52 protein-coding genes and 2 pseudogenes (1 of these 54 running past the window's edge) are annotated in these 57,671 nt (G+C 49.9%); 22 read left to right on the top strand and 32 right to left on the bottom strand.

Features of this window, described 5'->3' with window-relative positions:
* The 3 genes in view from ACTCCX_RS04500 to ACTCCX_RS04490 are tightly spaced (at most 3 nt apart) and all read right to left on the bottom strand, a layout consistent with a single transcriptional unit that may run on beyond the window.
* Window positions 1–1,364: the 5' portion of an ABC transporter ATP-binding protein gene (locus ACTCCX_RS04500; protein ID WP_463274946.1), read on the bottom strand. It extends 502 nt beyond the left edge of the window; only the first 1,364 of its 1,866 coding nucleotides appear in the window; the start codon lies at window positions 1,362–1,364; its stop codon lies beyond the left edge, outside the window.
* A complete protein-coding gene (locus ACTCCX_RS04495; protein WP_463274945.1) occupies window positions 1,361–3,589 on the bottom strand; it encodes an ABC transporter ATP-binding protein in 2,229 nt (742 codons plus the stop codon). Before ACTCCX_RS04495 ends, ACTCCX_RS04500 begins: the two co-directional genes overlap by 4 nt.
* Before the next feature lie 3 nt (window positions 3,590–3,592).
* A complete protein-coding gene (locus tag ACTCCX_RS04490; RefSeq protein WP_463274944.1) occupies window positions 3,593–4,090 on the bottom strand; it encodes a MarR family winged helix-turn-helix transcriptional regulator in 498 nt (165 codons plus the stop codon).
* Window positions 4,091–4,241: 151 nt separating this feature from the next.
* Here ACTCCX_RS04490 and ACTCCX_RS04485 point away from each other — a divergent pair, with 151 nt between their 5' ends.
* Entirely contained in the window at window positions 4,242–4,625 is a 384-nt protein-coding gene (locus tag ACTCCX_RS04485) for an MmcQ/YjbR family DNA-binding protein (protein ID WP_463274943.1), read from the top strand.
* 300 nt (window positions 4,626–4,925) lie between these two features.
* Here the strand turns inward: ACTCCX_RS04485 and ACTCCX_RS04480 are convergent, their stop codons facing one another.
* Entirely contained in the window at window positions 4,926–5,645 is a 720-nt protein-coding gene (locus ACTCCX_RS04480) for a 16S rRNA pseudouridine(516) synthase (RefSeq protein ID WP_463274942.1), read from the bottom strand.
* A gap of 230 nt (window positions 5,646–5,875) precedes the next feature.
* On the opposite strand from ACTCCX_RS04480, the gene ACTCCX_RS04475 reads away from it, so the two are divergent.
* Window positions 5,876–6,169 carry an antibiotic biosynthesis monooxygenase gene (locus tag ACTCCX_RS04475; RefSeq protein ID WP_463274941.1) on the top strand — a complete coding sequence of 98 codons (294 nt, stop codon included), beginning with the start codon at window positions 5,876–5,878 and terminating at the stop codon, window positions 6,167–6,169.
* Window positions 6,170–6,527: 358 nt separating this feature from the next.
* Here ACTCCX_RS04475 and ACTCCX_RS04470 read toward each other — a convergent pair whose 3' ends face one another.
* Window positions 6,528–6,863 (bottom strand): DUF1622 domain-containing protein, encoded by a 336-nt coding sequence (locus ACTCCX_RS04470; RefSeq protein ID WP_463274940.1) that lies wholly within the window; start codon window positions 6,861–6,863, stop codon window positions 6,528–6,530.
* A gap of 43 nt (window positions 6,864–6,906) precedes the next feature.
* Entirely contained in the window at window positions 6,907–7,287 is a 381-nt protein-coding gene (locus ACTCCX_RS04465; protein WP_463274939.1) for an iron chaperone, read from the bottom strand.
* A gap of 251 nt (window positions 7,288–7,538) precedes the next feature.
* On the opposite strand from ACTCCX_RS04465, the gene ACTCCX_RS04460 reads away from it, so the two are divergent.
* Complete coding sequence (locus ACTCCX_RS04460) at window positions 7,539–8,816, top strand: NRAMP family divalent metal transporter (protein WP_463274938.1); 1,278 nt, start codon at window positions 7,539–7,541, stop codon at window positions 8,814–8,816.
* 120 nt (window positions 8,817–8,936) lie between these two features.
* Window positions 8,937–10,001 (top strand): dual-specificity RNA methyltransferase RlmN, encoded by a 1,065-nt coding sequence (gene rlmN / locus ACTCCX_RS04455; protein ID WP_463274937.1) that lies wholly within the window; start codon window positions 8,937–8,939, stop codon window positions 9,999–10,001.
* A 295-nt stretch (window positions 10,002–10,296) separates the two neighbouring features.
* Here rlmN and ACTCCX_RS04450 read toward each other — a convergent pair whose 3' ends face one another.
* Complete coding sequence (locus tag ACTCCX_RS04450; protein WP_463274936.1) at window positions 10,297–10,632, bottom strand: hypothetical protein; 336 nt, start codon at window positions 10,630–10,632, stop codon at window positions 10,297–10,299.
* A 134-nt stretch (window positions 10,633–10,766) separates the two neighbouring features.
* On the opposite strand from ACTCCX_RS04450, the gene ACTCCX_RS04445 reads away from it, so the two are divergent.
* From ACTCCX_RS04445 to ACTCCX_RS04435, 3 genes are read left to right on the top strand one after another with little or no spacing between them, the layout of a single operon-like run.
* Window positions 10,767–11,618 carry a DegV family protein gene (locus tag ACTCCX_RS04445; RefSeq protein WP_463274935.1) on the top strand — a complete coding sequence of 284 codons (852 nt, stop codon included), beginning with the start codon at window positions 10,767–10,769 and terminating at the stop codon, window positions 11,616–11,618.
* Between the two features lie 54 nt (window positions 11,619–11,672).
* Window positions 11,673–11,909: a type II toxin-antitoxin system PemI/MazE family antitoxin gene (mazE, locus tag ACTCCX_RS04440; protein ID WP_463274934.1), complete on the top strand. Its 237-nt coding sequence runs from the start codon at window positions 11,673–11,675 to the stop codon at window positions 11,907–11,909.
* On the top strand, window positions 11,893–12,258 hold the full coding sequence (locus tag ACTCCX_RS04435) for a type II toxin-antitoxin system PemK/MazF family toxin (protein ID WP_463274933.1): 366 nt from the start codon (window positions 11,893–11,895) through the stop codon (window positions 12,256–12,258). Before mazE ends, ACTCCX_RS04435 begins: the two co-directional genes overlap by 17 nt.
* A gap of 237 nt (window positions 12,259–12,495) precedes the next feature.
* Here ACTCCX_RS04435 and ACTCCX_RS04430 read toward each other — a convergent pair whose 3' ends face one another.
* Complete coding sequence (locus ACTCCX_RS04430; protein ID WP_463274932.1) at window positions 12,496–14,886, bottom strand: AAA family ATPase; 2,391 nt, start codon at window positions 14,884–14,886, stop codon at window positions 12,496–12,498.
* Window positions 14,887–15,168: 282 nt separating this feature from the next.
* Between ACTCCX_RS04430 and ACTCCX_RS04425 the strand changes: the two genes are divergently transcribed.
* Both ACTCCX_RS04425 and pfkB read left to right on the top strand, forming a co-directional pair.
* Window positions 15,169–16,914 (top strand): Na/Pi cotransporter family protein, encoded by a 1,746-nt coding sequence (locus tag ACTCCX_RS04425; RefSeq protein ID WP_463274931.1) that lies wholly within the window; start codon window positions 15,169–15,171, stop codon window positions 16,912–16,914.
* A 116-nt stretch (window positions 16,915–17,030) separates the two neighbouring features.
* Complete coding sequence (pfkB, locus tag ACTCCX_RS04420; protein WP_463274930.1) at window positions 17,031–17,945, top strand: 1-phosphofructokinase; 915 nt, start codon at window positions 17,031–17,033, stop codon at window positions 17,943–17,945.
* 73 nt (window positions 17,946–18,018) lie between these two features.
* Here the strand turns inward: pfkB and budA are convergent, their stop codons facing one another.
* Window positions 18,019–18,732, bottom strand: coding sequence for an acetolactate decarboxylase (gene budA / locus ACTCCX_RS04415; protein WP_463274929.1), 714 nt, complete (start codon window positions 18,730–18,732; stop codon window positions 18,019–18,021).
* Between the two features lie 163 nt (window positions 18,733–18,895).
* Complete coding sequence (gene trxA, locus ACTCCX_RS04410; protein WP_463274928.1) at window positions 18,896–19,210, bottom strand: thioredoxin; 315 nt, start codon at window positions 19,208–19,210, stop codon at window positions 18,896–18,898.
* Window positions 19,211–19,391: 181 nt separating this feature from the next.
* Between trxA and ACTCCX_RS04405 the strand changes: the two genes are divergently transcribed.
* The 3 genes from ACTCCX_RS04405 to ACTCCX_RS04395 are packed head-to-tail and all read left to right on the top strand — an operon-like array spanning window position 19,392 to window position 23,504.
* Window positions 19,392–19,832 carry a MarR family winged helix-turn-helix transcriptional regulator gene (locus ACTCCX_RS04405; protein WP_463274927.1) on the top strand — a complete coding sequence of 147 codons (441 nt, stop codon included), beginning with the start codon at window positions 19,392–19,394 and terminating at the stop codon, window positions 19,830–19,832.
* 56 nt (window positions 19,833–19,888) lie between these two features.
* The gene (locus ACTCCX_RS04400) at window positions 19,889–21,628 is read left to right on the top strand and encodes an ABC transporter ATP-binding protein (protein ID WP_463274926.1); all 1,740 of its coding nucleotides are present in this window, start codon (window positions 19,889–19,891) and stop codon (window positions 21,626–21,628) included.
* Window positions 21,618–23,504: an ABC transporter ATP-binding protein gene (locus ACTCCX_RS04395; RefSeq protein ID WP_463274925.1), complete on the top strand. Its 1,887-nt coding sequence runs from the start codon at window positions 21,618–21,620 to the stop codon at window positions 23,502–23,504. Before ACTCCX_RS04400 ends, ACTCCX_RS04395 begins: the two co-directional genes overlap by 11 nt.
* 256 nt (window positions 23,505–23,760) lie before the next feature.
* Here the strand turns inward: ACTCCX_RS04395 and ACTCCX_RS04390 are convergent, their stop codons facing one another.
* The 3 genes from ACTCCX_RS04390 to recQ form a co-directional block, all read right to left on the bottom strand.
* Entirely contained in the window at window positions 23,761–24,759 is a 999-nt protein-coding gene (locus tag ACTCCX_RS04390) for an asparaginase (RefSeq protein WP_463274924.1), read from the bottom strand.
* A 50-nt stretch (window positions 24,760–24,809) separates the two neighbouring features.
* Window positions 24,810–26,468 carry a L,D-transpeptidase family protein gene (locus tag ACTCCX_RS04385; RefSeq protein ID WP_463274923.1) on the bottom strand — a complete coding sequence of 553 codons (1,659 nt, stop codon included), beginning with the start codon at window positions 26,466–26,468 and terminating at the stop codon, window positions 24,810–24,812.
* Between the two features lie 448 nt (window positions 26,469–26,916).
* Window positions 26,917–29,115, bottom strand: coding sequence for a DNA helicase RecQ (gene recQ / locus ACTCCX_RS04380; protein WP_463274922.1), 2,199 nt, complete (start codon window positions 29,113–29,115; stop codon window positions 26,917–26,919).
* A gap of 267 nt (window positions 29,116–29,382) precedes the next feature.
* Between recQ and selD the strand changes: the two genes are divergently transcribed.
* From selD to ACTCCX_RS04360, 4 genes are read left to right on the top strand one after another with little or no spacing between them, the layout of a single operon-like run.
* On the top strand, window positions 29,383–30,414 hold the full coding sequence (gene selD, locus ACTCCX_RS04375; protein ID WP_463274921.1) for a selenide, water dikinase SelD: 1,032 nt from the start codon (window positions 29,383–29,385) through the stop codon (window positions 30,412–30,414).
* A gap of 43 nt (window positions 30,415–30,457) precedes the next feature.
* Window positions 30,458–31,081: a sulfurtransferase-like selenium metabolism protein YedF gene (yedF, locus tag ACTCCX_RS04370; protein WP_463274920.1), complete on the top strand. Its 624-nt coding sequence runs from the start codon at window positions 30,458–30,460 to the stop codon at window positions 31,079–31,081.
* Complete coding sequence (locus tag ACTCCX_RS04365) at window positions 31,078–31,350, top strand: DUF3343 domain-containing protein (protein WP_463274919.1); 273 nt, start codon at window positions 31,078–31,080, stop codon at window positions 31,348–31,350. The genes yedF and ACTCCX_RS04365 overlap by 4 nt, the downstream gene beginning before the upstream one ends.
* Window positions 31,343–32,503 carry an aminotransferase class V-fold PLP-dependent enzyme gene (locus tag ACTCCX_RS04360; protein ID WP_463274918.1) on the top strand — a complete coding sequence of 387 codons (1,161 nt, stop codon included), beginning with the start codon at window positions 31,343–31,345 and terminating at the stop codon, window positions 32,501–32,503. The genes ACTCCX_RS04365 and ACTCCX_RS04360 overlap by 8 nt, the downstream gene beginning before the upstream one ends.
* 282 nt (window positions 32,504–32,785) lie before the next feature.
* Here ACTCCX_RS04360 and mnmH read toward each other — a convergent pair whose 3' ends face one another.
* From mnmH to ACTCCX_RS04345, 3 genes are all read right to left on the bottom strand, one after another.
* Window positions 32,786–33,838 (bottom strand): tRNA 2-selenouridine(34) synthase MnmH, encoded by a 1,053-nt coding sequence (gene mnmH / locus ACTCCX_RS04355; RefSeq protein WP_463274917.1) that lies wholly within the window; start codon window positions 33,836–33,838, stop codon window positions 32,786–32,788.
* Between the two features lie 154 nt (window positions 33,839–33,992).
* A complete protein-coding gene (locus ACTCCX_RS04350; RefSeq protein WP_463274916.1) occupies window positions 33,993–35,441 on the bottom strand; it encodes a DEAD/DEAH box helicase in 1,449 nt (482 codons plus the stop codon).
* Between the two features lie 93 nt (window positions 35,442–35,534).
* Window positions 35,535–35,900, bottom strand: a complete 366-nt coding sequence (locus ACTCCX_RS04345; RefSeq protein WP_463274915.1) for a hypothetical protein — start codon at window positions 35,898–35,900, stop codon at window positions 35,535–35,537.
* A gap of 547 nt (window positions 35,901–36,447) precedes the next feature.
* Between ACTCCX_RS04345 and ACTCCX_RS04340 the strand changes: the two genes are divergently transcribed.
* From ACTCCX_RS04340 to queC, 4 genes are all read left to right on the top strand, one after another.
* A complete protein-coding gene (locus tag ACTCCX_RS04340) occupies window positions 36,448–37,545 on the top strand; it encodes an RNA-guided endonuclease InsQ/TnpB family protein (RefSeq protein WP_463274914.1) in 1,098 nt (365 codons plus the stop codon).
* Between the two features lie 154 nt (window positions 37,546–37,699).
* A complete protein-coding gene (locus ACTCCX_RS04335) occupies window positions 37,700–38,197 on the top strand; it encodes a QueT transporter family protein (RefSeq protein ID WP_463274913.1) in 498 nt (165 codons plus the stop codon).
* An 18-nt stretch (window positions 38,198–38,215) separates the two neighbouring features.
* Window positions 38,216–38,716 (top strand): preQ(1) synthase, encoded by a 501-nt coding sequence (queF, locus tag ACTCCX_RS04330; protein WP_068624501.1) that lies wholly within the window; start codon window positions 38,216–38,218, stop codon window positions 38,714–38,716.
* Window positions 38,717–39,385, top strand: coding sequence for a 7-cyano-7-deazaguanine synthase QueC (gene queC / locus ACTCCX_RS04325; protein WP_463274912.1), 669 nt, complete (start codon window positions 38,717–38,719; stop codon window positions 39,383–39,385).
* A 137-nt stretch (window positions 39,386–39,522) separates the two neighbouring features.
* On the opposite strand, the pseudogene ACTCCX_RS04320 reads toward queC, so the two are convergent.
* A pseudogene (locus ACTCCX_RS04320) lies at window positions 39,523–40,101 on the bottom strand (methionine adenosyltransferase domain-containing protein); the annotation flags it as partial.
* A 573-nt stretch (window positions 40,102–40,674) separates the two neighbouring features.
* Between ACTCCX_RS04320 and ACTCCX_RS04315 the strand changes: the two are divergent.
* Window positions 40,675–41,223 (top strand): annotated as a pseudogene (locus ACTCCX_RS04315) (sugar O-acetyltransferase); the annotation flags it as partial.
* 77 nt (window positions 41,224–41,300) lie between these two features.
* Here the strand turns inward: ACTCCX_RS04315 and ACTCCX_RS04310 are convergent.
* Window positions 41,301–42,434 (bottom strand): Maf family nucleotide pyrophosphatase, encoded by a 1,134-nt coding sequence (locus tag ACTCCX_RS04310; RefSeq protein ID WP_463274911.1) that lies wholly within the window; start codon window positions 42,432–42,434, stop codon window positions 41,301–41,303.
* Between the two features lie 244 nt (window positions 42,435–42,678).
* Here ACTCCX_RS04310 and ACTCCX_RS04305 point away from each other — a divergent pair, with 244 nt between their 5' ends.
* Window positions 42,679–43,917: an OFA family MFS transporter gene (locus tag ACTCCX_RS04305; RefSeq protein WP_463274980.1), complete on the top strand. Its 1,239-nt coding sequence runs from the start codon at window positions 42,679–42,681 to the stop codon at window positions 43,915–43,917.
* Window positions 43,918–43,974: 57 nt separating this feature from the next.
* On the opposite strand, the gene ACTCCX_RS04300 is transcribed toward ACTCCX_RS04305, so the two are convergent.
* From ACTCCX_RS04300 to ACTCCX_RS04235, 14 genes are all read right to left on the bottom strand, one after another.
* On the bottom strand, window positions 43,975–46,356 hold the full coding sequence (locus ACTCCX_RS04300) for a homocysteine S-methyltransferase family protein (RefSeq protein ID WP_463274910.1): 2,382 nt from the start codon (window positions 46,354–46,356) through the stop codon (window positions 43,975–43,977).
* Window positions 46,357–46,375: 19 nt separating this feature from the next.
* On the bottom strand, window positions 46,376–47,041 hold the full coding sequence (locus ACTCCX_RS04295) for a vitamin B12 dependent-methionine synthase activation domain-containing protein (protein WP_463274909.1): 666 nt from the start codon (window positions 47,039–47,041) through the stop codon (window positions 46,376–46,378).
* The gene (gene metF, locus ACTCCX_RS04290; protein ID WP_463274908.1) at window positions 47,038–47,937 is read right to left on the bottom strand and encodes a methylenetetrahydrofolate reductase [NAD(P)H]; all 900 of its coding nucleotides are present in this window, start codon (window positions 47,935–47,937) and stop codon (window positions 47,038–47,040) included. The genes ACTCCX_RS04295 and metF overlap by 4 nt, the downstream gene beginning before the upstream one ends.
* Before the next feature lie 202 nt (window positions 47,938–48,139).
* Window positions 48,140–49,051, bottom strand: coding sequence for a LysR family transcriptional regulator (locus tag ACTCCX_RS04285; protein ID WP_463274907.1), 912 nt, complete (start codon window positions 49,049–49,051; stop codon window positions 48,140–48,142).
* Between the two features lie 221 nt (window positions 49,052–49,272).
* Entirely contained in the window at window positions 49,273–49,527 is a 255-nt protein-coding gene (locus ACTCCX_RS04280) for a DUF6718 family protein (RefSeq protein WP_463274906.1), read from the bottom strand.
* A 221-nt stretch (window positions 49,528–49,748) separates the two neighbouring features.
* Window positions 49,749–50,633, bottom strand: coding sequence for a VOC family protein (locus ACTCCX_RS04275; protein ID WP_463274905.1), 885 nt, complete (start codon window positions 50,631–50,633; stop codon window positions 49,749–49,751).
* A 172-nt stretch (window positions 50,634–50,805) separates the two neighbouring features.
* The gene (locus ACTCCX_RS04270) at window positions 50,806–51,366 is read right to left on the bottom strand and encodes an NUDIX hydrolase (protein WP_463274904.1); all 561 of its coding nucleotides are present in this window, start codon (window positions 51,364–51,366) and stop codon (window positions 50,806–50,808) included.
* Window positions 51,367–51,396: 30 nt separating this feature from the next.
* Entirely contained in the window at window positions 51,397–51,861 is a 465-nt protein-coding gene (locus ACTCCX_RS04265; protein WP_463274903.1) for a hypothetical protein, read from the bottom strand.
* Between the two features lie 46 nt (window positions 51,862–51,907).
* Window positions 51,908–52,771, bottom strand: coding sequence for a tRNA 2-thiocytidine biosynthesis TtcA family protein (locus ACTCCX_RS04260; protein WP_463274902.1), 864 nt, complete (start codon window positions 52,769–52,771; stop codon window positions 51,908–51,910).
* A gap of 172 nt (window positions 52,772–52,943) precedes the next feature.
* On the bottom strand, window positions 52,944–53,750 hold the full coding sequence (locus ACTCCX_RS04255; protein ID WP_463274901.1) for an aminotransferase class IV: 807 nt from the start codon (window positions 53,748–53,750) through the stop codon (window positions 52,944–52,946).
* 2 nt (window positions 53,751–53,752) lie between these two features.
* Window positions 53,753–55,132, bottom strand: a complete 1,380-nt coding sequence (gene pabB, locus ACTCCX_RS04250; RefSeq protein WP_463274900.1) for an aminodeoxychorismate synthase component I — start codon at window positions 55,130–55,132, stop codon at window positions 53,753–53,755.
* Complete coding sequence (locus ACTCCX_RS04245) at window positions 55,110–55,721, bottom strand: anthranilate synthase component II (RefSeq protein ID WP_463274899.1); 612 nt, start codon at window positions 55,719–55,721, stop codon at window positions 55,110–55,112. Before ACTCCX_RS04245 ends, pabB begins: the two co-directional genes overlap by 23 nt.
* A 486-nt stretch (window positions 55,722–56,207) precedes the next feature.
* Window positions 56,208–56,879, bottom strand: coding sequence for a DUF3159 domain-containing protein (locus ACTCCX_RS04240; RefSeq protein ID WP_463274898.1), 672 nt, complete (start codon window positions 56,877–56,879; stop codon window positions 56,208–56,210).
* A gap of 4 nt (window positions 56,880–56,883) precedes the next feature.
* Complete coding sequence (locus tag ACTCCX_RS04235; RefSeq protein WP_463274897.1) at window positions 56,884–57,246, bottom strand: hypothetical protein; 363 nt, start codon at window positions 57,244–57,246, stop codon at window positions 56,884–56,886.
* Window positions 57,247–57,671 lie beyond the last annotated feature (425 nt).

The raw sequence follows: 57,671 nt of genomic DNA, 5'->3' as shown, positions 1-57,671 counted from the left end.
TCTGTCCGCAAATCGCTGCGTGTGAAGTCTGTAAGGTTGTGGTTGTCGATGTAGATGGCTCCGTCCGTCAGATCGTAGAAGCGCATGAGCAATTTCACCATCGTTGTCTTGCCGGCGCCGGTAGGACCGACTAGCGCGACTTTTTGGCCTTCTTTGACATCCGCGGAGAAATCCTTAATTACCAGATGTTCCGGTTCATAACCGAACTTGACGTGTTCGAAGCGGACATTCCCTTTCACATCAGCGGTCGCCATTTCAATTTTCGCTTCCGTTACGGTCTCTTCTTCCTCTTCCAGAAACTCAAAAATTCGTTCAGAGGCCGCTACCATCCGTTGCAACTGACTCCCTACTTGCGCGACTTGGGTCAATGGCTGCGTGAAGTTGCGGACATACTGCAAGAAGGCTTGGATATCCCCGATCGTCATCTTTCCGGCAGCCGCCATAGCGCCACCCATGATACAGACCACGACATAGCCGAGATTTCCGATGAGACTCAACAAGGGCATCATCAAACCTGAAAGGAACTCGGCCTTGAAGCCGGCTTCGATCAACTGATCGTTCTCTTTATCAAAAGCGGCAACAGACTTCGTTTCTCCGTTGAAAGCTTTCATGACCACATGTCCGCCGTACATCTCTTCGACATGGCCATTGACCGCACCTAAGTATTTCTGCTGATTGGCAAAGTGCTTCTGCGACTTCGACATGATCAGCATCAGGAGCACCATGGACACGATCAGCACACCCAGGATGACAAGTGTCAGTGACCAACTGATCGTCAGCATCATGATAAAGACACCCACCAATGTTGTGATCGACGTGATGATCTGGGTGAGGCTTTGGTTCAGGCTGGTATTCAGGGTATCCACATCATTCGTGATCCTGGAAAGTACATCGCCTTGACTGTTCTTGTGAAAATAGGCCAGCGGCAATTTGTTGATTTTCTCCATGATATCTTTGCGCAGTTTATAAGAAACTTTTGCGGAGACGCCTGACATCAGGAAACCTTGAATATAAGAGAAGGTTGCACTCAGTACGTACAAGCCCAAAAGCCCCAACAGTACGGTACCGATATAATCGAAATCGATTTCGCCAGATCCGCCCGTGAATTTCAGCATGATACCGGCGACCAATTTGTCGATGGCCAAAGCCATGATTTTGGGTCCGACGATTCCGAACAGCGAGGATGCAATCGCCAATATGAAGACGACTGCCATCAGCCATTTGAAGGGTGACAGATAAGCGGCCAATTTTTTGAATCCGCCCTTGAAGTCCTTCGCTTTCACGACCGGTGCGCTCATTCCGCCCATCGGACCGTGGCCGCCACCAGGTCCGCCCTGCGGTCTTCTTTGTTTCATTTCGCTCATGCTAATTCCTCCTCTGAGAGCTGAGATTTAGCAATTTCTTGGTAAGTCTCACAATTTTTCATCAACGCATCGTGAGTCCCTATCCCGACGATTTTGCCTTTATCGAGGACGATGATCTGTTCCGCGTCCATGATAGTGCTGATCCGCTGCGCTACAATCAGGACGGTTGCGTTGTCCGTGTAGGCATGCAGCGCGGAACGCAATGCCGCATCCGTTTTGAAGTCCAAGGCCGAGAAGCTGTCGTCAAAAATATAGATCGGTGCTTTTTTAACTAACGCACGCGCAATGGACAAGCGCTGTTTCTGTCCTCCGCTGACGTTACCACCGCCTTGTGCGATGGCCGTTTCGATACCATCCTCCATCTCCGCTACGAAATTCTTCGCTTGGGCGACTTCAATGGCTTTCATGACATCATCCATCGAAGCGTCCTCTTTCCCGTACATAATGTTCGAGGCAATATCCCCGGAGAAGAGCATCCCTTTCTGGGGAACATAGCCGATGTTCCGGCGCAGATCGGCCTGTGTCATTTTCCGGATGTCGACGCCGTCAATTTCAATGGCGCCGTCCGTCACGTCATAGAAGCGCGGGATCAGATTGATCAAGGTCGACTTTCCGGAACCGGTTGAGCCGATGATTGCGGTCGTTTCACCCGGTCTGGCCGTAAAGGAAATGTCGGTCAAGACATTTTCGCTTGCCTTCGGATAATGATAAGAGACATGATTGAAGGTGATGAGCCCTTCGTTCTTTAAGCTAGGTTGCGCATCGATCGGATCCGAGATGCTCAGTTCCGTATCCAATACTTCCCCAATCCGGGTTGCCGATACAGAAGCGCGCGGCAGAAAGATGAACATCATCGAAATCATCAAGAAGGCCATGATGATCTGCATCACATATTGGATGTAGGCCATCATATCCCCAATCTGCAGGGCAGAATCAGCAACTTGCTGACTGCCGAACCAGATGATGAGCAGCGAAACGCCGTTCATGACGAGCATCATCGCCGGCATCAAAAGCGACATCAAGCGCTGCACAAAGCGGTTTGTATAAGTATAGTCTTCATTGGCGTCGTTGAAGCGGTTTTCTTCAAACGATTCATTGCCGAAAGCGCGGATGACCATCATGCCGGAAAGGTTCTCACGGCTGACCAGATTCAATCTGTCGGTCAAGCTTTGCAACACTTTGAACTTCGGCATCGCAATGGAAAGGATCGTCATCATAATACCGACAAGGGCGATAACCGCAACGGCAATCGTCCAGGCCAGTGAAACGCTCTTGTCGATTGCCATGATCAGGCCACCCGTAGCAAGAATCGGTGCATAGCACAGCATGCGGATACCGATCGTAATCAGTTGTTGGATCTGTTGCACGTCATTGGTTGTGCGCGTAATCAACGATGCGGTCGAAAAATTATCGAACTCAGCGTTGGAAAAGCTTTCGACTTTGGCGAAGACATCCCTTCTCATCCGGCCGGACACTTTTGAGGCAATCCGGGAGGAGAAGTAAGCAACCGCTACAGAAGCAACGGAAACCGCAAGGGCTATGGCGAGCATCTGGGCGCCTTTCGTCATGATGTATTGGTTCTGGAGCGCATCCATATCCGCTCCCAGATCTTCATAGAACAGTTTCGTAAACAAAATCCCGATTTGGCTGTAGAGCATCGGTTCAGCAGCCTCGGCAACATCCATGGACGCCGTGAAAGCTTCCTGCGGCAACAATTGCAGTTGCGGCAAGAGCGCGTATAGTTGTGCCATATCGACGTTCTCAAAACCACTCTCGGCATCTACTGCAGCATCATTCCCTTGCTGTCCACCCATTTCTTTCATGAAGGTCACAAAGCTGTAGCTGGCCTTGCTGAAGATGCTCTCCAGCGAAGACAATTGATCCGGATCGGTTTCATCCAGCACGTAGAAATCTGCTTCCTGGCTTTCCGGAAAGTCTTCACTGTAGGCTTCGGCTTCCGACGATCCGCCCGCGATCAGCTGATAGCTGTTCTGGAACGTTTCCTTATCTGCTTCGTCCATGAACAGTGTCATAAGCGCGAAGCCTTCCGACGGGAGTGCTTCAGGCGCTTCCTGTTCGACGCCACCGTTCTGGATGCCGGTATTGACGATGTCACTCATCAAATTCGGCAGGCTCAATTCACCGATCGCCTGGCCGAACAAAATCAGCAAGCTGATCAGGATTGTACCGGCAAAAGGTTTTAGGTATTTCATTATCACTTTCATCTGCTATCCCTTTTCTTTCCTAAAATAGTTGTTTTCTTTTTTATGCGCATGCCCGTGCGGATTAACACACCCGCCGCCTTCCAAGTTGTGCAGCATCCTTTTGAAGCAGCCTTCCAATACATCCATTTCCTCGTCGGTGAATCCTTCGAAGAGTTTTTTGTTGGCTTCATGTAAAGCCCGCTTCATTTCTACCGATGCCGCGATGCTCTTTTCAGTCAGATGGATGCTTTTGGACCGAGCATCCTTCGAACTGACCGTGCGTGTGACGAAGCCCTTCGCTTCCAGACGTTTGATGATTCCGGTCACGGTCGGATTGGTGAGGTTAAACGTTTCCTCAATATCTTTTTGGATTACTTCCTCGTCAGCTCTGCTCTTCAGATAAAAAAGGACATGAATCTGGGACGTGGTTAAATCAATCTTCCCCACTAACCGATTCATCTGTTCTTTGAATTGGTTATGAAGCATCGGAATGTATACACCCATCATGTCGCGCGATACCATAGCTTTCCCTCCTTTTCGGATAAATTTACATAGCACGCTATCTATTATCGCATTATCCGTCCGTATGTCAATAGATGCGACCTGTTACAAGCCTTTTTCAAGAAAATTTAATATAATGAGTGTGTATCATAAAATAGAAAGAAGGCGCGTCATGTACGAAACAATTTCTGTCAGAACTCGCTTGATTGAACTTTGCCAAGAACACGCACACGTCATCGAAGATTACCCTTTCGAAGACGTTAATTGGACCGTCATGCGCCATGAAGGCAACCGAAAATCATTCGCCTACATCTATGAACGGAACAATGAAATCTGGTTGAATGTGAAGAATACGCCTGAGCGGAACGACTACCTCCGTGAAACGATTCCCGAAATCATGCCGGCTTATCATATGAATAAGACCCACTGGATCACCCTACGGCTCGTCTCCGAGGAACTTTATCCGATTGCGGATCGGATCATCACGGAAAGCTATCGGTTGACCCAGGACAAACCTAGGAAAAAAGCAATGCCACAGGATCTGCATCGATCATGAGTCAGCTTTTTCTTTCTCGTTTGCTGGCATGATTGTCTGATCTTTGGTTCGCGTTTATGATTGTAAGCGAGATTCCCCGCCAAAATGGTTTTGACGGGGAATCTCGTGTTGTCCGCGGACGTTTTTCCCCGCCTAGGTTGTTTTGGCGGGTTTTCTGACTGTAGTTTGAGTTGCTTTTCCCCGCCTAACCGCTTTTGGCGGGTTATTACTGAGCATTGATTCATTTTCCAAATAGAAGGGGCTGTATAAAACCAGAAAGTACTGTTCTGGTTTTATACAGCCCCTTGAATTGCCTTCTTCCTAGCGGAAATACGGCTTGAGTTTTTCCATTTCCGCTTCATTCAGCGGCCGATAGTTGCCAGGCAAAATCGATTCATCCAGCTCCAGAGGGCCCATAGACAAGCGCTTCAGATAAGTGACCTTCTTGCCGACCGAGAGGAACATCTTCTTCACTTGGTGGAATTTCCCCTCGCTGATGTCCAACAGTACACGGCTTTCCTCGTCACCATGGCTGAGGATGGTCAAGCGGGCGGGCTTGCAGGTCGTCCCTCCGTGGAAGACGATCCCTTCGGCGAAGGCTTCTTGATCGGCGACGGTCACGCGCTCGTTCACGACGACTTCATAGCGCTTCGTCACTTTTTTGTGCGGCAGCAACAGCTGATAGCCCAGCTGCCCATTGTCCGTGATCAGCAGCAACCCTTCCGTGTCCTTATCCAACCGCCCCACCGGATAGAGACCCGGTCTGCGGTCGGACGGGTCAATCAGATCGATGACGGTGCGATTGCCTTCATCGGATACCGCCGTCACGACACCGACTGGCTTGTGCAACATGTAGTAGACATTTGTCCGGTACGTCAGCGTTTTCCCCGAAACAACAACCGTCTGGAGCTGCGGATCGACATTGCGGTTTTCCGCCAACACGATTTCCCCATCGAGGCTGACTTGTTTGCTTCTGATCAGCTTTTTCACTTGTCCGCGGGAGCCGTAGCCGCATTCTGTGAGCAATTTATCCAATCGCATCCATCATCATCCTTTCTGTTCCTAATAATCGTCCTTACATTCTAAGAAAAAAAGATACTTGATGCAAGTTCTCGCAGAAAATCGGAACGTGAATCCATTATTCTCATATGCTCAGATCTCTTTCCACATTATTTTCTAATCTTTCCCTTACACTTTCCAGCCAGTTCTGCTATACTATCCACTATATAAAAATAAGCTGTATTCAGTATAAATGAAAGTAGGTTCTGCTCATGTTCATCCAAGCCAGAAAATTATCGATCGCCCGCGGTTTTTCGGAAGCCGCTGTCAGTAAATTCAAAACCAGCACCATCCTGCCGCAACAACCCGGTTTTCATAGCATAGAAACCTATGTCCGGTCCGTCAACAAAGAGAGCGAAGAAGTGCTCGTCCTGATCAAATGGGATTCCAAAAAGGATTGGCAGAACTGGGAAAAGAGCGATGTCCATAAAGCCGGACACCGCATTAAGAAAGAGCGCCCTGAATATATCTTGGGCATGGAAATGAGCTACTACGAGAGTTTCTGATTTCATGCTGCCATCCAAATAAAGTAAGCCCCGCGTAAATTGATTCTGCGCAGGGCTTATTTTGTATCTTCGCATTATTTCTTTCTGCAGGCTATGTAAGGATTTTTGAAGACACGGCGTTCAAAGGCTGCCAAATGGGCTTCGGAAGTTTTCTGATCTTTCGTATGTGTCCATGAGTGTGAGGCAGGACGCATCGGCCCTATATTGATATTCGAGAGCTTAAACCAGCATTTCTTCTATTATATGCGTGCGGCTATATGCGTGAGGCCTTCGCTGACCGGTGACGCTGAATCATACGAATGCCAACACCCGGGTAAAAAGAGAGCATTTTCAACTTCCTGGAACATGCGTGCGAAAGTTACTCTTGTTCTTCCGAGTTGGTACTCTTGATTTCCCAATAGATGACGACCGTCAGCACAACCCTCAGGATGACGATGGCCGAGAGCACAATGAATTCATCAATCGTCTGGATGATGACTGTCTTCAATATTTCTGCGGCCAGTTTGAATTCCAGACTGAACGCCAAAGCTTTGGCCAATTCCAGTTTCGGTTGGTTGTTGCTCAGATTGAGTCTGTCCAGAATGAACAGGTACAATGACTTGACGCACCCATAAAGGATGATCAGGACACCGATGCCCTCGATAAGGCTCGCAAGCGTCGGGATGACTTGGGTTAAGACAGCATGCAGATCCATAATACGCCTCCTTTATGTAATTCAGATACTCTAGCAGAGCCCTTCATTTTTTATTCTGTTTCTTTTTCCCCTTCGCTTCTTCGACCCGGAAGCGGACGATCCGGCGCACAAGCTCATAAGGGATCGGTTTCGTCAGCGGAAATTGGATGGCGCCTTTTGAAGTCTTGTAATCCGTCAATTCTTCCTTAAAAGCCGCAACGCCGCTTGGTGCCGGATAGAAACCGATATGATTTTTCTGCACAGCAAAATGCACAAGGTTTCCGTTAAGGTAGAAGGTCGGCATCTGATAACTGATTTTCTCTGTCGCATCAGGTGCCTCTTCCTTTATCAGCCGACGAAATTCCTGCAGAATTGCCCGAATATCCTCATCATAGCGGCTGATATATGCATCGATTGTTTCAATTTTTACAGCTGATTCTTCCATTTTAATCCACCTCAATAATCCGGATTTTCCGTTGTTTGCGTTCCTGTAAATAGTATATCATATACTGATGCAAGTGCTTGCAAGCTAAACGGATAGTAGGTATGATGATGTCAAAGAAGATAAAAAGAAGATAAAAAAACTGGACATGCCCGCTCCTTTATCCCATTGACGACCCACACTGATGCTCGCTGACACAACGATTTCTGGGAAGTCTGATTAAAGCTGCACAACTCAATAAGGGAGCGAGAAAGATGCGCGATATGCTCAAAAAGACCAAAAAATTTCTCAAAAAATTTGGACCTGGCGTCATCACCGGAGCCTCCGATGATGATCCATCCGGAATCGTCACCTACTCGCAGACCGGAGCGATGTTCGGCCTCCATCTTTTGTGGCTTTCTCCGATTTCTTGCATCTTTGCGATTGCCATCCAGGAAATGTGCGGGCGGATCGGGCTGGTTTCGGGTAAAGGGCTGACCGGAATCATGAAGCAGTCCTACCCTAAGTGGATAAGCTATCCGGCAATCTCCCTTCTGTTCATCGCCAATACGATAAACATCGGCGCCGATCTGGGCGCGATGGCCGCGGTGGCTCAGATGGTGCTCGGTTTGCCGTTCATTTTTTGGATCCTGATCATGACATCCCTGACCTTGGTTCTGGAAATTTTTATGGACTACAAATATTATTCGAGATTTCTGATGCTGCTGACTCTTTCCCTGTTCGCTTATTTTTTCACGGCATTCATGGTCCGTCAGGATTGGGGTTCGGTCCTGCAGCATACCCTTATCCCAACCTTTTACCCTTCCCGGGAATTTACGCTTAATGTGGTGGCCTTTTTAGGGACGACGATTTCCCCTTACCTGTTTTTTTGGCAAGCGGATGAAGAAGTGGAAAAGGAGATCGTCGAGCACAAAATCAAAGGGATTGGCATCGGAAAACCGCGCATCTTTGTCAAGGATATCAAGGACATGAAAATTGATACGATAGTCGGGATGTTCTTTACGACCGTCACTGCTTTCATGATTGTTCTGACGACGGCCGGGACCCTTCACCTCAGCGGCATCACCACCATCAATTCCGCGGCGGAGGCCGCTCAAGCGCTTCGGCCGTTGGTGGGAGACTTCGCCTATTGGCTGTTCGCTTTGGGCATCATCGGAACAGGTCTGCTTGGTGTGCCGGTTTTGGCTGGCTCCTCCTCTTACGCCATTTCCGAATTTTTCGGTTGGGAGACGGGCCTGGGGAAGAAACTGAAGGAGGCGCATGGTTTCTACGGCGTCATCACTATTGCCACCCTTGTCGGACTGACGATCAATTTCATCGGGATCGATCCGATGCGGGCTTTATATTATTCCGCTGCCATCAATGGCTTGATGGCCCCGCCCTTGATGCTCCTGATCCTCTTCAACGGCAACAACAAAAAAGTGATGGGCAGCCATACCAATCGCCGTTTGGGAAACGTTGTCGGCGGCATTGCGACTTTGGTGATGTTCGGCATCGGCTTACTGTTCTTGAAGGATTTGTTCGGCTTATAGCCGAGCAAGCAGGCCACCGTATTTGCAGCCTTTCACTTCTTTTCAGGAAGTCATTCCCTTTTCAAAAAAATGTGTTATGATATGGAATGAAAATTTGAACGGTACAGAAAGGAAAGTATAATGAACACACCTTCTATTTATGGATTGACTTTGGATCAGCTGCAAGCTTGGTTGTTGGAACAAGGCCAGAAAAAATTCCGCGCCCAACAGATCTGGGACTGGCTATATATCAAACGCGTACTTGACTTCTCGGAAATGACGAATCTGTCAAAAGATTTGGTTGCCCTTCTCTCTGACACCTTCCTGCTGCAACCATTGAACCAAGTGGTCGTCCAGGAATCAGCGGACGGCACCACAAAATATCTCTTCCAACTGGAAGACAAACTGATGATCGAAACCGTCCTGATGCGTCAGGAATATGGGCTCTCTGTCTGCGTCACGACGCAAGTCGGCTGCGACATCGGCTGCACATTCTGCGCAAGTGGCCTGAAACGCAAGCAACGCGATCTGACTGCCGGCGAAATCGTCGCACAGATCATGCAGATCCAGCATTACTTGGATCAAAAAGGCAATGGTGAACGCGTCAGCCACATTGTTGTGATGGGCATCGGCGAGCCATTCGACAACTACGACAATGTCATCGCCTTCCTTAATATCGTCAACCATGCCAAAGGTTTGGCGATCGGCGCACGTCATATCACCGTTTCCACAAGCGGCTTGGCTCCGAAGATCCGTGAATTCGCGGATAACGGGCTGCAAGTCAACTTGGCATTGTCCCTGCACGCGCCGAACGATGAAATCCGCAGTCGTATGATGCGCATTAACCGCAAACACCCGCTGAAGGAAGTCATGTCCGCCATCGACGAGTACCTGGAGAAGACAAACCGCCGCATCACGTTCGAATATATCATGATCTCTGGCGTGAACGACAGACCGGAGCAGGCGCACGAATTGGTCGCCTTGTTGAAGGATAAGCGTCATCTTTCCTACGTGAACCTGATCCCTTACAATCCGGTTGCCGAACACATCAAATACGAACGCAGCACCAAAAAGGATATTTTGGCATTCTATGATATCCTCAAAAAGAACAACATCAACTGCGTCATCCGCAAGGAGCACGGCACCGACATTGATGCCGCCTGCGGCCAACTGCGCAGCAAGCATCTGGAAAAAACAGCTAAATAATCTGATTTTCAGCAGAGGTCGTCTCAAAGCAACATGAGGCGATCTCTGTTTTTTGTTTCATTTCTGATTTTATTGGTGCTATTGATATTCGATTGGTGTTTGGTCGGGCTGGAATTGTCGAAAACAGGTATGATATTCGACATTCTCTCATCCGAACGGGCCTGAATTGTCGAATGCTTGAAGACATTCGACAATTTTACATCTGAATAAGGCGAAATCCGCTAATGCGGGAGGTGCATTCGGCAACTTTACTTTCCTCAACCCAGCCGACACAACCCCAGCTCATACTTTTTTATCACTCCTCAGGTGCGGTCACCTGCATCCAACCTTTGAAGCCGCAATGCGGGCAAGTCAAGCGTTTGCCTTGCTTGCCTCCGTTCAGCGAAAGTAAATCCGTCTGGAAGTTGATTTTGAATTTCCCCCGGCATTGTGGACAGACGTAAGCATTCACGCGCGAATGGTAGTAGACAATCGCGAACAAAACAGCGATTCCCACCAAAACCATCAGTGCCGGATAAAAATCGCCCGCTTTCTCAGCTGCTGGAAAACCAAACACCAAGCTCAGCACATACCCTGCAACCGCAAGCATCGTCACAACATCCGATTTACGATTTTTACCTCTCTTGGCCATGCCTCATCATCCCTTTCTGTTTCTGATTCCATCATAACACTTTTTGGTAGAGCACTAAAAGTGTGGTATATTGGAACCAACAAATTGAGTCCATTGGCAATAACATATTTGACCATTGGAGACGGAGGAACAGCATGAGCAAAGTAATCCTTACGACTGAAAGCGGCGCGGATATCCCCACTGATTTAGCAAAGAAACACAATATCCGGATTGTGCCGATGCACGTCATCATGGATGATGTTGATCATCTTGACGGATCTTTTCCGGTTCAGGACCTGATCGACTATTACGAGCGCACCAAAAAGACGCCTTCGACGACCGCAACCAATCCGAACGAATACACCGCCTTCTTCGAAAAGATCCGCTCCGCTCATCCCGACAGCAGCATTGTGCATATCGGCTACACATCCAAGGCCTCTTCCTCCTTCCAGAGTGCCGTGTTGGCGGCGGAAGAATTCGATAATATCCACCTCATCGACGCTCTGAACGTATCCGGCGGCTTGGCCGCGATCGTGCTTTACGCCGCTGATCTGCTTGAACAGGAGCCGGACATCGCAGTGGAACAACTAGTGTCCGCCGTCGAAGCAGTGGTGCCGCGCACGCACTTCTCATTCATGCCGTCCGGTCTCGAGTTCCTGCGGGCAGGCGGCCGCGTCTCCAACGCAGCCTATCTGGGGGCATCGCTGCTGAAGATCAAACCGACGATCGAACTGATCGACGGCAAGTTGGTTTCCACCAAGAAATACCGCGGCAAGATGAGCCGCGTCGTTGTCGATTTTTTTGATGACTATCTGAAGACTTACGATATAGACAACAAAAAACTGTACCTGATCCTTTCGTTGGGCTTGGAAGCAGCAATCATGAACCAAATGGAGACCTACGCGAAGGAAAAAGGTTTCCATGATGTCACCTGGGTCCAGACCGGCTGCGTCATCACTTCCCATGGCGGTCCTGGCGCTTTCGGGATTGCCGGAATCGAGAAATAATCATTGTAATGGGCAGTAATTACATGTTAAAATCACATCAAAGGAGTGATTAGTATGTCTGCAATCAAAGCCAGAAAACAAGGAAATTCAATCATGATAACGATCCCTAGTTCATTCGGAGTAAAAGAAGGAGAAGAATTCTTTTTCATTAAAAAGGAGAACGGTTCAATCACCTTGATACCCAAAATCAAAGATCATTTTGAAGGTGTGGCAGATGGAGAATACTATATGCCTGAATTAGATGCCGGATACGCACCCAGCGAAGGAGAACTAGATGAAATGGATTCCTAAACAACGGGATATTGTGTTCATTGATTTTGACCCTTCTCGAGGATATGAGGTCAAGAAAAGACGTCCTGCGCTTGTCATGAGTAAGGATGCCTACAACAGAGCCACTAATATGGTCATTGTCTGTCCGATAACCACAACAGAAAAAGAACGACCATTTTTGATACCGGTTGTTTCAGATAAATTGCCTGCTAAAGCACCCTTGGTCAGCAATGTAAATACGAATCAGGTATATTCTTTAGACTATACCGAAACAGCAAAACGGGATATCCAATTCGTTGAAAATATGGAAGAAGAACAATTTTATCGAATTGCTCAAATTTTCATGCACAATTTTTCGTTCAAATTATAAACAAGAACTCCCAAAAGGCACTTTAGTATAGAAACAAAACAAGAAACACACACCATTTTCCCTAAATAGTGGTGTGTGTTTCTCGTTTTGTGATCATAAAATGTTCATGGCGCTTGTTGGTTGACCCAATAGGGAAAGTCCCGCGCTGCATGGCGGGAAAAAGACCGATTCAATGCAATTCTGGTATTGTTCGAGAACTTTATTTATTATTCGACGACCTACTGGAATGCAAGGTGCTTAAACATTCTCTCCGATGTCCTCAGGCAGGATCGTGAAAAGGTCGGCGTCCTCATCTTCGGCCAAGCGGTTGCTTTGGTGCAGCTTCGCCTTCTCGAACAGGCTTCTGGCGGTACGGGCGTTGCCGAAATGGCTGTCGCGTGTGGTATAGGACTGCACGAACCGATTCTTTACTTTCGCCTGGGCTTCCTCCGTCAGCACAAAACCTTGCTGGGTGGCAGCCATGCGGAAAATTTCAGTCAGTTCTTCGCTGTCGTAATCCGGGAAATCCACCGTGTAGGCGATCCTGCTGCGGATACCGGAGTTCATGCTGAGCATCTGCTCCATCTCGCTTGGGTAGCCGGCCATGATGACGACCAATTTGTCGCGGTTGTCCTCCATCTCCTTGATCAGCGTGCTGATGGCTTCATAGCCGAAGTCGTTTTCGGAGGCAGAATAAAGTGAGTAGGCCTCATCGATGAACAGGACGCCACCGTAAGCTTCCTTGATTTTCTCCAGCGTCTTCGGTCCTGTCTGGCCGACGTATTGTCCGACAAGTTCTTCCCTTGTGACTTCGATCATGTGTCCGCGCTTCAGCACGCCGATGGATTTCAGTATTTGGCTGATCAGCCGCGCAATGGTTGTCTTGCCTGTGCCCGGGTTCCCGTTGAAGACCATATGCAAGGACAGATCGTTCATCGGGTGACCCATCTTTTCGCGGCGTTTCTCTGCGCGCACGTAGTTCATGATGGAAGCGACTTGTTTTTTGACGTCCTTCAAACCGACCAGATTGCGCAGCTGCGCCATCAGGTCCTCGATATTGTCCCCGAACAGTTGGTTGGGGTCGATGCCGAAATCGAGCGGTTCGAGGATGACCAGATCGTCCTTCGTCACCGGCTTTTCGCTCAGACGGAAGGCCCGTTCGCGCATTGCCTCCTCCATGATGTTCCTGACGGCGCGGGCATTGGCGAACTGCGGGACCACTTTTTCCTGATTGATCCGGACTTTGAAAGCCTGCTCCGCCTCCTCGGTCAGCGTGTAATGATTATCTTTTGCTTGCGCCTTGGCGATTTCCAATAGTTCCTGATCGGAAAAATCTTCGAAATCGATTTGCATATTGATCCGGCTCGATAGGCCCGGATTCGATTTCAACAGTTGCTTCATGCCGGTGTCATACCCAGCTAGGATGACGATGAAGTCGTTGCGGTGATCTTCCATCGCTTTGATCAGAGTGTCGATGGCTTCGGAACCGTAATCGAGCGAATCGCTGTCCGCGGAAGCCAAGGAATAGGCTTCATCGATGAACAGCACGCCGCCCATTGCTGACTCGATGACAGCTTTGGTCTTCTGGGCGGTCTGGCCGACATACCCACCGACCAGATCCGAGCGATCGACTTCCACCAATTGTCCCGATTCGAGGATGCCCAAGGAATAGAAGATGTTTCCCAGAATCCTAGCGACCGTCGTTTTCCCTGTGCCTGGATTACCGGAAAAGGCGAAATGATAGGAAGGCTGCTCGTTCTTTTCGATCGACAACATGTAGGCGCGTTTTTTGTCGTATTCGACCAGCTTTACGATCCGGTTGATGGTCTCCTTCACTTCCGCCAGACCGATCAGCTCATTCAGCTCGGCCAGCGATTCATCCAAAGAGACTTTGACCTTACGGTTGGAATGTGTGGCGTCCATATGGAAATAATCCGCATGCGGTGCCCGTCTTGCCAGCCGGCTCGATTGCATGGTTGCGATCAGCTTGCCGACTTTTTCGGTGCTGTGCGAAAGCGGCCGTGTCCGTTCCAATTCCTTGTGGATGCGGCGGCATTCATCATAGCGCCCGTGGATGTAGTAGGCATAGACGCGGTCGTACTCGATGGCATCGTCATATCCGTATTTCTCGGACTCTTCGATCGAAGCCAGAATCGTATCCAACTCTTCTTCCTGCTGAAGATAGATCTTCGATTTCAACCGCAAGGCAGCGAAAGATTTTGGGGTGTGCTTGATCACCTGATCGACGAGTTCAATGGCCCGTGGGAGGTCGTTCTTTTCAAAGGCCATTTTCGCCAGCACAAGTGCCGCTTCCCAATTGGCAGGATTGCGGGTGAAGGCGGCTTGCGCATAGCTCTCCGCTGCCTTGTCATCCCCATCCTCCGCATAAAGCTTTGCCAGCAGCGTCAGATAGGCATCGCCGGTGCCATCCAATTCCACCGCCCGCAGTGCATAATGCATCGCTTTTTCGAGATTGCGGTTTTTGTAATGGCTGAGTCCCAGCAGGTAATTCACATGTGGATGATCCGGATGCGTCCGGATGGCTTCCATCAGGACAGGAACGCTGCTCAAGGACATATTTTTTCGGATATTGTTCTCGATCCCTTTCAACCGCTCATCGATATTTTCAGTTAAGCTTTCATCTATCATCAGGAAATTCTTCCTTCCATTTTATAGTCATATACCTTTTATTTATCGTTTAGTTTACGCTAATCAGGACCATTTTATCACATCTGTATCGTTTTTCCTTTCCCGATTACTTGAAAACTAGCCCCTGAGATAGTTTTCTTGATATTCTAATGCAAAAAGCTCTGTACAAAGTTAATTGTTTCTTCTATTCTTATCCATGGTGGGAATCGTTATCATCTTTTAGAAAGCACATCCCTTAGTACATTACAATTATAGAGATCAATTATCTTAAGGAGGAGCTATATGGATTGGCAAAGTATGTTATTCCAATTTTTTGGAGGGTTAGGCATTTTTTTATTCGGATTGAAATACATGGGGGACGGCCTGCAGCGAAGTGCGGGCGATAATTTGCGCAATATATTGAACAAGTTCACTTCCACCCCATTCCGGGCTGTATTGGCCGGGATTTTGGTGACCGTATTGATCCAGAGCAGTTCGGGGACGACCGTTCTGGCTGTAGGATTGGTCAGTGCCGGATTCATGAATCTGCAACAAGCCATCGGGGTCATCATGGGTGCGAACATCGGGACAACGATCACGGCTTTCATCATCGGTTTCCATGTAGGTGCCTATGCACTTCCGATTATGGCGATTGGCGCCATGCTGCTCTTCTTCACAAAAAATTCTCTCCTGAACAGCATCGGTCAAATAGTTTTTGGTTTTGGTAGTCTTTTTTATGGCTTAGACTTGATGGGGACAGGTATGGAACCACTCGAGCAACTCCCTCAGTTCAGAGCTTTGATGACGGACCTTTCCGACCATCCATTCTACGGCGTGCTCGCTGGTACAGGGATGACGCTGGTAGTCCAGAGTTCAAGCGCCACGGTCGGTATTTTGCAGGAACTGTATTCTCAAAACAGCATTTCTCTGCAGGCTGCGTTGCCGATTCTGTTCGGTAATAATATCGGCACAACGATTACTGCAATCCTCGCCGCAATCGGGGCCAGCATACCCGCAAAACGTGCCGCCGCTTCTCATGTTATCTTCAATTTGACGGGAACAGCCTTCATCATGCTCATTTTGGCTCCGTTCACTGCTGCATTAACGAACTTATCCACTACATTGAATCTCAATCCAGCCATGCAGCTTGCCTTCGCACATGGCATATTCAACGTCTTGAACGTATTAATCCAGATGTGGTTCATCCGCCAACTTGCTGTCTTGGTAACAAAAATCGTTCCCGGGGAAGAGCGGATTGTGAAGTATGATGCTACCCATCTCGATTATACAATCATCCAAACCAGTCCGTCCGTGGCGTTGAATCAGGCTAAACTTGAACTTGAACAGATGGGCTCGTTTGTGACAGATGAATACCATGCAACCTACAAGTATTACCTAGACCACAATGATCTGTACAAACAGGATACGCTCCAGCTTGAAGAGATTGTAGACACCATCGACTACAAACTGACGGAATACCTTACCTTCATCTCACGGGAAGAGTTGCCTTTCCATGCTTCAAACGATCACGCCGTCATGATCGACATCACTAAATACTTGGAACGCATCGGTGACCATTGTGAAAATATCGTAAAGAATATCGAAGATGCTACCAAAGCTGCAAAAAGGGACATCCGGACCAACAAAAACAATCAGGATGTTCAAACCATTCTGATGGACGAAGAACTAGTCAATCTATTCGCTGTCGTTGAACGCAATGTTCAAGATGCCATAGCTTCCTATGTTCAAGACAATCAGTTACTGGCAGAACAAGTAATCCAGCGCGAAGAAGAAGTAAATGAAGCGGAACAAACAATCCGTGAAAGATATATCCAACGTTTGAACAGCGGAATCGGATTACCTTCCGAAGGCATCCTTTTCATCGATATTGTCTCCAACCTAGAGCGCATCAGTGATCATTCCGTAAAAATTGCTAAACATACATTAGGAACGCGCTACCCTTATCAGAGATTGAGTCGACGTTTCATTCGTAAAACAGAACAGGCCTATGCCGAAGCGGCCCTCAAAGCATGCTCTTTGGATAAATGATTACCATCGCTGACTCACTCACGGCTTATTTTTGAGTTTGATCGGAAACAACGCTATACTTAAAATAGAAGTTGTACATATCGGTCACTTTCGAATTTTGGTCAGGAGGAATTGCAATGATTTATACGATTACCTTGAATCCAACCATCGATTATATCGTCTCCGTTCCGCATCTTAGTTTAGGGCATTCTCACCACATGGAGGATGAACTGATTACGCCCGGCGGCAAAGGTATCATGGTTTCGCGCGTCCTGAAAGCGCTAGGGATCCCTTCGATTGCGCTGGGTTTCCGCGGCGGCTTTACCGGCGAGTTTGTCCGCGATTACTTGGAAGAACTGCAGATCATCAATCAGTTTATTGTGATAAAAGAACGCACACGCATCAACTTGGTGTTGAAATCGGAACAAGACACGGAAATCAGCGATTATGGCCCGGCTGCAACCGAAGAGGAAGTCGCTGTTTTTATGAAATGCTTCGAGGACATCTCGACACAGGACTTCGTTGTGCTGTCGGGCAGCAAACTGCCATCCATGCCCAAGGATTTTTATGAACAGCTGATCCGCTCCTTGCATGAGGAAGGCGTGCCTTTTGCTTGCGACATCACGAAGGATGAGCTGCGGAACAGCCTGCAATACCACCCCTTGGTCGTGAAACCGAACCAGAAGGAAGTCGGCGAATTGTTCGGCCGGACTTTCTCCACTTGGCAGGAAGTTGTCCCTTATGGCAAGCAACTGATCGAATTGGGTGCCCAAAATGCCATCGTTTCCCTCGGCGGCGACGGCGCACTGCTCTTCACACCGAATAAAGTAATTTATGCACCGCCACTTTCGGGTGAAGTCGCCAACCCGGTCGGCTCCGGGGATTCCATGGTGGCGGGATTCGTCGGGACCTTTATCCGTACCGGTGACCCTCTGGAGGCTTTTCGGGTGGCAGTGGCTTGCGGAACCGCCACAGCCTTTTCACCGGATATCGCAACCACTGAAGAAATCGAGGCACAATTGGGCCGCGTTGTTTTGGAAGAAATCGAATAGCATACAAAGTTAAAAAGCGTTGGATAACCTCGGGAGACCGTGGCTGTCCAACGCTTTTTTCCTTTTTTCTTTATTAGCCTTCTGCTTCGGCCATTTCTTCAGCCAGGTTGTGGTAATCGATTTCCTTGTCCATGAACTCATCCGATTGGACGGCGAAATGCTGTGTGATGCTTTCGATCGTTTGGATTTCGCATTTTGCCTCGTCAACGATGTAATCGAGGATATGTCCGCCGAATTTGCGGTCGTCGCTGATGAAATGGCAATGGAAGCCACCCTTGGCTACTCCGTCGAACAATTCCGGGGTGTAGATGCCGATTGCTGTCCCTTGCATATCGTAGGATTCGAACTCCGGCTGGACACGCGTCGCTTCGATCAGGCGCGGATACGGTTTTTGCTGCTTCGGCACTGCCCGCGTATGCATATATTCGAAATGTCCGGTTATTTTGACGACGGAGAACACATTCCGGCTGCGTACGCGTTTGACGATATCCGAGCGTACTTTTCTCAGCGTCATCGGCCGATCGATGTCGTATTCGCGGTCCGGTCGGAAGAACGTCACCGCGGCATGCGGCGTTGTCTGCGATGCATCCACGATTGAAATCGAACCGTCCTCCTTCGCTTGATAGGCGATGCCGTCCAACAGGATCAGTTCCCCTTCAAAATCATGGAAGGTGCCGATGCCGATATCCCCATGCTTCAATAGTTCTTCGAATGACAGGGTGCCGTCGAATACCCCCGCCATCAGGTCCCCCAACGTCTGATGCTGATACAATGTACTTTCGCCCATCTGCTTCCGCCCCTTTTGCGCTTATGCAATCAATTATTTTTCTGTCTGACCATATTGGCCCATTATATCACAGCGGGAAGGCGTCAAACAATCGCGTCTTAAATGGCTGGGAGCACAAAAAAATGAGGACCGCCCCGAAAAACGAGACTGTCCTCCATTCAAATTAAGCTAATTTACTTTCCAGATATTCAGTCAAAACATCTTTCGGATGGTAGCCGGTCAGTTTTTCCACCGGTTGTCCGTCTTTGAACAGCACCATTGTCGGAATGCTCATGATGCCGAACTGTGAAGCCGTCATTTGGTTCTCGTCGATGTTCAATTTGACGATTTTCACTTTGTTGTCCATCTCTTCTTCGATTTCTTCCAAAACGGGTCCGAGCATGCGGCAAGGGCCGCACCAAGGTGCCCAAAAATCCATCAAAGTCAAACCTTCCTGTACTTCACTTTGCCATGTTGTGTCTGTTACTTGTGTACTCATTATTCATCTATCCTTCCTGTTACTGTATATTTTTGCATAAATTTCTTATCGACAAGAGCAATTATACCCCACCCGGTATTATTAGTAAACAAAAAAGATTTAAAGTAAGCAAGACGATTGACAATCCCCATTAACAAGCATAATATAGTTAGGGCACGAACTATATGGGTGGTGAAAATGAATGAGCAACACAGACCTGTTGGGATTCCGGATCCGGTCGCTTTGGCAACAAATAAAGCGCCTTATGAATAGGCACTTAACCGAACATGATGGTTACGGACTGACCGGCATGCAATTTGCGATTATATCCTACATCGCCAGAGAATCCGCAGAAAGAGATGTCTTCCAGAAAGATCTTGAGCAGAAATTCGATATCCGCAAATCGACCGTCTCAGGCACCCTGAATACGATGGAAAGGGATGGCTTACTGGTTAGGGAAACCGTTCCTTATGACGCCAGACTGCGGAAAATGATACTGACGGATAAGGCATTGCATGCAAAAAAAAATACGGAACAAGTAATTGGTTCCGTGGAAAACCAATTATCCAAAGGCTTAACGGAAGAAGAAATCACCACTTTCTTGAGCATTCTCGAAAAAATCTCGAAAAATGCAGAAAGCTGACTGCACCAACTATTTCAAAAGTCATCCAATCACTATTTATGGAAAGGATTAACGCTATGATAAAAAAACTCCTGGGCAGCATACGCGAGTATAAAAAGGACTCGATCCTTGCCCCTATATATGTCACTTTGGAAGTAGTCCTTGAAGTGCTTATCCCATTTTTGATGTCTATGATCATCGACAGAGGGGTTGGCGAAGGCGATATGCCCTTCATCATCCGCATCGGACTGATTTTGATTGTTTCCACCATCTTCTCCTTGGGTTTCGGTGTCCTGTCCGGTTTGCATGCGGCCAAAGCTTCGGCCGGATTCGCAAAAAATCTCCGCAAGGACATGTACCATAATATCCAGGATTTTTCATTCTCGAATATCGACCAGTTTTCGACATCCAGTCTGATCACCCGTCTGACGACGGACATCACGAATGTCCAGAACTCTTACCAGATGATCATCAGGATCATGGTCCGGGCACCACTTATGCTGGTGTTCTCATTGATGATGGCTTTGAGCATCAACAGTGAGCTCGGAATGGTCTTCCTTGGCGCAATTCCGTTCCTTGGGTTCGGTCTCTACCTGATTATGTCAAAAGCCTTTCCTATTTTCCAGAAGGTCTTCCGCACCTATGACAAGTTGAACCGTGTCGTACAGGAAAATCTGTATGGCATCCGAGTCGTCAAGTCCTATGTCCGTGAAGAGCACGAAACCGAAAAATTCAAATCCGTCTCCAAGAAAATCTATTCTGATTTCACCAAGGCCGAGAAAATTTTGGCATTCAACAGTCCTTTGATGCAATTCACGATGTATGCGAGCATTTTGACGTTATCTCTGTTGGGCGCTCGCATGATCGTCTCCGGTTCGATGACGACTGGCCAACTGATGAGTTTGATCACGTATGCTTCCCAAATTCTGATGAGTCTGATGATGATTTCGATGGTATTCGTCATGGTCACGATTTCGCGCGCTTCAGCGGAGCGGATCGTGGAAGTGCTGAATGAAGAAAGCGACTTGAAGAACGGCATTAATCCAGTTTTGGCTATTCCTGACGGATCGGTAAGTTTCGAGCAGGTGGACTTCAGTTATGCCAAAGATCCGCACAAACTTGCTTTGAAGAATGTCAGCTTTACCGTCAATTCAGGGGAAACTGTCGGCATCATCGGCGGTACCGGCAGCGCCAAAACTTCATTGGTCCACCTGATTCCGCGTCTCTATGATGCGTCCGGCGGTACGGTGAAAGTCGGCGGTATCGATGTGCGCGACTACGATATGCAGACATTACGCGGCGAAGTCGCCATGGTGCTCCAAAAGAATATCCTGTTCTCAGGAACAATCAAGGATAACCTGCGTTGGGGAAACCCCCTCGCTACGGATGAAGAATTGATGAAAGCAGCCAGACAAGCGCAAGCCGATGAATTCATCCAGCGCCTCCCTGATGGATACGACACTTATATAGAAGAAGGTGGCACAAATGTTTCCGGTGGCCAAAGACAAAGGCTCTGCATCGCGCGCGCTTTGGTGAAACAGCCGAAGATTCTGATCCTTGATGATTCGACCAGCGCCGTGGATACACGTACGGACTCTCTGATCCGGACCGCTTTCAAGCAGGAGATACCGTACACCACCAAGTTCATCATTGCCCAACGCGTCTCTTCTGTACAGGATGCCGATAAAATCATCGTGATGGAAAGCGGCAGCATCAATGGTATCGGAACACATGACGAGTTGCTTGCATCAAACACCATTTATCAAGAAGTGTACTATTCACAAACGAAAGGGGGGCAACTTACCGATGAAGCCTAATCAACCCAAACGGCGCGGAGCCAAAGATGCCGGCAAAACAACAAAACGGCTCTTGTCCTATATCTCCCAAGGACACAAATTCACCTTCAGTCTCGTCTTGATCTGTATCCTCGTCAGCGCGCTTGCCAACGTCGCAGGCTCACTTTTCCTGGAGACGCTGATTGATGATTACATCACGCCTTTGTTGGGAGTTACCAACCCTGTCTTCACTAGCATGTACCGTGCCCTCGCGATGATGGCCGGCATTTACATGGTTGGCGTTGTGGCGACTTACGTCTACAACATTTTGATGGTCACCATTTCACAGGGGATCCAGAAAAAAATCCGTGATGAGCTGTTCGCGCATATGCAGCGTTTGCCGATCAAATATTTCGACACGCATGCGCACGGGGATGTCATGAGCCGCTACACCAATGACATCGACACTTTGCGCCAGATGCTGTCGCAAAGCATCCCGATGGCCTTTTCTTCACTGGTCACGATTATCAGCGTATTTGCAGCGATGCTGGCTGTCAGCCTGCCGTTGACGCTCATCGTTATTCTGATGGTCGCCTTGTCGATCACTGTCACAAAGACGATCGGCGGCAAAAGTTCCGTCAACTTCGTCAAACAGCAGCAGACGCTCGGCAAGGTGAACGGCTACATCGAAGAGATGATGCATGGGCAAAAAGAAGTGAAAGTCTTCGGTCGCGAGACCGAATCCAAGGAACGTTTCGACAAGCTCAACGACGAATTGCGCGAGAGCGCGACGAACGCGAACATTTACGCTAATATCCTGATGCCGATCCTCGGCAATCTCGGGTTCCTGCAATACGCATTGATCGCCATGTTCGGCGGGGCCATGGCTGTCTCCGGGTTCGGCGGCCTGACATTGGGGGCGATCGCTTCCTTCCTGCAGTTGAGCCGCTCATTCACAATGCCGGTCAACCAGATTTCCCAACAAGTTTCATCGATCGTGATGGCTTTGGCGGGTGCGGAGCGAATCTTCGAACTGATGGATGAGCAACCCGAGCTGGACGAAGGAACCGTGACCTTGGTGAATGCAACAAAGGTCGGCAAAGAGTTGCTGGAAGCAGAAAACCATACCGGACTTTGGGCTTGGAAAGTTCCGAAAGCCGATGGTTCCTTCCGCTATACGGAACTGACTGGGGATGTCCGCTTCTTCGACGTCGACTTCTCCTACAATCCGGACAAACAGATTCTGCATGATATCAGCCTCTATGCCCATCCAGGTGAGAAGGTCGCTTTCGTAGGTTCGACTGGTGCCGGCAAGACGACCATCACAAACCTGATCAATCGTTTCTATGATATCCAGGACGGAAAAATCGTTTATGACGGCATCGACATCGCGGACATCAAGAAAGATGACTTGCGCCGTTCCCTTGGCATCGTGTTGCAGGACACCAATCTCTTCACCGGAACGATCCTTGAAAACATCCGTTACGGCAATCTGAACGCATCCGATGAGGAAGTCTATGCGGCAGCGCGCTTAGCGAATGCCGATGATTTTGTCTCCCGTCTGCCGCTGGGATACCAAACCATCATTTCCGGCGACGGCGAAGGTCTTTCCCAAGGACAGAAGCAGTTGCTTTCAATTGCCCGTGCGGCTGTTGCCGATCCGCCCGTCATGATCCTGGATGAAGCAACTTCCAGCATCGATACGCGGACGGAATCGATCGTCCAACGCGGCATGGATGCGTTGATGCACGGACGGACCGTTTTCGTCATCGCCCACCGATTGTCTACCATCCAGAATGCTGATGTGATCATGCTGATGGAGCAAGGCCGGATCATTGAACGCGGCGATCACGAGAAATTGATCGGCGAAAAAGGGAAATATTATCAGCTCTATACAGGAGCGTTTGAGCTCGAATAAAGGAACCCAGAGAATCCGTGCGCAGCTCCGGTGAGCCCTACGCTTGTCGAAGGATCCCGCGGACTTTTAACCTCAGCTCCGACTAGGCTGTGCTCATCGGATTTCGCAAAAGGAATCCGTGTTTACCTCCGATGAACCTCTCTTCGCCGGAGGTAGGCTCCCTGCTTATCTCAGCGGACCCGTAAGGACGGTTACCGAAAACATAACAAAGCAAGGGCAGTCCCGAAAATAGGGACTGCCCTTGCTTTGTTTCATTTTAATACAGAATATCGTTGCTTATCGTCGTGTAGAACAGTTCCTTGATCCGGTCCGGATCCTGAGTCTGACCCAAGATCCACATCAATTTGCATACGACCGCTTCGGTTATCATATCATATGCTTCCAAAATATTGACCCGGGATTTCAGTTCGTGTCCGACTTTGTAGATTTCCATATCGCTGCCCTCGTTCGGCACCTGCGTCGTCATCACAACCGTCTTGCCTTGGCCGATCCAATGGTTGATTACCTCGAAGTATCCATACTCCGGCGCGGATGGGATGCCGCCCACTCCATAGCTTTCGATGATGACAGCATCGTTCCGCTCGAGCATATAAGAGAGGATCTCCGAATCCACTCCAGGCGTCAGCTTGAACAACGCCACTTTCGCATCCAGACTGCCGTAGAAGTGCGGTGCTTGCGCCTTTTCCTTTGTGATGTAGGAAATCACGCGTCCGTCCTGGATGATCGCCAAATAAGGGTAATTGATGCTCGAAAAAGCCTGGAAGCTTTTGGAATGCGTCTTCCTCGCCCGTGTTCCGAGGATGACCTTCCCATTGAAGACGATCTGGACACCACTGGCGGAATCGGATGCTGCATAAAGGAAGCTGTCGAAGAGATTTGTCTTCGAATCGGTGACTTCCATATTGATCGGCTTTTGGGCACCAGTGATGATGATCGGTTTAGGAGAATCCTGAATCATATAGGAGAGTGCAGCAGCCGTATAAGCCATCGTGTCGGTTCCGTGTGTGACAACAAACCCATCATAATCTTCATACTTTTCTTTGATGGTATCCGTCATCAGCACCCAGATGTCGGGAGCAACGTTGGTGCTGTCGATATTGCAGATTTGCAGGGTATCGACCTCGCATATTTCTGAGATGCCGGGGATAAAGGCCAGTATCTCATCGGATGTCAGTTGGGGATCCAGTCCATTCGGCGTGATTTTGGAGGCGATCGTACCGCCCGTTCCGATCATCAATATTTTTTTCTTAGTCACACATTCACCTGCTTGTTCATTATTTTTCCATATTTTCCCGCACTCTGCGGTCAATAAACCACTACAGGAGTGCCGACGGAGTATGTATTGTAAAGTGTTTGGACCGCATAATAAGGGGTATTGACGCAACCGTGCGATCCCAGATACAGATAAAGGTCCCCGCCGAATCCTTGGGTCTGCCATGAGGCGTCATGTAAGCCGTAAGCATTGCCCAAAAACGGAATCCAATATTGGACCGGCGATTCATAATCCTCACCAATCAGAACACTCGGCGACTCCTTGTACGGCTGGATGGCAAACAGTCCTTTAGGCGTCGGCATCGAAGGACGTCCGGTTATGACGGGAGCATTGACGATCTGCTGGTTACCGATATAGGCCCAGACGCGCTGGTAGGCAATACTGATGATGATGTAACTTGAGCCTACGTAATAGTTGGTGCCGGCATTCGTCCGGAAAATGCTGTCCTGGACAGTCCAGTCGGGTCCTGTCGGGTAGGCTGGGACAGGCGGTGCAACCGGAACGGGCGGCGGTTTCGGCACGTATTTCATGAAGGCGACTGCCGTGTTTCCCGGCGCTGCCGCATCTTTTTGGACCACTTGCATCTGGACGGCACTGACTTCGTAGTCATAGCCTTGCGTTCCGGCCGTTTCGCCGTTCTTGGCCCAATCCAACCAGCCCACTCCGGGGACATGGACTTGGTAATAGATATCATAATGGACAGCCAATTCATCCGTCAACTGCATTTCGATCCGCTCGATGCGTTGGCCCGTCCCCGGCAGTCCAGCTTCCAACCCATCCTGCGTCCACTCGAGCCAGCCACTTTCGCTTGTAGCGGCGCGGTAGGAAATCGATCCTGGGTAAGGCTGGAAATCCAATTTTGCCTGCAGGCCTTCCAGTGATTGCGAGGAATCCGGGGAACCGCTTTGCGACGGATTTAGGACCGGATCCTGCCAGCCGGAACCCGTCAGATAGCTGCCGTAGGATAAAACAGGGTCTGTGCGTTTGATGAAGCTCTGCTCACGCTTGCCGGCAAAAGCCTGCTCTTTGTTCATCAGCACAATCTCGACCCCTTCAATCGGATAGCGGAAACCGTCCGTTCCGGCTGTTTCGCCATTCAACGCCCAGTCGAGCCATCCGAAGCGGCTCGTTTGCACCCGGTAATAAAGGTTGTATTGAGCCGCCAAAGCACCCGTCAGCTTGAACTGCACGGACTCGATCGCTTCGCCGGCTCCTGTCGTTCCGGCAATCTCGCCGTTTTTGGCATAACCCGACCAACCACTGTCCTGCCTGTAGGTCCGATAAGAAATACTGCCCGCTTCAGCCAAATGTGTCAAGCGCACCTGGATGGCTTCGATCGCTGAAGCCATCCCGCCGCTGATTGCGCCTTCCTCGACTTCGGACTGCCAACCGCTGTCTTGTAAGTGAGTCGCATAAGTTAATTCCGCGTTAGCATCTGTTGCTGGGGATGCTTTGATTTTCTGTATCCCTGAAAGGGCAACAACGCTTCTTGTATGCTGTGTGACATGATCTTTTCCTGCTTCGGCAAGCTTTCCATCTATATTTATGTGCGTTGGACGGTAAAGTTCAAGCAAACTTTTTTGGACAACAGCACCGTTCTCCAACGGAAATGCTGGCGCCGCGATGCGGGCAGGGGCTAATCCAGCAACAATGAACAACCCCAACAGAATAAACAAAATGTTCCTTCTCATCGAAATCCCTCCCTACAGGGCTTAATCGTAAGTGACAGGGAATTGAGCCTCCATTCGTAACCGTTCTCTTTCCTTTATTATACCAAACATACTCTACTTACCAAAAATAAACAGTTGGAGTGTTGATCAGAAGAGCGCGCTTGGTGGATAGCGCTGCTGCCTATGCTGATGGATTGGATTGTGCCTACGGGTCGGAAAATAGTCGAAAGTTCGTGTGGGATGCGATTATTTTATGTCTGGAAGGCGCGAAACCATCGAATGCGTGATGCCATTCGGCAGTTTTGCCTCCGAATAGAGAGAGATTTTCGAATGCTGCAGGGACATCCGACAATTTTATCCAGCAATTGATATCCGCATCCTTTTCGGATGTGCCCGCCAGCCAAAGAGCAGAGTAGACAAAAATTCCAGAGCGCCTCATCAGGCGGCCCTGGAATTTCTCTACATGCGATCAACTTCCTCTTTTCCGGAAAGCCAGCACCATAGCGATCTGGAAGTAGCTGTAATCATCCCCCAACTTTTCTTTGAGAGGTTTCAGATGCTGATCCTCCGACTCCTCGATCGCTCTAGTGATTGCCTGCAACTGTTCCGCCGTGACGAAATCCGCCAAGTGCATGTCATATGTGGGCAATTCAGCCAAATGGCGGAGATGGTTTTCGATGGTCATCCGTGCCAATCCTCTGGCAGCGATGATTTCCTCGACCGACATGCCTTCCTGGTAAAGGCGATAGGTTTCTTCGAAGGTCGTGCCGGCGTAATTTTTCTTCGCCGGTTTCGGGCGTTTCTCCGCGGCTTCCAGATTGCCCGCCTGAACATTCTGCTCTTTATGCTCCAACCGTTTTTGCTGCAGCAGCGTTTCGGCATCAGGAAACTCCTTCAGATAATCGGTAATGACGCCCATGAACACTTCGCCATAGCGCTCCAGCTTCGTTTCGCCGACCCCGGACAGACGCAGGAAGGCTTCATCGTCGGTCGGAAAGTTGCGGGCCATTTCATGCAACGTGCTGTCCGAAAAGACGATGTAGGAAGGGATCCCGTGCTCGTTCGCCATTTCCGTGCGCACACTCCGCAGCCGCTCGAATAGCTCGGTATCGTACACTCCGCCTCCGCTCTGTTTGGCGGCACCTTTGCCGGTTTCGACCGCATAGGACATCCCGACTTTTTTTCCTTCCTTCAGGATTTCCATCGCTTTCGGAGTGACTTGGATCAAAGGATACTGATCGCCGGTCACCTGCAGATATTCGTCCGCAATCAAAACGCCGATCATTTCGCGGATTTCCGCCTCGTTGTAGGCGCTCATCAATCCGTATGTCTTCAGCTGATCCAGCCCGAAATCGGTGATGCCCTTCTGTTTGCTGCCGGTCAGGATGCCGATGATTTTCTGAGCGCCGTAACGTCCGCGCACCCGCACGACGCAGGAAAGGATTTTTTGGGCTTCTTCGGTGATTTCCCGCTGTTCCGTGCGCCGCAAGCAATTCGAGCAGTGCTGGCAATCAATCTCCGCTGTCGTTTCGCCGAAATATTCCAGGATATAGCGACGCAGACACTGGTTTGTGTAGCAATAGTTGATCATTTTGTTCAGTTTGTTGGTGGCCTCACTGTCGTTCGTATGACTGTTCAGCAATTTGTTGATGATGATGTCCTGCGCTGAAAACAACAGGATGACACGCGCTTCCTCTCCGTCACGGCCCGCCCTTCCGGCCTCCTGATAGTAGCTCTCGATATTTTTGGGCATATTGTAATGGTAGACCGTACGCACATTGCTCTTGTCGATCCCCATCCCGAAAGCATTCGTCGCGACCATGATTGGTTTGCGGTCGAAGAGGAAATCGTCCTGGTTGCGCTGGCGCTCGTGTTCCGGAAGTCCGGCATGGTAGAGCGTCGCGGCAAAACCTTTTTGTTCCAGTTTCTTCTGGACCGACTCGACATTTTTTCTGGTCGAGCAATAAATAATGCTCGCTTCCTTCGGGTTGAGGTCCTTCAGGAGGAACTTGAACTTGTCGGCGGGTTTTTCCACGCTGAAGGCTAAGTTGCTGCGGTCAAAACCGGTCACCAAGCGGAATGGCTGTTGCAGGCGCAGCTGGATCATGATATCATCCTGGACCGGTTCGGTTGCCGTAGCGGTGAAGGCGGCAACCCGCGGACGTCTGTCGAACAGATCATACAACCGTGCCACACCTTGGTAGGAAGGCCGGAAATCGCTGCCCCATTGCGAGATACAGTGGGCCTCATCGACCACCAGCAACGGCACCTTCACAAATCGCAGAGCATTCATGAATGACTCGTTGTCAATCCGTTCCGGCGCGATGTAGAGAAGTTTGAGCTGGCCGGAGCGCATATCGTCCATCAATTGCAGGAATTCTTCCCGGGAAAGCGTGCTGTTCAGGTACGCCGCGGCAATCCCCATTTCCCGCAGGCTATCCACCTGATCCTTCATCAAGGACACGAGCGGGGATACGACGATCGTCATGCCGTCCAGCAGCAAAGCCGGCAGTTGGTAGCAGAGCGACTTCCCTCCGCTCGTCGGCATGATTCCGAGCACGTCTTTCCCCTGAAGGGTGTGCGTGATCAATTCCTCTTGGCCTTCCCGGAAGCTGTCATATCCGAAATATTTTTTTAGCGTCCCGTACAGTAATTCTTTATCAATCACTTGCATCCATCCTTATTTTTTTATCTTTTTATATTGACCGAATATTCCTGAACGGGCTTGCCTTCACTCAATAAAGCAATGGCATACCCTCAGAAATGACTTCTCCATCATATCACATCCGCGGCCTATTTTTTTGCACAAAATCTGTCATGTTTCTCCCCAAATCGAATCCCTTACTTATTAAATATGCAGATTATCCGCCTTATGCTTTGACTGGTGGTATATAATTGTAAGGTGAACACGTCATGACCTACAGGAGTGAAAAATATGGAACAAGAATTATCAAACGAATTATTTATCTGCGGGGGCTGCAATGCGAAAATCGGCCCCGGCGTTTTGGGCGACCTGCTCAGCCAGTTTCCGAAACAGCACCACCCGGATTTCTTGGTCGGTTTCGACTCATCCGATGATGCCGCAGTGTTCCGCATCGACGATCAGACTGCCATGATCCAGACGCTGGATTTCTTTCCCGCGATGGTTGCGGACGCCACGCTTTTCGGGGAAATCGCTGCAGCCAACGCCTTGAGCGATGTGTTTGCGATGGGCGGCGAAGTATTGACCGCCATGAACATCGTCTGCTGGCCCGAAACAAAAAGCACCGATACACTCGGTAAAATTCTGGCGGGCGGCTTCAAGAAAGTCCAAGAGGCAGGCGGCGTGCTGGTCGGCGGCCATTCGATCCACGATCCCCAGCCCAAATACGGACTGTCAGTGTTGGGAAGGGTCCACCCGGATCGGATTTACCGGAATGACACCTGCGTTCCGGGCGATGTCCTGCTACTGACAAAGCCATTGGGGACCGGCATCATCACGACGGCCTACAGCGCCGGGGAAATGCCGCAGGATGCCTTCGATGTAGCCGTTGCCTCGATGACAACGCTGAATCGTTATGCGGCGGACGTACTGAAAAAATACACCGTCCACAGCTGCACGGACATCACCGGTTTCGGCTTGTTGGGGCACCTTTCGGAAATGGTCAGCGATCGCTGTTCAGCGACGGTCTACGCCGACAGCGTGCCTTGCCTGAACGGTGCCTATCAGGGCGCCAAAGAATTCCTGATAACAGCCGGCGGACAGCGCAACCGGAATCACTTGGAAGCCGATGTGGACTTCCAGATCGAAGATTATGCCTTGGAGGAACTCCTTTTCGATCCGCAGACATCCGGGGGCCTGTTGGTGAGCGTCCCTGTCGAAGAAGCAGCCGCTCTGCTTGCCGAAATCGAAGCATTGGGCTTGCCCTGCGGCATCATCGGCGAAGTGACCGAAAAAGGCGCCAAGAAAATCACAGTGGTGCATTGAACAACGAATCAAATAAATATGAATTAACCAGGAGGAAACGAGCATGAAAAAAATAGATGCAGTCGGACAAGCTTGTCCGATGCCGGTCATTCTGACCAAACGAGCTTTAAAGGAGAGCAATGAGGAGACCTTACTTATAAGCGTGGACAACGAGATCGCGACGCAGAACCTTGCCAAGATGGCGGAGCAGCTGAAGCTTTCCGTCCAAGCCGAAAAAATCAATGATACCCTTTATGAAGTAAAAATTTCGGATCCGAACGCCGGGAACGAAGCACACGCCGCCGAACACCCTGTGCTTCCGGATCAAACCGCCGACACCGGCGCACCATCCGGAGCAAGTTATGTTGTCGTGTTGAACAGCGACTTCATCGGCAACGGCAGCGAAGAATTGGGCCGTACGCTGATGAAAAGCTTCCTTTTTTCCCTGACCGAACAGGACGTGCTGCCTGAAAAAGTGCTCTGCTACAATGCCGGCGCGTTGCTGACGACGGAAGGTTCGGCCGTTTTGGACGACCTCAAAGCGTTGGAGGAAGACGGCGTCGAGGTGCTGACTTGCGGCATCTGCGGAGAATTCTACGGCGTAAAGGACAAATTGGCGGTGGGGACCTTCACGAACATGTACCGCATCGTTGAAATCCTGCGAAACGCCAAGACCGTATCGCCATGATCGACCGCAAACACTACGGCATCGTCGCGTTCCCGACGTCCCAGGCCGCGGCAGCCGCCGAAGCCGTTGTCCTGGAGGCCAGTCGGGAATGCCGGCTAATCCCCATGCCAGAACAGATCTCGGCCGGATGCGGGCTGGTGCTTCAGACCCATCTGGATGATCTGAACGCTGTCCTCTCGCTGCTTTCGGAGCGTTCCATTTCCAATGATGGCTGCTACGAAGTACGCTTTGAGAACCGGAAAAAATCCGTGGAGGAATGGCATGACTGAACTTTATTATTTCGACAACAGCGCAACGACGCTGAAGAAACCGGCCGCGGTGGCTGAAGCTGTCTACCACGCCATAGCAGATGGCCAGTTGGGAAACCCAGCACGCGGCAGCCATAGCGCTTCCTTGAACGCGCTGCGTTTGACGGAGGCGTTGCGTCGAAAGACGGCGGTCCTGTTCGGCGGTCCGGATGCGGCAAACGTCGCTTTCACGGCAAACGCCACCGCCTCGCTGAACCTGGTCCTGAAGGGGTTACTGACGCCGGCGGACCACATCATCACGACCGTTACGGAGCACAACGCCGTCCTGCGTCCGCTTTACCAGTTGGAGGAACAAGGGGCTTCCATATCATTTGTCGGAGTCGATGAGTGTGGAACGCTCATTTATCCTGATTTCTCGCGTCTGTTGCGTCCCGATACCCGCGCAGTCGTGGTCAACCATGCTTCGAATGTCACCGGCAATGCGGCAGATCTGGAATGGATCGGTAGCTTCTGCCGGGAGCACGGTCTGATTTTCATTGTCGACGCTTCCCAGAGCGCAGGCGTCCTCGATATTGACATGGTGAAGCAGCACATCGACGTTCTCTGCTTCACCGGCCACAAAAGTCTTTACGGGCCCCAAGGAACCGGAGGCATCTGCCTCGGCGACAGACCATTAGCTTTCGTGCCGGTGGTCACCGGTGGCAGCGGCTTCCATTCTTTCGATAAGCAATACCCAAAGCAGATGCCTACCTTGTTCGAAGCCGGCACCCAGAATGTCCATGGCTTGGCGGGCCTTTCCGCCGGGTTGGATTACATCGAACAAAAAGGGCTTGCTGCGATCAGCCTGCAGCTGAAGGAACTGACTTTACGCTTCCACGACCAAATCAAGGACATTCCGGGGATCATCCTCTACGGCAGTTTTGCTTCGGACGTAGCGCGCGCACCTGTCGTTTCGCTCAATCTCGAGGGTTGGGATTCCGGCGACCTCAGTGATGCACTCTTCATGGATTACGGGATTGCGGTCCGTCCTGGCGCCCATTGCGCGCCACTCATCCATCAAGCTTTCGGAACGGAAAAAACCGGCATGGTCCGCTTCAGCTTTTCCAGCTTCAATACGTTGGAGGAAATCGACTATGCAGCCAAATCGTTGAGGCAATTGGCGGAAGAAGGCTGAAAATGAAAGTTGTCCGATAACCGGGAAGAATCGGACAACCGGAGCTCGAATGTTCTGCACGTTGTCCGATAAACCCGAAGAATCGGACAACCTGACTGCGAATGCTCTGCGCGTTGTCCGATAACCGCGAAGAATCGGACAACTAGATAGCGAATGTTCTTCGCGTTGTCCGATAAACCCGAAGAATCGGACAACCACAGCATGAGCGGCTTAATATAGCGAGTATCTTCTTGTAAAACAATAAAACAGAGCAGCCACCCGTTCAGGGGCAACTGCTCTGTTTTATTTTCTCTCTGATCCGTTCCGTTGCTTCATCCATTCCAGAATGGCTTCGGCCGTAGCTGCGGCATCTTCATTCCGGAAAATGGCTACAAATTCCTTTTTGTTGAAGTTGTAGCGGGGATCGTAGTATTTCACCAACAGATCTGCGATGACCGCATCGAACTCGTGCTGGCGTACCTGCTCCTTGTATCCCTCGACACGCGCTTCGTTCAAGTAGGATTTCAATCGGTCCAGCGCTGCTAGGAGCTCCGCTTCATTGCTATGGAGGTAATCTTTTTTGATCTGTCCGATCCGGTAATCCAATGAAGCCTCGATGTTCAGGTTCAGGCCTCTCTGCATCGCATCAATCAATGAAGGCGGCAAGACAGCCTGTCCGATCCGCTTGCTTTCGCCTTCGGTAAAGACGACCAGCGGTTCCTTCCAGCCGGCTGCGCTCTCGGCCAACAGACTCTCGAACATTTTTTGGTTATGTGGCTGAGGCTTCTTGAGGCCGACGCCTCCGAAGACGGACCCTCTGTTGTTGGCGCAGGCTTCCAAATCAAGCACATTGGCTCCACGCTTCTTCAGTTCCTCCAGGATGGCTGTTTTCCCGGTACCGGTATTGCCGTAAAGGGTCACAAACTGGACCGCTTCGAACAATACGGGAATCAGATTGTTGATCGTGCTGCGGTAGTTTTTGTAGCCGCCTTCCATCCGGTGGACATTCATCCCCAAGGATTTGAGCAAGGAAAAAATCGAATTACTACGGAATCCTCCCCTGCTGCAGAAGATGACGACTTGGTCGTAGGCCTTCGTGTATTCCTGGAAGAGGCTGAACATTTCCGGCAATCTTGGGGAGATGACTTGGATGCCGTGACTTTTAGCTTCGTCGATTCGGCCGGCAACATACAGCGTCCCGACCACTTTCCGGTCCTCATCATCCAGGACCGGCACATTTACGGCGCCTGGTATGGTTGATTTCGCATATTCGGAAGGACTCCTAACGTCCACATATAAAATCGATTTGTCTCCGCGTTGCTGTTCTATTTCTTCATAAGTTGCGACTGGTTTCAATTGGTTCACCACTTTCTGGTTATTAGTATAGCCTCTGCCGGGCAGGAATGCCACCCAAAATCTTGAGGCGAGTACAAGAAAACGACCCGACAAGCTCCTCATTTCACGGAGACGTGCGGGTCGTTGCGCATTCGATCGTTCAATTTTGTTGCAGCTATTTCCGTGCTTTGTGCACTTTCAGCGCCTTTCCTTTGACGGTGCGATTCTGCATCTCGGAAATCACAAAGGGACCTTTGCCGTTCAGGATTTCGATGTATGTCACATTTTCCTGGATCGTGATGATGCCGATATCATCCGCATCGATGCCCGGAATGTTCGTCAGCGTACCGACAAAGTCGATGGCGCGCAGTTTCTTTTTCTTGCCGCCGTTGAAATAGACTTTGGTGATGTCCTTGTTCAACTCCCGGTTACGGGCTTTCTTGATGATGGGGCGTTCCTGCAGTTTCTTTTCGAAAGGTGCTTTGTGATGCTGAACAAAGCGGGCGCTCGGCGGATCGATTTCAGTAATTTCCTGCTGAACGAGGTCTTTCACCCCCTGCCAACTTCTTTCCTCATTAGGCGTAACCATGGTCAAGGCTACACCGGTTTTTCCGGCGCGGCCGGTCCTGCCGGTACGGTGGATGAAGCTCTCTTTCTCCTCGGGGACATCATAATTAACGACATGCGTCACATTATCGACGTCGATGCCGCGTGCAGCCACATCCGTAGCCACCAAGTAGCGCAATCTGCCTTTGCGGAAATCATCCATGACGGCTGTGCGGTCATCCTGCACCATCCCGCCGTGCATCTTATCGATCGGCAAACCGGCTTTACTCAAGAATGTGTACAGTCCGTTGACAGCTTCCTGCGTATTGCAGAAGATGATGCAGCTGTCCGGATTCTCAACGGTCAGCAGATCCAGTAGTTGCTTCGCTTTCCCCGATTCTTGGACACGGATGAAGGATTGCAGAATCTTCGGCTTGGACGCCTCGTCGCTTTCCATTTTCACCGAAACGCGGTCGTTCTTCATATAGAAGCTGGCCAAACGCACCACTTCATTCGGCATGGTCGCAGAGAACAGCAGTGTTTGTCTTTGTTTCGGAAGGAAATCGATGATGGCTTCCACTTGCTCAATGAAGCCCATATTCAGCATCTCATCCGCCTCATCAAGTACCAGGTAGCGTATCTTGTCAAATTTCATTGTCCCTTTTTGCAGATGATCCAATACCCTGCCCGGAGTGCCGACTACGATATGGCTTTTCTGTCTCAATTCCGATTTTTGCGTATCGAAAGAAGTCTTGCCGAAAACAGCAGTGGCCTTGATCCGCTTCAATCGTCCGATGTTGGTGATGTCCTCTTTCACCTGCAAAGCCAGCTCCCTTGTGGGAACCAAAATCAGCGCCTGCGGACGGTTTTCTTCCCAACTTACACTTTCGCACAACGGTACGCCGAAACTGACTGTCTTACCGCTCCCGGTCTGCGATTCGACAATAATATCTTTGCCCTTTAAGGTCAGCGGGATGACCTCCTGTTGTACTTGCGTCGGTTTGAAATAACGCAATGCCTTTAGTGCCGTAACGATTTCTTCGCTGATTGCGAAGCTTTCAAATGTTGTATGTTCCATCTTGTCCTACTTTCACTTTTTTAGTCGCTTCAGTATAACAGAAAAATGCAAAAGGAACGAAACTTTTGTTGCAGTCCCGTTCCTTTTCCGTTGCTAGTCTTCGCAGAACAGTCTGATCCGTTCAATGGCTTGCTGCGCAATCTCATCCCGTTTTTCCAGATACGCTTCTTTAGCGAACGTTTTGTGCTTATCGATGTAAGGAATATTCTGGATGCTTTCCAAGTTTAAGGTCGTTCCGGCTTCCTCCACTTTGGCCGTGTAATTTTGGCGGACGAAAGAATCTTCCTTCGGATCGAACGTGTCCACCCGGATGGCTGCACGCATGACGAACTCCTCAGGAAACAGCTCCGCCTGCTGCACTTCGATGTTCACCGGCACCATTTTCCCGAACATGTCGTATTCCGCTTTGTAGACACTGCCCAGCCCGCCGTCTCCGCTGATCTGCTTGACGATTTTCAAACCATCCTGAATGTCTCACCAATTCCCGACGTTGGCGGCGTATTGCCATACTTTGCTCAGTGGTGCTTCGATAAAAATGCTTTTTTTGATGTGGCTTTTGATGTAGTCCACTTTATTCATCCTTCCTGCTGATTGAACCTATCCACTCTTATAAGCAACTATGATAACGTTATCTTTAGCTTCATTATAATCAAATGAATTCCCTTAGACAAACTTGGCTCGCTAAACTTCGAAAACCACCTTGGCAACTCCGCCATTATTTGTTAAACTGTTCGGGACAGTTCGTAACCATCCTGTCGTTAAATAAAACTAGGGAAATAGAATCATGCAATCAAAACGCAGGAATGTTTTTTGAGTTGGCTTGTTCTCTCCTTAGAGACAACCTTCTCGGCATCCGTGCGTCTTTTTTTGTGCATTCTTGTAAGGCGTTGAATAAAATATTAGGAGGCTTTTAAACAGTCTACAAAAATCTCCTCAAATGCATTCAAATCTTTTGTTTTTGATCCCATTTCCTCTATACTTTGCGTATAGAAAGGGATGATCCGAGATGATGCTGACTAAGAAGGTCCGTTTGATTGTTACAGACGAAACTTCCAAACTCTACCAAGCAGCAGGCGTTGCTCGTTGGGCCTACAACTACACGATTCGAATGCAGGAAATGAACCATCGCTTTGGCGGGAAGTTCATCAGCGACAATGAGCTGCGCAGGCACATCACCAAGATGAAGAAGCGCAAAAAATACGCCTGGCTGAACGACGTTTCCAACAATGTCGTCAAACAGGCGGTCAAGGATGCCTGCAAAGCCTATAAAGCCTTCTTCAACGGGCAAGCCCAGCATCCCCGTTTCAAGACCAAACGCCGCTCCAAACCGAGTTTCTACAATGACTGTGTCAAGCTGAAAGTGAAAGACAACCACGTTCTGTTGGAAAAAATCGGTTGGCTGAAAACCAACGAACCGTTGCCCGTGGACTGCAAATACTACAACCCGCGCATCAAATTCGACGGCAAATACTGGTATCTGACAGTTGGCATCGAGGTGAATCCGGTAAAAGTTAAATTGGATGGTCGGAATGTCGGGGTGGATATCGGCATCAAGGAGTTAGCTGTCACCTCCGATGGCGTTTTTTACAACAACATCAACAAGACAGCCTCCGTGAGGAAAGCGGAGAAACGCCTCAAGAGATTGCAGCGGCGTGCAAGCAAAAAATACAAAAAAGGAACGCCTAAATCTAAACATCTCCTAAATCTAGAAAGTGAAGTCCGAAGGCAGCACAGACGCTTAGCCAACATCAGAACCAATCATATCCATCAAACAACAGCGGAGATCGTGAAATCCAAACCCTCCCGCATTGTGATGGAAACGCTGAACATCCGCGGCATGATGAAAGACAAGCATTTAGCTAAGGCGGTCGCAAATCAGAAACTCTTTTTCTTCAAACAATGCCTGCAATACAAATGCGAGCTAAATGGCATTGAATTTGTGGAAGCAGACCAGTGGTTTCCGAGCTCCAAGTTGTGCAACAACTGTGGAACGCTCAAAAAGGACCTGAAACGCAGTGATAGGGTCTACCACTGCACATGCGGCCACCATTGCGATAGGGATCTGAACGCAAGCTATAATCTGAGGGATTACCAAGCAGTCTAACGGTAGCTCGGATATGTACGATTCGTTGCATCGGAATTTACGCCCTCGGAGTGCTGCATCAAACGAAAGTAGTCCGTCAGGACCAAATCGGGCACGAAGAACAGGGAAGCAAACATAAACTAGATTTAGTTAGATTTATGGCAACGGTGGATCGATGCAAAAAACATTTACAAAAACCCAAAAATTGACTTTCTCAGCAATGTATATCGCTATGTACATCGTCATCATGGCTCTGACACAATCTTTCGCTTTTGGACAATATCAAATCCGCATCGCCACAACTCTTTACGCACTAGCTTATTTTAACCCATTCTTGATTATCCCGGCAGGCCTCGCTAATCTTATGTCGAACCTGTTCTTCGGCGGACTGGGGATCATCGACATGCTTGGCGGGACCCTCGTCGGCATCGTAACGGCTTCGCTCGTTTACGCTGTCCGCAAATACAACCTGCCGAAGTGGTGTCTGATTCTGCCGATCATCTTAATCCCGGGAGTCGGCGTGCCGCTCTACCTGTCGCAACTGTTGGCCATCCCGTTCCTGCCGCTTGTCGTCAGCCTATGCATCGGCCAATCGGTACCGGCTGTCGTCGGCTACTTTTTGGTGCAGGCCCTGGAGAAGCGATTCTACAAAAGTGCACTATTAAAATCTTAAGCGCAAGGAGAAAAAGAAATGACCGCAGGCAGAAATGAAGCCGATCTGAACGGCATCACCCAACTGGGCAACCAACAGACCAAATATCCGCAGGACTACGCTCCGGAAGTACTCGAGACTTTTCCGAACAAGCACCCGGATAATGATTACTTTGTGAAATTCAACTGTCCCGAATTCACAAGCTTATGCCCGATGACGGGACAGCCCGATTTTGCGACCATCTACATTTCCTACGTACCTGGAGAGATTATGGTCGAAAGCAAATCGCTGAAGCTCTACCTATTCAGCTTCCGCAACCACGGCGACTTCCACGAGGATTGCATGAACATCATCATGAAGGATCTTATCGCGTTGATGGCGCCGAAATACATCGAAGTGTGGGGCAAATTCACACCGAGAGGCGGCATCTCGATCGATCCCTACTGCAACTACGGCAAACCCGACACCAAATGGGCGGACGTGGCTTGGCAACGTTTGGCGCAGCACGATCTCTATCCCGAGAAAGTCGACAACCGCTAAATGGAAAACAAGAACGAAACAACCCAAAAACAAGCCTTGGTCATCTTTTCAGGAGGTCAGGATTCCACGACTTGCCTGATCCAAGCCATCCAAAAGTACGGTGCGGCAAACACCGTGGCCCTTTCCTTCAGCTATGGTCAACGCCACAACATCGAACTGGAGCGGGCAGCCTGGATCGCCAACGATCTTGGCGTCGAACACCATATCCTGGACGCGACTGTCATGGGCAAAGTCACGACGAACGCCTTGATGGACGAATCGCAGACGATCGAGGAAGCCGATGCCGAAGACTATCCGAACACCTTCGTCGACGGCAGGAACGCGCTCTTCCTGTTGTTGGCCGGCATCTTCGCCAAATCCAAAGGCATCCGCACCATCATCCTGGGCGTATGCGAAACGGACTTCAGCGGCTATCCGGATTGCCGGGACGTTTTCGTCAAATCGATGAACGTGACCCTGAATCTGGCTATGGACTACAATTTCAACGTCGAAACGCCGCTGATGTACCTGACCAAAGCGCAGACATGGGAACTGGCGGATCAGCTGGGTTGTCTCGCTTACATCGAGGAACATACCCATACTTGTTATATGGGCGTCCCTGGCGGCTGCGGTGAATGCCCATCCTGCAAACTCCGGAACGCCGGACTGGCAGAATACCTGAATAAGTGATCGAAAATAGCCCTCTGGCTGTGCCGCAGCAGCGGATCAGCCAGAGGGCTATTTGTTTTCACCAATGGCAACTACCTGCCCAGTCTCCGGATCACCATATATACGGAAGTTAACGTTTGATTTTCCGCCTATCCAGCTTATTGTTCAAGTCCCTCATCCCCATGCCGTTTCGACAATCGTTTCAAATCCATCGCTTCTTCCGCCAGCAAAGCGGCCTTAGCGGTCCGCTCCCATGGGAGATCCAATTCGGGTCTGCCGAAATGTCCATAGCACGCTAGCTTTTTGTAGATTGGTTTCCGCAGATTGAAATCGCAGATGATCGCAGCTGGGCGCAGGTCGAAGTGCTTTTCGACCAGTTCTTCGATCCGTTCTTCAGCAATGCTGGCGGTCCCGAAAGTTTCAACGCGGACGGACACGGGCCTGGCCACCCCAATGACATAGGCCAGCTGAATCTCACATCTACCGGCCAACCCTGCAGCTACAATGTTCTTCGCAACATATCGGGCAGCGTACGCGGCGGAGCGGTCGACTTTGGTCGGGTCTTTCCCGGAAAAGGAGCCTCCACCGTGCCGCGCGAATCCGCCATAAGTATCGACGATGATTTTTTTGCCGGTCCATCCCGAGTCGCCTGCAGGACCGCCGATAACGAAACGGCCGGTCGCATTTATAAAATATTTCGTCTGATCATCCAACAGCTCTACCGGGCTGATGTCCTCCCCATAAATCGGGTGATCCGGTTTGGAGGCTTGCGAAATCGCCCAGTTCTGGCACCAGAGACAGCGCAGATTGCAACCGATCGTGGCGAACGAGTACACTGTGGTGCCCGGAAGGAAATGGTTGAGCGGCTTCTTTTCGACGGGATCGATTGCGACCGCGATTGCTTTCCCATAATTCAATGCATACAGAGTCCCCTCCCGGTTCTCCCTGACTGCGCAGATACCCCGCTTTCCTTGCGCAATGACGCAATGATGCGGGCAGACGCCGCACCTGACTCTGCCGTCCTCTAGTTTTTCGTACAACATAGCTTCCTTCACTTTACCAACCCCTTCCATACACTTCGCAATTGTTATCGCTTACACACATCTTACTGCATTTATGCTTTACAATCCAAAATTTAACAGGCCAATTTCCGAAAAGCCCAACTTGCTTTGATGCAGTCAAAAAAATTTTGTAAACACAAAAAGAAAATAACACCTGATTCATTTCGTATATCAAATGAGTAAATGTTTCGCTATAATTAGTAAAGATAACCCAAAAATTCACTGCCCTATACGTAAGGAGAACATAAAATGAAATCAGAAAAAGAAAAAATGATCGCCGGTGAACCCTATTTGGCCGGTGACGCGGAGCTCGTCGCATTAAGGCAGAAAGCCCGCGAAAATATGCGCGCATTCAACAACGAAGCGAATTCCAACAAGCGGAGCGAGCTGTTGAAAAACTGGTTCGGAAAGGCCGGCGAAAAAATCTACATGGAACCGAATCTTTCGCTGGATTACGGAACGAATATCTTTGTCGGAGAAAATTTTTATGCGAATTTCAATTGCACGATACTGGATACCTGTCCGGTCACATTCGGCGATAACGTGATGATCGCGCCGAACGTCAGCCTTTATACCGCCACCCATCCTCTCGATCCAGTCGAACGGAACAGCGGCTGGGAATACGGCAAACCGATCACGATCGGGAACAATGTCTGGATCGGCGGCTCTTCCGTGATCGGTCCAGGAGTCACGCTGGGGGACAATGTCGTCGTCGGTATGGGCAGCGTCGTGACCAAATCCTTCCCGGACAATGTCGTGATTGCTGGGAATCCAGCGCGCGTCATCCGCCACATCGAGCCTTCTGACTTGTAATAATAAAAACGATCGCACGCAGCATCCAGCTGAGTGCGATCGTTTTTTCTTGCTTTCAAAAACTACTGCGCTACCTGTGCTTCCGTCAGTAACCGATGGATAGCTTTATCGACCAAGGCAACAGGCAGACCGACGATCGTATTGTAGTCCCCTTCGATTCCGGAAACCCAGAGCGCAGCTTCCTCCTGGATACCATATGCTCCGGCTTTGTCCATCGGCTTGCCCGATGCAACATATGCCTTTACTTCCTCCGCCATCCGATCGTCCCATTCGAAAAAGCTGACCTTCGTCTCTGACGCGAAAGTCTTTTCCTTTTCTCCCCATAAAATGCTGACGCCGGTCAGGACCGAATGGGTCTTGCCGGCCATTGCGCGCAGCATCCCAGAGGCATCGGCTTCATCAACCGGTTTCCCCAGGATCTTTTCGTCCAAAACAACCACAGTGTCCGAGCCGATGACCATCGCTTCTCTGTTCTCACGCTGGATGACTGCCGCCTTCTCCCGCGCCAACATTTCCACAATCTTTGTGGCGGTGTCCAAAAATGTATCCTGTCCCGCCTCGGCAAGGATGCGTTCTTCTATCGCTTTTTCATCGATATCCGCAGCCTGGACCGTGAAGTCCTTGTGCATCAAGGACAGTAATTCGCTGCGTCTTGGCGACTGACTCGCCAATATGATTTTCGGATCCATTTGCTCTCCCTTTCTTTCTTCAAAGTTCAGAATCATATCATACCAGACGGCATTTCCGTGTGTGGAGCTCGATTTACCGTTGTTCACCATCCCGAACTTCTCGTAGTAAGGGATCTTTTCCTCTTTACAGCACAACGTCAAGCCTTTTCTCCCCGATTTCCTAGCCGCATCGATTAATGCATTCAGCAGTTTTCCCGCGATTCCCTGCTTTCTGTGGGCTGGTCTCACATCCAAACCGAATACGCTTTGATAAGCGCCATCCGGATTATGCAGAGCAGCATCGTGGTAGTGGGCATCGCGGATGATTGGTTCATCGATGACTGCTCCGTTCACGAACCCCACCAATTCGCCCTCGAGTTCGGCAATAAGGAAGCTTTCAGGGAACAGTTTCAGCCGCTCGCTGAGTGATTCTAGCGTCGCTGCCTCGGCTTCCGGAAAACACGCATCCTCAATTATTTTCAATGCAACCAAATCCTGAAAATCCGCTTTCCTGATCTCAACTTTCATCCGCTGATTCCTCCCTTTCTGTATATAGTTCATATTACCGACAAATTTTCGATTTTTCCAGATAATTCCATCTTGACGGCCTCCTAGGGAAAAAACATTGTCCGGATTATACAAACTGCCCTCTCGCACTGTCCGGGAAAGCGATTGCATTCCCTGTGAATCGAGAGTATGATTACGATAGCTTGATAAAATATTCACGCAATCCATATTATCATTATCTAAGGGGGGCTTTAAAATGAACAATATCGAAAATAAATGGATGCGTGCTGCTATCCCGGCACTCTTGATCCATTGCAGCATCGGGACCGTTTACTGTTGGTCTTTGCTGAAAGGGGGCATCGCCGAATATATCGGAAGGCCGAAAAGCGAGGTCGAATGGGCCTTCAGTCTGGCAATTTTCTGTCTCGGGATGTCAGCAGCCTTCGCCGGTAAAATCGTCGAAAGGGATATCCATAAAGCTTCCTTGATTGCGGCTGTGTGCTTCGCAGCGGGAATGGCTGGTACCGGCTTCTTCATCCAGCAAAAGTCGCTGATCGGTATTTTCCTGAGCTATGGCGTTTTGATGGGCATCGGGTGCGGCATCGGGTATCTTTCGCCAGTAAAGACATTGATGCTTTGGTTCAAGAATAATAAAGGTCTCGCCACTGGAATAGCGGTTGCAGGGTTCGGGTTGGCCAAAGTAATCGCGAGTCCAATCATCGAAATGTTGCTGGGTGCAACAAACTCAGACGGTACGCTCGTTGATCCTTCTCGTCTCTATAAGCTATTCTACATCCTGGCTGTTGTCTACTTCATCATGATGTTCGCGGGTCATCTTCTTTTGAAGAAGCCGGCGGATTGGGTCGAAGTGAGCGCACGGGCAAAAGGCACCCATACGCTGGATATCTTCAAAAATAAGACATTCATCGGCATCTGGCTGATGTTTTATCTCAACATCACTTGCGGATTGGCACTCATCTCCCAGGAAAAGGATCTGCTTCATTCCATTGGTTTTGGCGCAATTGCCACAATCAGTTCCTTGACTGCGATTTTCAATGCCGGCGGAAGGCTCGGATTTTCGGCGTTTGCCGATAGACTGAAGGACCGGAATACCATTTATATTTGGATTTTCGGGCTATCGATTGGAGCTACGACGATTACGCTTTTAGCGAACGGAGTGGACAATGCCATCGCTCCGCTGATCATTTTGTTGCTATGTGTCATCAACGCCGGTTACGGCGGTGGTTTTTCAAGCCTTCCACCGCTTTTGGCGGACCGCTTTGGAATGGAGACCATCAGTACCGTCCATGGACTGACTTTATCGGCTTGGGCTTTTGCCGGTTTGTCCGGTAACCAGCTGAGCGCCCTCATCATCGCGAAGACTGGCTCTTATAACAATGTCTTGTATGCCATCTTAGCAATGTATGCTGTCGCTTTCTTCATCAGCGCTTTCCTGTTACGGGCTAAATCAGACCAGAAAAAGAGACATCCCGTCCACCACTGACAAAACAAATAAAAATCCGGCGACAAGTCATCACATATGACTCGTCGCCGGATTTTTTTAAGCTTGTCCGAAGACTTCTTCTGCTACTGTGACGCCGGCGCGGGCATCCTTGCAGTAATAGTCCGCACCGATGGCTTTGGCGTATTTTTCCGTCAGTACGGCTCCGCCGACGAAGACCTTCACAGGCAGATCCGCCTTGCGCAAAGCAGTGATCGTATCCTCCATCGCAGTAACTGTCGTCGTCATCAAAGCCGACAGTCCGACCAACTTGACTTGTCGTTGCTTGGCCATCGTCACAACCTCCTCGATCGGGACATCTTTGCCCAAGTCGATGACATCGTAGCCGTAATTTTCAAGCAGGACTTTCGCCAGATTTTTGCCGATATCATGGATATCCCCTCTTACGGTGGCCATCACGATGGTTCCCTTCGATTCGAGCTTCTCATTGCCGGCCGCAAGTTTTGCGCGGATCGTTTCGAAGGCCTTTCCGGCCGTTTCGGCGGCGCGAATCAGCTGGGGCAGGAAGATGTTCTTCTGCTCATAGAGCTTGCCGACTTCATCCAGGGCCGGCACGATATGGTCGTCGACAACGGCCAGCGGGATATTGGTTTCCAGAAGGGCATTTGTTGCTTTCATGATCCCGGACTCGTCGCCCTCCAGCAGCATTTCCCGGTAGGAGCGTGCGACATTCTCACTTTTAGGCGCATCGGATTTGACGACAGCCTTTTTGTTGTTGTAGTCGATATAGTCGATTGCACCATCATCTTGGCCTGAGAGAACATTGAAGGCGCGCATCGTGTCGACGATTCCGTCGGCGCCTGGATTGATGATGACCGTATCCAATCCGGAAGTTAAGGCCATCGCAAAATAGGTGCGGTTGATCAAGGCCCGGAAAGGCAGCCCATAGGAAACATTGCTCAAGCCCAAAGTCGTCAGCGCCGGGGTATTCTCCTTGATCCAACGCAACGCCTTCAACGTCTCCATGACTGCCTTCTGTTGGGCAGCCGCCGTGAGCACAAGGCAATCGACCAACAATCTTTCGGCTCCGATCCCATGCTCCCCCGCTCGATCGATCAGCTTTTGGGCGACCTTGGTCCGGCCGGCAGCATCATCGGGAATGCCTGCTTCATCCAGACACAAAGCCACGACAAAGGCGCCGTATTTCTGGACGATCGGATAAATTTCAGCCATCGAGGACTCTTTCCCGTTGACCGAATTGACGATTGCGACGCCGCTGTAGCGCCGCAAAGCCGCTTCAAGCACATCAGGCTTGGTCGAATCGAACTGCAGCGGCGCTTCCACCAGACCGCTCATCCCATCGATGATTTTGGTCATGTAGTCCGTTTCGTCGATCATCGGCAAGGAGGTGTTGACGTCCAGCACATCTGCACCTTTTTGGACCTGTTCGAAAGCGACTTTGATGGCCGCCAATGGATTGCCTGCCACGAATTGTTCTTTCAATTTTTTGTTGCCTGACGGGTTGATCCGCTCACCGATGAGGGTGATCTGGCCGTCCAGGCAAACCTTTTTCTGCGCGGAGCAGACGTACCGCTTCAATTTATTGGCTTCCCTTTTCACAAAAAATGCTTTAGCCTGCTGCAGATCATGGATATATTCTGGTGTCGTGCCGCAGCAGCCTCCGATCACGGAGACGCCCAAACCAGCCAGTTCCTTCGCAACCTCAAGATAGTCCGCGGAAGTGACGGAATATTTGGCCACACCCGCTTCCGTCACGGGGATGCCGGCATTCGCCTGCACCATCACTGGCGTGTTTGTGAAGGCCAAAATCCTTTTGATGATGGGGATCAATTCCTTTGGCCCCAATGAGCAGTTCACGCCCAGCATATCCACACCCAATGCATCCAAGGAGAGCGCCATGATTTCCGGCTCGGTTCCGGTCAAGGTGTTGCCGTCATCCGTAAAGGTCATCGTCGCGAAAATCGGCAGGTTGCTATTTTCTTTTGCAGCCAAAACGGCAGCGCGCATTTCTGCAAGGTCCGACATCGTTTCGATGAGGATCAGATCGGCGCCGGCAGCGGCCCCTACAGTCACTTGCTCGCGGAAATAGTCGTAAGCCTGATCAAAATCAAGCAATCCGATCGGTTTCATCATCTTCCCGACCGGCCCTATATCGAGTGCAACCTTTGTTTCCGTTCCAGCAGCCGCCTTTTTTGCGATTTTGACAGCCGCCGTCACCACTTCCGTAACCGAGTAGCCAGTCTCCTGCAGTTTGTAGGCATTGGCGCCAAAAGTATTTGTCGTAATGAATTGCGCGCCGGCTTCGACATATTCGCGATGGATCCGGCCGAGCAGTTCGGGATCGTCCAGATTCAATGCTTCCGGATTTTGGCCAGCTTTCATCCCGTATGTTTGGAGCATCGTGCCCATCGCTCCATCAAAGAGAAGCAATTCTTCTCCAATTTTGTTTCTGATATCCATTCTTTTTGTCTCCCTTAGCTTAACTTCTGGCTGTGCAGCTATCGTTCAGATCACACTCGTTGCAACTGGCGTTCCCGCAGCGATGGTTCTTGCCTTTGGAGGTGCCTTCTTCCAGAACACCCAAGATCGCTACGATCGATTTTCTTGGCGTCATCAGCATCGAGTCCGTCAGATGGACGCCGATCCGTTTGTCGGACTGCAGTTCCCCGAGCAGCGTTTTGTTGGTGGCCAACGGAAGGTCCCCGTATCCAGGAGCGTAGCGGAACGTCAAAGCGGCTCCCGCCGGCATCTGGCTTTCGATTTCCTGTTGGCAACGGTCCGCGATCGTTTCGACAAATGCGGATGCACAAGCATCAGCGACCATGCCCAGAGTAGGCGACATCAACTTGTTGCGCTCGATAAGGAGATCTCCCTGTGCGCCTAATGTACAGACCATGATATAGGCTTCCTTGCATCGCTTAAGCGTACGGGTGATGCTTTTCCCTTCCAACACTACAGCGGTCCCTTCCAGCGTGATCAAGCCCTCAACGGAGTGGTCCAGAAGATAATGCCCATAAGTCCATTTCCCGGTGACCGCCTGCTCAAACTGATCAGCAATCGCCTCCATATCGTTCTTTGTCCGTTCGTCCGGTTGTTTATTGCCGAAGCCAAGATATTTTGCGACCAGCTTCAGATCCGTCTTCATCTCTGTGGCTCTTTTCTGCAGACAGCTTTGCGGACACAGGAAATGCTCTCCATGATTTTTCTGGTTGCATCAGGCTTGTTCATCGTGTAGATGTGGACGCCATCAACTCCGGAAGAAAGCAAATCGATGATCTGATCGACTGCATAGGCGATACCGGCTTCCTGTAGCGAAGCGGGATCGTGCTCGTATCTATCAAGTATCCGCAGGAATTTAGGCGGCAGGTTGCAGCCTGAAATTTCCTGGATCCGTTTCACTTGTTTGATGTTCAGGACCGGCAATATCCCCGCAATGACCGGCTGTTCAATGCCGACAAGCTCCAATTTTTCTTTGAATTGATAGAATTGATCGTTGTCGTAGAAAAGTTGCGTAATCATGAAGTCAGCGCCGTGGTCCATTTTCTTTTTCAGGTTTTTCAGGTCATCCACTTTGTTGATGGAATCAACGTGTCCTTCCGGATAGCAGGCTGCTCCAATTGAAAAATCGCCAGCCGCTTTGATGTCGTCGATGAGCTCGGAAGCATAACGGTATTCCGGATTCCAATTTTTGTCGGCCAATTTTTCCTGTGGGATATCCCCGCGCAAAGCCAGGATATTTTCGATGCCGCTTTCCTTGATCGATGCCAATGTCCTCTTCATTCCTTCTTTTGTCGAGGTGCAGCCGGTCAAATGGGCAATCGATTCGATGCCGAAATCCTTTTTGATGCGCGATGCGATTTCGACCGTATTGCTTTGGGCGGTCCCGCCTGCGCCATACGTCACGGAAATGAAATCGGGATGCAGGTCCTTCAACTCGGTTAAGGTGTCGAACACTGTTTCAAGGGCGTAGTTGCTTTTCGGCGGAAAAATTTCAAACGAAACGGTTGGTTCCCCTTTGCTGATCATATCTCTAATCTTCATAACTAATGTCCTCCTTCAATTTGTTCAAGGTGCGGATTGCCAGGCACACTTACTTTGTGTAAGAATGATCATGTCTGCTGATGACTTACCACAAAAAGTCATTTATTTCCACTAGTATGCCATGAACTGAAGATATAGAGTAACACCAAAAAAATATATTCAGATATAGCTATAGCCTATACCAAAAAGCAGGCCGAACCCTTTAATTTCCGTAGGTTCGGATCACTGCCTTTAGCTCCTTGATATAGGCCGCCGCTTGCCGGCTGATGCCTGCTTTCTTATTTGCAATCCAACCAATCACCATCCGGTCCTCAACACTCAACGGAACCGAAACGATGTCCGTGCCGTTCAGTTCTTCACTAAGTACACCCGTGGAGATGGTATATCCGTTCAAACCAATCACAAGATTGAACAAAGTCGCGCGGTCGCTGACGAGGATGCTCTTTTTATGGAACACGGTACTGAGGATTTCTTCCGAGAAATAGAAGGAATTATGCTCCCCCTGTTCGAACGAGAGATAGGGATAATCCTCCAGGTCCGCCAAGGTAACGCTCTGTTTGGCCGCTAGCGGATTGCGGACGCTGACAAAGACGTGGGGTTCCGCTTCAAACAAAGGATGGAACTCCAATTGGCTCTCCCGCAAAATTTTTTGGAGCGCATTGCGGTTGAACGAATCCAGATACAGGATGCCGATTTCGCTCTGGAAACTTTTGACGTCTTCGATGATTTCATGAGTGCGCGTCTCGCGCAATGTGAACTTGTATTCATCCGCTCCGCTTTTTTTGATCATGTTCACGAACGCACTGACGGCGAACGCGTAATGTTGGGTCGAGATGGAACACAATTGTTTGGCCGGTTTCTTGTCGAGGTAGCGCTGTTCCAGCAATTCTGCTTGCTCGACCACCTGTTGGGCATACTTCAGGAATTCGCTGCCTTCCGCGGTCAGAGTGATGCCTTTGGCGGTCCGGATGAACAATTCCAAGCCGATTTCTTCCTCAAGGTCCTTGATGGCGTTCGAGAGGCTTGGTTGCGAAATGAAGCATTTTTTTGCGGCTTCGTTGATCGATTTGTATTGGGCGACCGCCAGCATATATCTTAATTGTTTTAAGGTCATTTTACTTGCCTTACCTGTCAGGATCCGCTGATTGGTGGATCCGTGCGGTAAAAGGCCCCTCCTCTCATCTACTTTGTCTTTTATCTTTGGCCGCCGAAGCGGTCATTTGGCTTGGCTTTTTGATTCTGATTCGATTATACCAGACCAAGGTTCATCCGAGAATTTAAAACAAAAAAGACCGGCGCGGCAGCATTCCGGTATGCTCCCGCGTCGATCCGATGCTATTTTTTCCGGATGACTTTTTCTTCTATCATGCGCTCAAATGTTTCCCTGTTGTCCGCCATCGCGATGGGTGCGTATTCCGGCCACGCCTCTTCCAAAGCTTCCACGGAGTCCCCACTCAGTAGCAGAACCTCGATTTTCCGCCCGAAACGCTGCTCCAATTCTTCCGAATAGCCAAAAATGGATGGCACCGCATCGATTGCGATTGCCGCACTACCGTTTTTTTTGAATGTCCTTGCCACTACGAATTTCATGAATTCACCTCAGGGTCCATTATAGCAAATAGAACATGTTCTTGGTAAAAGAAAATGACGCATTCGTATCCCATCACAGACTTTCAGCCTGCTGACCCGGCTACAGATTCAATTCGGTCTGTACGCCTACCGTTTCAAGCATAGCTCGCTGTTGGGAACCACCGAACTGTTCTTTCAATCTTTTCATACTCTGCATCCTTCATTCCGAAAAAAAACAGTGACTATCCTTCATAAGCCCTTCTCAGTTCCGCAAGATCTAATTTTTTCATTTTCAGAGTCGCCTCTGTAACGCGCGCCAATTTTTCAGGATCTGCAGTCAGCATCATCTCGTTCATGTCCGCTGGAACGATTTGCCAAGATATCCCGTACTTATCCTTCAGCCAGCCGCAGTTTTCCGCTTCCGGTTCATATGACAGGGTTTCCCAATAGTAATCGATTTCTTCCTGAGTATCGCAATTGACAATGAAAGAGACGGCTTCATTGAATTCAAAATCATGGGCCTGGGCACTGTCCATGGCTGCGAACGTTTGGTCTTCCAGCTTGAAAGAAGCGAACCTGACCGTTCCCGGCGCATCCGGTTCCTCCCCAACTCCGTAATAATCCATTCCATCGATTTTGGTATCTGAAAAGATCGACTCATAGAAAAGGATCGCCTCCTCGGCTTTGCCGCATCGTTTTTTAGTGAACATCAACGTAGGAGTCAATTTCTGCTCGATCTCCCGGTCGTCGACGTACATGACTTGCCAGGACAGCCCATAGCGGTCCTCGGTCCAACCATATCTTTTGCTGAAAGGATATGCGTCCAACGGCATGAGTACCGCGCCGCCCTCCGAAAGTTTTTCCCAAAGAAAATCGACTTCCTTCATTGATGCACAATCGATACGGATGGAAATGGCAGGATTGAATTGGAAATACGGCCCTGCCGAGATTGCCATGAAATCCTGACCAGCCAACGTCATAGAGACAATATCTGCAGTTCCATATGGTGGTGGATTATGGATTTGGCTGACGCTCGTGATTTTGGAATTATCGAACAGTGAGGTATAGAATGCGGCAGCTTCTGTTGCCTGCGTATCAAACCAAAAATGCGGAACAATTTTATTCATGTATAAAATCCCCCTTGACCTTTTTCATGCCGACCCCGACAGTGCAAATGGCTAAAAAAACAGCGGCTGCACCTATCCGCCGAAGTTTTTCTTCGGCGCAATCGATGCTTTCCCCTGTCATTATGCCACTTTTCTCCGCAGATGGAAAACGGGAACCATCGGCGTTGATCGGCTATTGTATTCTGTTCAATTTATCGTTCAGTTTGGCGTAAATGAGCTTCATGTAAGACTCACTGCACTTGGCCAGCGCCTCATCCAATCCCATCCAGGCGACCCCGCTGTTTTCGTCCGGTTTGATGTTTGTCTGCTGTGTTTCGTCCGCTTCCAACAGGTAAGTCAGGTTCAGATGCACATGCGTCCCTACCTGTTTGCCGTTTTTGACATGCCCGTCCACACTCAATATTTCAAGCGAAAAAAGTTCCTGCGATACAGGCTGAACCTGCTCGATACCCGTCTCTTCCTTCGTTTCCCGGATGGCTGTCTCCAAAAAATCGGTTTCGCCATCCATATGGCCGCCGATCCAGGACCAGGAACGGTAGATGTTATGGTAGACCATCAGCACCTTGGTTCGGTCGCGATTGACGACCCAACTTGAAGCAGTGAAATGGGCGAACTCATTCTCGCGCCTGAACAGATCATCGAACTGATCCAGATAGCGGAGCATCAGCTCACGATCCTTTGCTTCCTGCTCATTAAAGGGGACATAGTCTGCTAGCAATTGTCTGATTCCCATGCCAACCTCTCTTTCACATACTTTTGGCGGTCAATTGGTCCGCGAGAAACCTTCATCATTCAGATAACCGACAGCCGCATCGCGGGTCTTGAAGATCCCTTCGATTTGGCCGTTCTTCAAAGCAACCGACCACATCGGATTGTCGTAGATCAGCAACAGAACTTCTCCAGAAGGATCCACCCATTTTTCCGAATAGCCTTCCACATAGCCGTCCGCTGTCTTTTTCAGGAAGGAAATCGCCTTTTCCAACAGGAAGCGGATCGTTCCTTCGTCACTTTCCAAAACGGAAATATAGCCTTTTTCCGTCTCTTCTTTCGGCAGGTAGCCTGCATAAATGAAGGCATTGCCGTTTGGATGCAGGAAGCGGACAACAATCTTGTGGTCCACCGCACTCGCATTGAAATGATAATTGATCCGGTTCATCGAGACCGGCACGGCCGTCAGTTCTTCATACTCACCAAATATCGCTTTTTTTTCTTCGAATGACAAGGTCATTTCTTTCAACTCCCTATTCATGTTCTCCATTTTGCGGAGGCTCGACTCATTCTACCATATCCGACTGTGTGCTTTCAGCCCTAGCAACGTATTTTTCAAGAAAATGATGTCTTCCGTCCCCATCGCGGCAAGAAATTATTTTTTCAAGATTCACGCTCTGCACACTCTGGAAAATATTCGCATCGATGAGCGGACTCGTTTCGCGCAATTGCCCAATCAATGCCTTCACCTCTTTGCGCTTGAAACCGCCCAGATCACTCGGTTGGTTGTCGTACATTTCTGTGAAACGGCAGGCGCACTGCAGGAAAGTCAGTTGATGGTAGTCTTTCCAGGCGATGATATCCGCTTCTTTCACGTTGTAAAGCGGCCGGATCAGTTCCATCCCTGCAAAATTCCGGCTGTGCAGTTTCGGCATCATCGTTTCGATGGTCCCGCCATAGAACATATTCATCAGGATCGTCTCGATGACGTCATCGAAATGATGACCCAAAGCGATCTTATTGCAGCCGAGTTCTTGGGCTTTTTGGTACAAGCTGCCCCTGCGCATGCGTGCGCAAAGATAACAAGGGGACGACTCGACATTCTCCACGACATCAAATATGGACGACTCGAAAACGGTCAGCGGGATGCCCATCAATGCGGCATTATCCAAAATCTGTTGTTGGTTCTGTTCACTGTATCCCGGATTCATCGCCAGGAAGACAAGCTCGAATTGGAGCGGTCCATGGCGCTGCAGCTCCTGCATCATTTTGGCCATCAGCATCGAGTCCTTCCCGCCGGAGATACAGACGGCAATCTTGTCGCCGTTCTGGATCAGTTCGTATTCCTGGATCGCTTTGATGAAGGGCCGCCATAACTGCTTTCGATATTTTTTGATGAGGCTTCTTTCGATCTGTTCGCATTTTTCCATTTTAGTGGGTTTTTCCTTTCTTGCGGACCTATGCTTTCCGGGTGGTTTTTATTCTTTTGCTCCGGGGAACGCAGGCTTCGCCGGAGTTCAGCCGGTAATTTGCTGGCGTTCTCCGGTGACGGCAGCTTCGTCGGAGTTGCGGCCGAAAGTCACCGCTGTCCTCCGGCGGGCATCAGCCTCGCCGGAGCTGGGGCACTATTTGATAGGCCCCAATGTCGAAACGCCGCTCCTCAAGCCGGTTCACCGGCATGACATCCATCAGGGCATTCGTGAGAAAAACTTCGTCCGCTCTGAGAAGTTCATCCAGACCATACGCTCCTTCTCGGATGGGAATCCGAAGTGCTGCGCATCTCTCAATTACCCGCGCTCTTGCAGTCCCTTCCAGGATACCGCAGTTCAGTGACGGCGTGTAAACCACGCTGTCCTTCACCCAAAAAACATTCGAAACGCAGCCTTCTGCGACATGGTCATGCGTGTTCAAAAAGATAGCTTCATCAAAGCCTTCATTTGTTGCCGCTTCCTTTTCCAAGATGTTTTCCGTATAGTTCATGCTTTTGATGCCGACGAGTTTGGAGAATTCGTTCCTTCTCGTATCGGCCAGGCACACTTTCAATCCTGTCGAATATTGCTCATTGTAGGTTTTCATACCTGTCAGGATCAGGATATTCGCTTCCTGCTGCGGCCCTTTTTTCGGTGTCGGTTTGCTGCAGACGACCTTTACGAACCCGTCGGAGATGGCATTCAGCTCCAACAGTTTTTCGATGATCGGCTGGAGCTCGGTTTCTTTATAGGGGCAAGTCATCCCCAGAATCGACAGCGCCCGGACCATGCGCCCATGATGTTGGTCCAGAAACAACGCTTTTTTGTCAGAGACACGGATCGTCTCAAAAACGCCGTATCCGTACATGAAGCCCGGGGACAGTGGACTGACCAGCGCTGAGTCTTCCTCAATATAGGCATCATTCAAAAATACTTGCATGATCATTCCCCTCCCGTTGGTAATTCAGCCTGCAGTGCCTCGATGAGCGCCTTCGCCTTCACAAGCGTCTCCTCGTATTCCATTTCCGCATCCGAATCCCAGACGATGCCGCCGCCGACCTGAAAATAGACGGTATCGCCCTTTTGCAGGATCGTCCGGATGACGATGTTCAGATCGGTATCGCCGTTGAACCCGATATAACCGATCGATCCGGTATAGATGTTGCGTTGGGTCGGCTCGATTTCGTCGATGATTTCCATCGCCCTAATTTTCGGCGCCCCTGTTATCGATCCGCCCGGGAAGGCTGCTTTGATGCAATCGAGCGCATGGATGCCATCCTCCAATTCCCCTTCGACTGTCGAAACGAGTTGGAAAACGGTACTGTAGTCCTCGATATGGTACATTTCCGTGACCTTGACGCTGCCTGTCTTGCAGACTCGGCCCAAATCATTGCGCATCAGATCGACGATCATCAACAGCTCAGCACGGTCCTTCTCGCTTTCCAACAGCTCTTGGCGATTCACGCTATCCTCTTGCTTGGTGACGCCCCGTGGTCGGGTGCCTTTGATTGGCCGAGTCTGCACCTTGCCGTTGCGGATCTGCAAAAAACGCTCCGGAGAACTGCTCAACAGCTGCCCCATGCCGAAGTCGATGTAGGCGGCGAATGGAGCGGGATTGATGTTGCGCAAACGTGTATACAGATCGTAGGGCGATGATTCCATACTACACTGGAAACGTTGGGTCATGTTGACCTGATAGATGTCGCCGGAACGGATATACTCTTTGATGCGGGCGATCGCGTCCAAATAATAAGCCTTTGTCATGTTTGCGGTAAGCTTCGGTCTCGCTTCATCGACCAATCCCGAGTGCGGAACCGGAAAATCCATCCCTTCCGCAGTCAGGATGACCTTTTCCGTCTCGTCCACCCACTTTTCCGGATCACCAAAAAAGCCCGGTGAGGCAAGATGAACCTTATTCAAAAGATGGTCCACCACGACCGCCCCGTCATAGATGCCGAAGAAACTGTCAGGAATCCGGACATCATCAATCGCTTCCTTCGGCAACAGCTCCACCTGATGGCGCAGCTCATAGCCGAAGAAACCGACAGCTCCGCCAATGAAAGGGAGCTCGCCTGCATAGTCCAGCTGATATTCTTCCAACAGTGCTTTCAGTTCTGCAAAAGTATCCACATCCGCTGTCGCGGTCAGCGTCCGTTCGGGATCGAAGCCGATGAAGGAATAGCGTCCCAATTTTTTCGGATCCATCCCGCTGTCGAGGAAAAAACAGTGCCTGCGGTCGCGGAACAGAGAGAACAGTTCGAAACTCGACAGGCTTGTGGCGATTTCCTTGATCACGATCTCAGCCGTGCTTTTCTTCATCATCAATCTCTCCTTCCCGCTTTCTTTTAGCGCGCTCATAAAAATTGCGCAACATATCCAAACCATGCTCCGTCAGGATCGCCTCCGGATGGAACTGGACCCCCTCGATCAACTCTTCGCGATGAAGAAATCCCATGATTTCGCCTTCCTCCGTCCAAGCGGTAACCTCCAACGAGTCCGGAAGGCTCCCCTTTTCCACAATCAGGGAATGGTACCTTGTGACATTCAGCGGGCTTTTCAAGCCCTGAAAAACGCCTTTTCCGGTATGCTGGATAGCATGAACCTTGCCATGGATAGGCTCTTTCGCCTTCACGATTTCCGCACCGAAGAGCCCGGCAATCGTCTGATGTCCCAGGCAGATGCCCAGAATCGGGATGGCTCCTGCGAAATGTCTGACGACAGCCAGACTGATGCCTGCTTCATCGGGTGTCTTCGGACCCGGGGAAATCAAGATCATCAGCGGATCCAAAGCCGCTACCTCTTCAATTGTTATTTTGTCGTTCCGTTTCACCACAACTTGCTCATCCAATTGCTTCAGATATTGGACAAGGTTGTAGGTGAAGGAATCATAATTATCTATCACAAGTATCATAGTGTTCCTCATCAATATTATTATTTTTTTGTTCAATCGCTCTTTCGGGCATTGCCGAAGGCCTGGTACATTTCCTAAAAAAGATAGGTCCATCATACCAAATGCTGAGACTCCAGACTATATTTTTGAGAAAACTGATTTGCGACAAAAAAATGGTCAGGACAAAAGCCCCGGCCATTCTGACTTTCTTGGAATACGCATTATGCGCGGATACAGCCTAAGCTTCTCTTCAGTCGCCCGCTTCATGGGTTGGCATCCGCCTCATTGTCAAATCCACGCTGTTCCCAGTATCCTTCATAGTCCGCGTCATCGGACAGTTCGATGCGGGTGATCCATTTGTATCCCAGTTTATATTCCGCCACCAACGAGCAGCAGCCTCAGCAGTAAAAACAGGTATTTACAGGAAATACAATTGGCATACCGGCCCTATAGTGCGACGGTTCCCGCTTTTTCCATCAAGATTCCTTCTTTCCGAAATCCACCTAATCAAAAACCACGTGTCTGCCCTTCCCACGGCTGCGGTTTCCCTTCGCGGTGCTCCTCCACACTGGGCCCTTTAAGGTTGCGGAGGCGCCAAATGCCATAGAGATAGCTGAGGATCAATCCTGCAATCGTGAACGGAAGCCCCAAGAGTGTATTGGTCCAAGCCAACTCGATAACATCCCCGCGACTGTATAAAGTGAACTGTAAAGCCAAGCGCATCAGAAAAAGCAGCAACCAAAAAACCGTCACTTCCTGATAGGCCGGTTTCACATCCTTGCGCCAATACCAATCCAAATCCCAGCCACGTGTCAAATGGCTCGTCAAAGCCGCCATCGGTTTCCCCAGAATGAGGCTCACCAGCGCCGCCAACACAAGCAATGCGCTGGATGCTATTTTAGGGAGATAATAATTGGCGGCATTATTCGAGAAATAGGCGATTGCGGAAGCAACCATGACTCCCACCAAACCACCCAAAGCATAGCGCAACGGTTGCTTCCTTGCCCACCGGATGATTCCCAACAGCAATGCCAAAGCAATCGCCAAGATGCTTGCGACGGTCAACTGATATCTGCTATTGACGACGGCAAACAGCAAGGGGGGCAATAAAGCATCGAAAGTTTTCCCCGAGATGACCAACTTCAATTCTTCCGAAATTTCCTGGATTCTGTCTTTCAAATCATCAGCCCCTCTTCAGATGCTTGCCGCCTCGGTGCTTATTGGCGAATCTGTAGGCGGCATAGTCGATGATGACACCATAGGCGATGCCCGCCGCAAAACCGATGGCATCTTCGAATCCTGTTGAACTGTAGAAAGCGAAAGAAACAAGCAGTCCCAGAATGGCTCCTCTTCCCAAGGCCCGGTTCAATTCCTGCGTTTCCTTTGCTAAGCCGATGACGACACCCATCAACAGCCGGTTATACCAGAACGCGAAAAGATAAAGTGCCTCCTTCTCGAATCCGGATCGCAACTGGGCACCTAGTATGCAGACTACGCCCAAAAGCGCGCCCGCAATGATCGAAACCTTCATTCTGTCCGTCAGCATATCCTCAACTCCTATCATCTGTCAGCTTGAAAATCAGCCTTCTTAATTGTCCCAATTATACTATTTCCAGGCTAAGAAAGCATTTATCAGAAACCGACATTATCCGGTAACTTGACACCTCATCGCGTTCAATAAGAAAAGCAAGTCTAGGATTCAGAAGAAATGCAGAACGCGGTGGCCAAAACTGTTGAATAGGTGAGGTACATCCGACAATTTGATTCCCGATTAAGCCGAGATTATCGAATGTCGAGAAACATTCAACAATTTGACATCCTGTCGGACCGAAATTGTCGAATATCCTAAGAACATTCAACAATTTGGCGTCGCAATCGAGTAGGAGGAGCCTTTAGGCTCCGACCTCTCACACCACCGTGCGTACGGTTCCGTACACGGCGGTTCAGTATCTTGAGTAAGCAGACTCTGCC

It is taken from the genome of Trichococcus sp. (assembly GCF_055118575.1).
Note: the sequence above shows the minus strand (reverse complement) of the source record. Positions and strands in the feature narration are given on the sequence as shown.

What these genes read in the sequence shown, in the direction of transcription:
- ACTCCX_RS04495 (WP_463274945.1), bottom strand. Translation starts at nt 3,589, where the DNA reads ATGAAAGTGATAATGAAATACCTAAAACCTTTTGCCGGTACAATCCTG.
- ACTCCX_RS04490 (WP_463274944.1), bottom strand. Translation starts at nt 4,090, where the DNA reads ATGGTATCGCGCGACATGATGGGTGTATACATTCCGATGCTTCATAAC.
- ACTCCX_RS04485 (WP_463274943.1), top strand. Translation starts at nt 4,242, where the DNA reads ATGTACGAAACAATTTCTGTCAGAACTCGCTTGATTGAACTTTGCCAA.
- ACTCCX_RS04480 (WP_463274942.1), bottom strand. Translation starts at nt 5,645, where the DNA reads ATGCGATTGGATAAATTGCTCACAGAATGCGGCTACGGCTCCCGCGGA.
- ACTCCX_RS04475 (WP_463274941.1), top strand. Translation starts at nt 5,876, where the DNA reads ATGTTCATCCAAGCCAGAAAATTATCGATCGCCCGCGGTTTTTCGGAA.
- ACTCCX_RS04470 (WP_463274940.1), bottom strand. Translation starts at nt 6,863, where the DNA reads ATGGATCTGCATGCTGTCTTAACCCAAGTCATCCCGACGCTTGCGAGC.
- ACTCCX_RS04465 (WP_463274939.1), bottom strand. Translation starts at nt 7,287, where the DNA reads ATGGAAGAATCAGCTGTAAAAATTGAAACAATCGATGCATATATCAGC.
- ACTCCX_RS04460 (WP_463274938.1), top strand. Translation starts at nt 7,539, where the DNA reads ATGCGCGATATGCTCAAAAAGACCAAAAAATTTCTCAAAAAATTTGGA.
- rlmN (WP_463274937.1), top strand. Translation starts at nt 8,937, where the DNA reads ATGAACACACCTTCTATTTATGGATTGACTTTGGATCAGCTGCAAGCT.
- ACTCCX_RS04450 (WP_463274936.1), bottom strand. Translation starts at nt 10,632, where the DNA reads ATGGCCAAGAGAGGTAAAAATCGTAAATCGGATGTTGTGACGATGCTT.
- ACTCCX_RS04445 (WP_463274935.1), top strand. Translation starts at nt 10,767, where the DNA reads ATGAGCAAAGTAATCCTTACGACTGAAAGCGGCGCGGATATCCCCACT.
- mazE (WP_463274934.1), top strand. Translation starts at nt 11,673, where the DNA reads ATGTCTGCAATCAAAGCCAGAAAACAAGGAAATTCAATCATGATAACG.
- ACTCCX_RS04435 (WP_463274933.1), top strand. Translation starts at nt 11,893, where the DNA reads ATGAAATGGATTCCTAAACAACGGGATATTGTGTTCATTGATTTTGAC.
- ACTCCX_RS04430 (WP_463274932.1), bottom strand. Translation starts at nt 14,886, where the DNA reads ATGATAGATGAAAGCTTAACTGAAAATATCGATGAGCGGTTGAAAGGG.
- ACTCCX_RS04425 (WP_463274931.1), top strand. Translation starts at nt 15,169, where the DNA reads ATGGATTGGCAAAGTATGTTATTCCAATTTTTTGGAGGGTTAGGCATT.
- pfkB (WP_463274930.1), top strand. Translation starts at nt 17,031, where the DNA reads ATGATTTATACGATTACCTTGAATCCAACCATCGATTATATCGTCTCC.
- budA (WP_463274929.1), bottom strand. Translation starts at nt 18,732, where the DNA reads ATGGGCGAAAGTACATTGTATCAGCATCAGACGTTGGGGGACCTGATG.
- trxA (WP_463274928.1), bottom strand. Translation starts at nt 19,210, where the DNA reads ATGAGTACACAAGTAACAGACACAACATGGCAAAGTGAAGTACAGGAA.
- ACTCCX_RS04405 (WP_463274927.1), top strand. Translation starts at nt 19,392, where the DNA reads ATGAGCAACACAGACCTGTTGGGATTCCGGATCCGGTCGCTTTGGCAA.
- ACTCCX_RS04400 (WP_463274926.1), top strand. Translation starts at nt 19,889, where the DNA reads ATGATAAAAAAACTCCTGGGCAGCATACGCGAGTATAAAAAGGACTCG.
- ACTCCX_RS04395 (WP_463274925.1), top strand. Translation starts at nt 21,618, where the DNA reads ATGAAGCCTAATCAACCCAAACGGCGCGGAGCCAAAGATGCCGGCAAA.
- ACTCCX_RS04385 (WP_463274923.1), bottom strand. Translation starts at nt 26,468, where the DNA reads ATGAGAAGGAACATTTTGTTTATTCTGTTGGGGTTGTTCATTGTTGCT.
- selD (WP_463274921.1), top strand. Translation starts at nt 29,383, where the DNA reads ATGGAACAAGAATTATCAAACGAATTATTTATCTGCGGGGGCTGCAAT.
- yedF (WP_463274920.1), top strand. Translation starts at nt 30,458, where the DNA reads ATGAAAAAAATAGATGCAGTCGGACAAGCTTGTCCGATGCCGGTCATT.
- ACTCCX_RS04365 (WP_463274919.1), top strand. Translation starts at nt 31,078, where the DNA reads ATGATCGACCGCAAACACTACGGCATCGTCGCGTTCCCGACGTCCCAG.
- ACTCCX_RS04360 (WP_463274918.1), top strand. Translation starts at nt 31,343, where the DNA reads ATGACTGAACTTTATTATTTCGACAACAGCGCAACGACGCTGAAGAAA.
- ACTCCX_RS04350 (WP_463274916.1), bottom strand. Translation starts at nt 35,441, where the DNA reads ATGGAACATACAACATTTGAAAGCTTCGCAATCAGCGAAGAAATCGTT.
- ACTCCX_RS04340 (WP_463274914.1), top strand. Translation starts at nt 36,448, where the DNA reads ATGATGCTGACTAAGAAGGTCCGTTTGATTGTTACAGACGAAACTTCC.
- ACTCCX_RS04335 (WP_463274913.1), top strand. Translation starts at nt 37,700, where the DNA reads ATGCAAAAAACATTTACAAAAACCCAAAAATTGACTTTCTCAGCAATG.
- queF (WP_068624501.1), top strand. Translation starts at nt 38,216, where the DNA reads ATGACCGCAGGCAGAAATGAAGCCGATCTGAACGGCATCACCCAACTG.
- queC (WP_463274912.1), top strand. Translation starts at nt 38,717, where the DNA reads ATGGAAAACAAGAACGAAACAACCCAAAAACAAGCCTTGGTCATCTTT.
- ACTCCX_RS04310 (WP_463274911.1), bottom strand. Translation starts at nt 42,434, where the DNA reads ATGAAAGTTGAGATCAGGAAAGCGGATTTTCAGGATTTGGTTGCATTG.
- ACTCCX_RS04300 (WP_463274910.1), bottom strand. Translation starts at nt 46,356, where the DNA reads ATGGATATCAGAAACAAAATTGGAGAAGAATTGCTTCTCTTTGATGGA.
- ACTCCX_RS04295 (WP_463274909.1), bottom strand. Translation starts at nt 47,041, where the DNA reads ATGAAGACGGATCTGAAGCTGGTCGCAAAATATCTTGGCTTCGGCAAT.
- metF (WP_463274908.1), bottom strand. Translation starts at nt 47,937, where the DNA reads ATGAAGATTAGAGATATGATCAGCAAAGGGGAACCAACCGTTTCGTTT.
- ACTCCX_RS04285 (WP_463274907.1), bottom strand. Translation starts at nt 49,051, where the DNA reads ATGACCTTAAAACAATTAAGATATATGCTGGCGGTCGCCCAATACAAA.
- ACTCCX_RS04280 (WP_463274906.1), bottom strand. Translation starts at nt 49,527, where the DNA reads ATGAAATTCGTAGTGGCAAGGACATTCAAAAAAAACGGTAGTGCGGCA.
- ACTCCX_RS04275 (WP_463274905.1), bottom strand. Translation starts at nt 50,633, where the DNA reads ATGAATAAAATTGTTCCGCATTTTTGGTTTGATACGCAGGCAACAGAA.
- ACTCCX_RS04270 (WP_463274904.1), bottom strand. Translation starts at nt 51,366, where the DNA reads ATGGGAATCAGACAATTGCTAGCAGACTATGTCCCCTTTAATGAGCAG.
- ACTCCX_RS04265 (WP_463274903.1), bottom strand. Translation starts at nt 51,861, where the DNA reads ATGACCTTGTCATTCGAAGAAAAAAAAGCGATATTTGGTGAGTATGAA.
- ACTCCX_RS04260 (WP_463274902.1), bottom strand. Translation starts at nt 52,771, where the DNA reads ATGGAAAAATGCGAACAGATCGAAAGAAGCCTCATCAAAAAATATCGA.
- ACTCCX_RS04255 (WP_463274901.1), bottom strand. Translation starts at nt 53,750, where the DNA reads ATGCAAGTATTTTTGAATGATGCCTATATTGAGGAAGACTCAGCGCTG.
- pabB (WP_463274900.1), bottom strand. Translation starts at nt 55,132, where the DNA reads ATGATGAAGAAAAGCACGGCTGAGATCGTGATCAAGGAAATCGCCACA.
- ACTCCX_RS04245 (WP_463274899.1), bottom strand. Translation starts at nt 55,721, where the DNA reads ATGATACTTGTGATAGATAATTATGATTCCTTCACCTACAACCTTGTC.
- ACTCCX_RS04235 (WP_463274897.1), bottom strand. Translation starts at nt 57,246, where the DNA reads ATGCTGACGGACAGAATGAAGGTTTCGATCATTGCGGGCGCGCTTTTG.